This is a genomic window from Bradyrhizobium erythrophlei (assembly GCF_900129425.1).
Classification (GTDB): domain Bacteria; phylum Pseudomonadota; class Alphaproteobacteria; order Rhizobiales; family Xanthobacteraceae; genus Bradyrhizobium; species Bradyrhizobium erythrophlei_C.
Map to the genome: position 1 here is coordinate 3,875,931 of NZ_LT670817.1, position 57,671 is coordinate 3,933,601.

Below are 57,671 nucleotides of genomic sequence, written 5' to 3' on the forward strand. Positions count from 1 at the left end.
CTCGGGAACGCGCCAGGAAAGTCACCGACGATCGGGCAATGCCTCAATGGTGGCCTCGGTTGGCTCCAGGTCAAATGCCATCGGTGCAAAATGGAAGCCAGCATCCCGCTCGATTGCGTTCGGCGGCCGAAGGACACGCCAATCTGGAAACTTGAAGCCTCGCTGAAATGCCGGTCATGCCGGAAGGGGCGTTACGCTCCTCCGGTGCACATGATCAGGCTGACGGAGGAACGGGAGACGGTGCCTTACGTTTGGGTGCATCCGGACGAGGAGAAGTGAGGGGTGCCGTTCACGCTCGGAAGCCGTCACCATCTCAACCCGGTGGCGGCTTTTTCACGAAGATGCTTCTTAGCCGAGGCCCGCAGAGGTCTACACGCGCGGAATCACCGGTGTCGCCCGAGATATCTCCAAAAGAGATATGCCAGACGGTGTTCGGAAAGCTGCCGGTGCACACCAAATGGTTCGTATCGGATGCGTAGTTGGCGCAGCGTTTTTGACACTGCTTGGCCAGCGCAGCTTGACGATCAGGGCAGCTCAGGCCAGTTCTTTTGTCTTCGGCCCTGCCGGCATCGTCCTCGAAAAAGCAACCCCGCAACCGCGCACTTCCGGTCAACGCGTTCACGCATTGATTGGTCGCCTCGTCGACCTGTGCTTTGGTCGGATTCATCAATGGGCACTGCGGGGGAATCTGACGTGGGGCCACGTAAGTACGCGCTGTGTGTGGCGGGCGGGCGAGCACCGCGCTTTTTCGGTGCTCGTGCGTAGTCCCAAAGGACCCGGCGGACGGCCTTCGAGAACCCTCGGCGCAGGCGATGGGAATGCATCTGGTCCACAGCGGACCCGTGGTCACGCACCGATTGGCCTCTGGCGCGCAGCCCTCGGGGCAACAGGTTTGCGCAAACGCGGGCGATATCAGCGCATATGCCAAAACTAGGATTGCCAGCTTGAGATATCGCATTGCCGTCCTGCCATTCCGCTCGGGCGGGCGTTGTGCGTTTGAGGGTCGGTTCCCGCCAAACGGCCCCGTCTTAGGGAACCGCAAGGGCCACGACCGCGGGCGGCAGGGTGTTACATACACATCGGAGAGAGGACCGCCGCAAATGGTCAACGCGGAATTTCTAAAAAGCGTTCCTACCCATCAAGGATTACCCCTGCCGCGAGCGACTCTACCCGATCGCGCCGCTGTCCCTCACTTGTCCCCGTGCGCACATGATCCAAAGCTGACGGAAACGCGCGAGATCGCGCCTTACGTTTGGGTGCATCCTGACGATGAGAGGTGAGACTAAACAAAGCGAATTCGTGGCTGTTTTCTCTCGACGGCAAGCTTTAAAGCACGAACGTCTCTAACCTGAATTTTGCTGGTAACGGAACTTCGCGAAAACATACCTCGCGTGACCGACCGCCATTTCAAACGAACCTTTATGCCCTCATCAGCGTTCGCTTCCTGAAATGGATCGAAAGTGATGACGCCGATCGAGACATTATTTCCCGGCGATAGCACCGCTAGCGCCTCTTCATTGCTGTGGCCGCGCTGCGCAACGACCGCCCGGACGATGTCGACCAACTCATCTCCAGCGGAAAATCCAAGAAGAGGCGGCGTCGCCAGGATGGACTCAATGATGATCGTTTCGTTACACACATTTTGAATCCGAAACTCGACGCCGCTGTCTCCAGCTTCAAAGTTCGCCGCCGGTGATTTTCCGACCGCGCGATCGTAGAAGGACTTTGTTGCTGAAGAGCCTGCACGCAGGATTGACAGCGCCTTAGACGCAAAAAGCCAATCGATTGCCATCAGGAGAATCCTCATGCCCCGCCATTTGGGGAGAACAAATCACGAAGCGCCGTGTTGCGGCCGTGTTGCGCGGACTGCTCGTGACTAAACGGGAATGCCTGAAATCAAAGGGTTTTCTTCAATACTAAGCGCAACACGAAAAAGGCAATCATTTTTCATCTATCCTATTGAAATCGCTGGCGATCCCAGCAGGATTCGAACCTGCAACCCACGGAGTAGAAATCCGTTACTCTATCCAGTTGAGCTATGGGACCGTCGCGGCGCTTATACCATTGCCAATATGAAAAATCCGCTGTCCCGCCAAGTCCGTTCCGAACCCTTTTTCGCGATCCCGCGACAAAGCTGCAGCGCGGACCATTGCTTTCGGTCCGCCACCCCCGCAAGGCTGCGTCGGAAAGTCCGCTTTCGGCGCGGGAAAACCTTACCAGGCGATCGATACCATGAAACCCATTGGTTCAAATTCCCCGGACCTCATCCTGAGGAGCCCGGCGAAGCGCAGCGAAGCCGGGCGTCTCGAAGGATGGCGGCTTGCACGGCCATCGCCCTCGGCCATCCTTCGAGACGCATCGCCTGCGCGATGCTCCTCAGGATGAGGTCCGGGGAGGATGCCGCTATAATTCGAAATTGGGAAACGTAGCCCCAGGACAAATGACTCCGACAAATGTCGCATGCGGCTTTTTCGCTACTCCGTTCTGGCGCCATGAGTCCGTCACCTTTTAACGCACTTCTATTCGATACGCGGCGCTCGTCCGCGGCAGGGAGTTCCACATGATCGGTCTGGTTCGCGCTGCAACGCTTTGCGCAACCCTGGCGCTTGGCCTGGTCACAGCGCAGGCGGCCGACAAGGCCTTCAAACGCGACGATCTGGCGGATTCGGCGATCAAGCTGGAGGCCCAGATCAAGAGCGAGGCCGGACCGGTCGCCAAGTCGGGGGCGTCCCTGCGAACCGACGCCGACGCCGCCTTCAAACGCAGCGATTTCCGCAGCGGCCTACAAATCCTCGGGCAAATCGCAGCCAGCACGCCTGACGACAGCGCCAACTGGCTCCGGCTCGCCCGCACCATCTTCCAGATCCGGCCCGCCAACAGCAGCGAGCAGACCTTCCTTTTGGAACGCGCCTCGACCGCGGCCTACATCGCCTATCAGCGCGCCGGCAATCCGGGCGACGAGGCCGACGCGCTCGCCGTGCTCGGCCGCGCGATGTCGGAGCGCACGCTGTGGCGCCCGGCACTGGATGCGCTGCGGCTCTCGCTCGACATGCGCGAGGTCGCCGACGTCCGCGGCCAATACGAAAAAATGCGCGACGAGCACGGCTTCCGGCTCCTGGACTATACCGTCGATTCCGATTCGGCCTCGCCGCGGGCCTGTTTCCAGTTCTCCGAGGACCTCGCCAAGCGCACCGATTTTACCCCGTTCCTGGCGCTGGCGGGCAGCGACAAGCCCGCGGTGTCGTCGGAAGGCAAGCAGCTTTGTGTCGACGGCCTGACGCATGGCGAGCGCTACAACATCAATCTGCGCGCCGGGCTGCCGTCGACCGTCAAGGAGACGCTGCCGAAATCGGCCGAATTCAACATCTATGTGCGCGATCGCAAGCCGTTCGTGCGCTTCACCGGACGCGCCTATGTGCTGCCGCGCACCGGCCAGCGCGGCATTCCGCTGGTCAGCGTCAATACCCCCTCGGTCGCGGTCGACGTGTTCCGGATCGGCGACCGCAACCTGATCAACACCGTGATCGACAGCGATTTCCAGCGCAGCCTGAACAACTATGAACTCTCCAGCCTTGGCGACCAGCGCGGCGTCAAGGTCTGGTCGGGCGAACTCGCCACCGCGACCACGCTCAACCAGGATGTCACCACCGCGTTTCCGGTCGATCAGGCGCTGGGCGATCTGCAGCCGGGCGTCTACGTCATGACCGCCGCGGCCAAGGGCCCCGGCAGCGACGGCGACGGTTCGCTGGCGACGCAGTGGTTCATCGTTTCCGATCTCGGCATCACCGCGTTCTCCGGCAATGACGGCATTCATGTCTTCGTCAATTCGCTGGCCTCGACCGACGCCGTCGGCAAGGCCGAGGTCCGGCTGGTCGCGCGCAACAACGAGATCCTGGCGACCCGCAAGACCGACGAGTCCGGCCATGTGCTGTTCGAGGCGGGGCTGGCGCGCGGCGAGGGCGGCCTGTCGCCGGCGCTGCTGACCGTGACCAGCGATAAGGCCGACTACGCTTTCCTCAGCCTGAAATCGAGCGCGTTCGATCTGTCCGATCGCGGCGTTTCCGGCCGCGCGGTGCCCGCGGGCGCCGATGCCTTCGTCTATGCCGAACGTGGCGTCTACCGTTCCAACGAGACGGTGTACCTCACCGCACTGCTGCGCGACGGGCAGGGCAATGCCGTCACCGGTGGGCCGCTGACGCTGGTAATCGAGCGGCCCGACGGCGTCGAATTCCGCCGCCCGGTGCTGGCGGATCAAGGCGCGGGCGGGCGCAGCATGGCGGTTCCGCTCAATTCGGCCGTTCCGACCGGGACCTGGCGAGTGCGGGCATTCACCGACCCCAAGGGCGCAGCGGTCGGCGAAACCACCTTCATGGTCGAGGATTACGTCCCCGAGCGGATCGAATTCGATTTATCCAGCAAGGACAAGCACATCAAGGCTGATGTTCCGGTAGAACTGAAGGTCGAGGGCCATTTCCTTTATGGCGCGCCTGCCTCGGGCCTGCAGCTGGAAGGCGACATGCTGGTCGCGCCGGCTTCGGAGCGGGCGGGTTTTGCGGGTTACCAGTTCGGCGTCGCCGACGAAGAGACCACCAGCAACGAGCGTACGCCGATCGAAAACCTGCCCGAGGCTGATGCCAATGGCGTCGCGACCTTCCCGGTCAGCCTCGCCAAGCCGCCGACGTCGACACGCCCGCAGGAAGCCCAGATCTTCATCCGCATGGCGGAAGCCGGCGGCCGCGCGGTCGAGCGCAAACTGGTGCTGCCGGTAGCACCCGCGTCGGCCATGATCGGCGTGAAACCGCTGTTCGGCGACACCAGCGTCGCCGAAGGCGACAAGGCCGGGTTCGACGTCGTGTTCGTCGCGCCTGACGGCAAGCCATTGGCACGCGATGGCCTGCGCTACGAGTTGTTGAAGATCGAGTCCCGCTATCAATGGTATCGCCAGAATTCGTCCTGGGATTTCGAGCCGGTCAAATCCACCACGCGGGTGGCCGACGGGGATCTCACCGTCGCGGCCGACAAGCCATCGCGGATCACGCTGTCGCCGCCGCCCGGCCGCTATCGGCTCGACGTCAAATCGACCGAAGCCGACGGGCCGCTGACGTCGGTGCAGTTCGATGTCGGCTGGTATTCCGACGGCAGCGCCGATACCCCCGACCTTTTGGAAACCTCGATCGACAAGCCGGAATACCAGTCCGGCGACACCATGGTGGTGTCGGTCAACGCGCGCTCGGCCGGCAAGCTGACCATCAACGTGCTGGGCGACCGGCTGCTGACGACGCAAACCACCGACATCAAGCAGGGCACCGCGCAGGTCAAAATTCCCGTCGGCAAGGATTGGGGCACCGGCGCCTATGTGGTGGCGACGCTGCGCCGTCCGCTCGATATCGCCGCAGTTCGGATGCCGGGCCGCGCCATCGGCCTGAAATGGTTCGGCATCGACAAGAAGACCCGCACGCTGCAGGTCAACCTGTCGCCGCCGGCCCTGGTGCGTCCGGGCACCACGCTGAAGCTGCCGGTCAAGCTCGGCGGCCTCAATCCCGGCGAAGACGCCAAAATCGTCGTTGCCGCCGTCGATGTCGGCATTCTCAATCTGACCAATTACAAGCCGCCGGCGCCGGACGACTATTATCTCGGCCAGCGCCGCATGACCTCGGAAATCCGCGACCTCTATGGGCAACTGATCGACGGCATGCAGGGCACGCGCGGCCAGCTCAAGACCGGCGGCGATTCCGGCGGCGCCGAATTGCAGGGCAGCCCACCGACGCAGAAGCCGCTGGCGCTTTATTCCGGAATTGTCACGGTCGCAGCTGACGGCACGGCTGAAATCAATTTCGACATTCCGGAGTTTGCCGGCACCGCGCGCGTCATGGCGGTGGCCTGGACCGCAACCAAACTCGGCCGCGCCACAACAGATGTCACGGTGCGCGATCCCGTCGTGCTGACGGCGACGCTGCCGCGCTTCCTGCTCACTGGCGATCACGGCACCATGAGTTTCGATCTCGACAACGTCGAGGGCGCACCGGGAGACTACACCATCAACGTCACGGCCTCCGGCCCTGTGAAAGTCTCAGGCAATCCCGCCACCACGGTCAATCTCGCCGCCAGGCAGCGCACCTCGCTGGCGCTGGCGCTCGATGCCGGCGGCGCGGGCACCGCGAATCTCGACGTCGATATCAAGGGACCGAACGGGCTGACCTTGGCGCGGCACTATGCGCTCGACGTCAAGGCGGCGACCCAGATCCTCGCGCGCCGCTCGATCCGCACGCTGGCCAAGGGCGAGAGCCTGACGCTGACATCCGATATGTTTTCGGATCTGGTGCAGGGCACCGGCGGCGTCTCGCTGTCCGTTAGCCTGTCCACGGCGCTCGATGCCGCGACCATCCTGAAGGCGCTTGATCGTTACCCCAATGGCTGTTCCGAGCAGATCACCAGCCGCGCCTTGCCGCTGCTCTACGTCAACGATCTCGCTGTCGGCGCCCATCTCGCGATGGATACCGAGGTCGACCAGCGCATCAGGGACGCCATCGACCGGCTGCTGGCGCGGCAGGGCTCGAACGGATCGTTCGGGCTGTGGTCGGCCGGCGGCGATGACGCCTGGCTCGACGCCTACGTCACGGACTTTCTGACCCGCGCCCGCGAAAAGGGATTTGCGGTGCCCGACGTGCTGTTCAGAAGCGCGCTCGATCGGGTCCGCAATTCCGTCGTGAACGCCACCGAGCCCGAAAAAGACGGCGGGCGGGATCTCGCTTATGGCCTGTACGTGCTCGCCCGCAACGGCACCGCGCCGATCGGCGATCTGCGCTATCTCGCCGACACCAAGCTGAACAATCTGGCGACCCCGATCGCCAAATCGCAACTGGCGGCGGCGCTGGCGCTGGTCGGCGACCGGACGCGGGCGGAGCGGGTCTACTCGGCTGCGCTCGAAAGCCTCGCGCCGAAGCCGGTGCTGGAGTTCGGCCGGGTCGATTACGGCAGCGCCCTGCGCGACGCGGCGGCGCTGGTCTCGCTTGCCAGCGAAGGCAATGCGCCGCGGGCAACGCTGACGCAAGCCGTCGCGCGCGTCGAAACGGCGCGCGGGCTGACGCCCTACACCTCGACCCAGGAAAACGCCTGGCTGGTGCTGGCGTCGCGCGCGCTGGCAAAGGAAACCATGAGCCTCGATCTCGACGGCGCGGCGGTCAAGACCGCGCTCTATCGCAGCTACAAGGCCGCCGAGATGGCGGGCAAGCCGATCAAGATCACCAACACCGGGGAAGCCGCGGTGCAGGCGGTGGTCTCGGTGAGCGGTTCGCCGATCACGCCGGAGCCCGCGGCCTCGAACGGCTTCAAGATCGAGCGCAATTATTTCACGCTCGACGGCAAGCCGGCCGATGTGTCGAAGGCCAAACAAAACGATCGCTTCGCGGTGGTGCTGAAGATCACCGAGGCCAAGCCGGAATTCGGTCACATCATGGTATCGGACTATCTCCCGGCCGGGCTTGAGATCGACAATCCGCATCTGGTCTCGTCAGGCGACACCGGCACGCTGGACTGGATCGAGGATGGCGAGGAGCCGGAAAACACCGAATTCCGCGACGACCGCTTTACGGCGGCGATCGATCGCGCCGCCGACGCCAAAGCGGTGTTCACGGTTGCCTATGTGGTGCGCGCGGTGTCGCCCGGCAAATACGTGCTGCCGCAGGCCTATGTCGAGGACATGTACAACCCCTCGCGCTACGGCCGCACCGGCACCGGCTCAGTCGAGGTGCGCCCGGCGAAATGAACGAGACGGACCACAACAACGCTCCTGCGTCATGGCCGGGCAAAAGGCGCGAAGCGCCGTCTTCGCGCCAGATGACCCGGCCATCCACGGCTTTGGTCACGAAAAAAGAAGACGTGGATGCCCGGGACAAGCCCGGGCATGACGAGCGGAGGAAACGGCGCTTCACTCGTATCGCCGTTGTGACGTTCGCAACCATAGCCCTTGTCACGCTTGTCATCGCAACATGGGTGGTCTCGCTCGGGCCGTTGCCATTGGCGCAGGCGAGGCAAATCTCCACCACCATCGTCGACCGCAACGGCAAGCTGTTGCGGGCCTATGCGATGGCCGACGGCCGCTGGCGGCTGCCGGTCGATGCCAAAACCGGAGTCGATCCCGGCTACCTCAAGGTGCTGCTCGGCTATGAAGACAAGCGCTTCCGCTCCCACGCCGGGGTCGATCCCCTGGCGCTGGGGCGCGCCGCGCTTCAACTCATCACCCGCGGCCATATCGTCTCCGGCGGCTCGACCATCACGATGCAACTCGCCCGCTTGCTGGAGCCGCGCCGCGAACGCTCGGTCTATGCCAAGCTGCGCCAGATGGTCCGCGCCGTCGAGATCGAGCGGCAAATGACAAAAGACCAGATTCTCGATCTGTATCTGGCGTTGGCGCCGTATGGCGGCAATCTCGAGGGAATTCGTGCCGCCTCGATCGCCTATTTCGGCAAGGAGCCGAAACGATTGTCGCTGGCGGAATCGGCGCTCCTGGTGGCGTTGCCGCAGTCGCCGGAAAACCGTCGGCTCGATCGACACCCTGACATCGCGCGCATCGCGCGGGATCGCGTGCTCGACCGCATGGTCGAAGATGGTCGCGTCTCGGAGGAAGATGCACTGCAGGCGAAAGCGGTACCGGTGCCGCGGCTGCGCAAGCCGATGCCGATCCTCGCGCCGCATTCCGCCGACGCGGCGCTCGCCACCGTAAAAGACGCGCCGGTCATCACGCTGACGCTGGATTCCAGCCTTCAGAAGGTGCTCGAAGCGCTGGCGCGCGACCGCGCGGTCGCCTTGGGTCCGAATATTTCGATCGGCATCGTTGCGGTCGACAATGCCAGCGGTGATGTGCTGGCGCGGGTCGGTTCGCCCGATTATTTTGACGATCGGCGCGCCGGGCAGGTGGATATGACCCGCGCGGTGCGCTCGCCGGGGTCGACGCTGAAACCGTTCATCTATGGTCTGGCGTTCGAAGACGGTTTCGTTCATCCGGAAAGCCTGATCGACGATCGGCCGATCCGGTTCGGCTCTTACGCGCCGGAAAATTTCGACATGACCTTTCAGGGGACGGTGCCGGTGCGCAAGGCGCTGCAGCAATCCCTGAACGTGCCGGCGATCGCTTTGCTCGATCGGGTCGGCGCCAGCCGGCTGTCGTCACGGCTGAGGCAGGCCGGGGCCAATCTGGTGCTGCCGAAAGACGAGGCGCCGGGGCTTGCGATGGGCCTCGGCGGTGTTGGCGTCACCTTGCAGGATCTGGCGCAGCTTTATTCCGGGCTGGCGCGGCTCGGCACGACGCGGCCGCTGCGCGAGATCGTCGACGCAAAGGCAAAGGACGACTCGCGCGATCCCCTCCGGTTGATGGATCAGGTCGCGGCCTGGCAGGTCGGCAATGTGCTGATGGGTACCCCGCCGCCTGAAAATGCCCCGCACAACCGGATCGCCTTCAAAACCGGCACCAGCTACGGCTACCGCGATGCCTGGTCGGTCGGTTTCGACGGCCGCCTCACCATCGGGGTCTGGGTCGGGCGTCCCGACGGAGCCCCGGTGCCGGGCCTGGTCGGCCGCACTGCTGCGGCGCCGATCCTGTTCGACGCCTTCGCCCGCACCGGAAAACTTCCCGTAGCGCTGCCCAAACCGCCAAAAGGTACCCTGATGACCAGCAATGCCAAACTTCCGCTGCCGCTGCGGCGGTTTCGGCCCCTAGGGGAACTGGTCCGGACCGGCGGGGAGCAGTCGCCCCACATCCAGTTCCCGTTAAACGGCTCGCGGATCGATGTGGGCGGTGCTGGGGAACCGCAGGCGCAGGCCATGCCGGTCAAGGTCGCCGGCGGGGTGCTGCCGATGACCATGCTGGTAAACGGCGTGTCGGTCGGCGAAATCGACGGCCGCCGCCAAAGGCTGGTCGATCCGCCCGGCCCGGGCTTTGCCAGATTGACCGTAATCGACGCCACGGGTGCCGCGGACACAGTTGTCATCAGAATTCAATAGAAGCGCGCTAACCGGTTGTCGGAATAGCGGTTTCAGCGTATGCGGAACCGATGACCGAGACCTATGCCCGCCCCCGATTTGGAGAGCCCCGCGAGCCCAAGCACCGGGTAAATCCGGGCAGCAGGCTGGCCGGCGCGCTCGATTTTGTTACCGCCAGCCATATCCGCGCGGTCGCCTTCCTGATCTTCTGTGGCCTGGTGCTCTTCCTGCCGGGATTTTTCAACATTCCGCCGATCGACCGCGACGAGGCGCGCTTTGCGCAGGCGACCAAGCAGATGGTCGAGAGTGGCGATCTGGTCGATATCCGTTTCCAGGATGAGGTGCGCTACAAGAAACCGGTCGGCATCTACTGGCTGCAGTCCGCCGCGGTCGAGACCGCATCGGCCTTGGGCTTGCCGCGGGCACAGGTCAGGATCTGGCTGTACCGTGTCCCGTCGCTGATCGGTGCGATCGGAGCGGTGCTGCTGACCTACTGGACCGCGCTCGCCTTCGTGACCCGGCGTGGCGCCATTCTCGCCGGGCTCATGTTGTGCAGTTCGGTCCTGCTCGGCGCCGAGGCGCGGCTGGCGAAGACCGACGCCATGCTGCTGCTGACCGTCGTCGCCGCGATGGGAGCGCTGGCGCGGGTGTATCTGTCCTGGCAGCGCGGCGAGGATCCCGAGCATCCGCCGTGGACCTGGCCGGCGATTTTCTGGACCGCGCTGGCCGGCGGCATCCTGCTCAAGGGACCGTTGATCCTGATGTTCGTCGTGTTGACGGTTGCCACGCTGGCGATCCTCGATCGCTCGGCGACATGGCTGTGGCGGCTGCGCCCCGTGTGGGGCCTGATGTGGATGCTGGTTCTGGTGCTGCCGTGGTTTGTTGCGATCTTCTGGCGCGCCGGGGATGCGTTTTTTGCCGATTCGATCGGCGGCGACATGTTGAGCAAGCTGGCGGCCCAGGAATCCCACGGCGCGCCGCCCGGAGCCTATCTGCTGCTGTTCTGGGTGACGTTCTGGCCGGGCGCGCCGCTGGCGGGCTTGGCGGCGCCGGCAGTGTGGCGGGCGAGGCGCGAGCCCGGCGCCCAGTTCCTGCTGGCGTGGCTGCTGCCGTCCTGGATCGTGTTCGAACTGGTGCTGACCAAGCTGCCGCATTACGTGCTGCCGCTGTATCCGGCAATCGCCATCCTGACGATTGGCGCGCTGGAGCGGCGCGTGCTGTCGCGATCATGGCTGACGATGCGCGGCGCCGCCTGGTGGTTCGTGGTTCCCGCGCTGACCTCGATCGTCGCCGTAATCGGCGCTATCACGCTGACGCGTCAGCCGGTGTTTCTGGCCTGGCCGTTCGTGGCGGCCGCGCTGATCTTTGGGCTGTTCGCTTGGTGGCTGTATGACGACAATCACGCCGAACGCTCACTGCTGAACGCCGTGGTCGCGGCGATGTTTCTGGCGGCCGCCATCTACGGCGTCGTGGTGCCGGCACTGACGCCCCTGTTTCCGAGCGCCGAAATCGCGCGCGCGCTACGCAACGTCGTCTGCGTCGGGCCGAAAGCCGCCGCCGCGGGTTTTCACGAGCCAAGCCTGGTGTTCATGACCGGCACCCAGACGCTGCTGACGGACGGATCGGGCGCCGCTGATTTCCTGGGCCAGGGCAGTTGCAGGTTCGCGCTGGTGGAAGCCCGCTCGGAACGCGGTTTCGCCCAGCGCGCCGAAGCCATCGGATTGCGCTACAATGTCGCCGCCCGCATCGACGGCTATAATATTTCGCAGGGCAGGGCGATTTCGATCGCGATCTTCCGCTCCGAAGGCACGGAGTAGGATGTCCGCCCGGGCCGGCGGTTCGTCGAATTATGTCTCGCAGGTTTTCGTCCTGGTGCGGCGCTCGGCGATCCAGCTTGTGCGCCCGCCGTCACACGCGCGGCGCGCCGAGGCGGCGCGAAGACTGGCGCGGCACTCGTTGCTGATAACGGCAATTCTCGGAGCCGCAATCGTCGCGCTGATGTTTGCGGTGGACGCCAGAGAGATCGGCCTGATGCCGCCGCGCGGCACCGCCAGTCTTTGGCCGGTTCGCATTCTGACCGACTTCGGCAAGGAGGCCTATGTGCAGGGGGCGCTGGCGGGGGCGTTGCTCATCATTGTGCTTGTTTCGCCGTTTTTGCCGGAAACACGAAAATCGCCGCTACTCCGCTTTGGCGCCCGCCTGCAGTTTGTATTTTTCGCCGTGCTGGTGCCGGTTCTCGCCGGCGAGGTCGTCAAATGGATCGCCGGGCGCGGCCGGCCATTCGTCGGAGGCAAGGCCAATGCCTTCAACTTCGAGCCCTTCGCCGGAACCGAGGCCTATGCCAGCTTTCCCTCCGCCCATGCCGTCACAAGCGTCGCGCTGGCGTTCGCCGTGGCCGCGGTTTGGCCCCGGGCGCGGCCAGTGATGATCGTCTATGCGATCCTGATCGCCACGAGCCGCCTGGTTCTCCTGGCCCATCATCCCAGCGACGTGGTCGCGGGGGCGTTGATCGGTTTGATCGGCGCGATGTCGGTACGATACTGGTTCGCCGCCCGCCGTCTGGGGTTCGCTATCCGTCGCGATGGCGAGATTGTGCCCCTCGCCGGATCCTCGCTGGGGCGCTTCAAAAGGGTTGCCCGCGGGGCGTCAGCCCCATAAGAAACGGACGCCGTAAACGCTGGATGCCGCGGTTCCGGCGGCGGGCCAACTCAAACGATGAGCGTTGATTTGCCTTCTTCTGACCCAGCGGCGGTGGCCGTTTCCATCGTTGTCCCCGTACGCAACGAAGCCGAGAATGTGAGCCCGCTGATCGCCGAGATCGCGAGCGCGCTCGACGGCCGATGGAATTATGAGATCATCTACGTCAATGACGGCTCGACCGATGCGACCGCCGAACGGCTTGCAGCGGTCATGAAGCAGCGTGCCAATCTGCGCCAGATCCGTCACGCGATATCGTCCGGTCAATCGGCGGCGGTGCGCAGCGGGGTCCGCGCGGCGCGCGGCGCCATCGTGGCGACCCTCGACGGCGACGGGCAAAACAATCCGGCATTCCTGCCGAATCTGATCGCGGCGATCGAGAGCGGCGGCGAGCGCGTCGGTCTGGCCGCCGGCCAGCGCGTCGGCCGCAAGGACACCGGCTTCAAGAAGATGCAGTCGCAGATCGCCAACGGCATACGCAACGGCATTCTGCACGACGGAACCCGCGACACCGGCTGCGGCCTGAAAGCGTTCCGGCGCGAGGTTTTCCTGATGCTGCCGTATTTCGACGGGCTGCATCGCTTTCTGCCGGCGCTGGTGCGCCGGGAGGGTTACGAGATCGCCTATGTCGAGGTGATCGATCGGCCACGCCGTTCCGGGGTGTCGAATTACGGCTTCTTCGATCGGCTGTGGATTGGAATCATCGATCTCGCCGGGGTGTGGTGGCTGATCCGCCGCAAGAAACCGACGCCTGTTGCGACCGAGGTGCAGTGATGTTGATCCAGTTCGGGCAGGACTTCAGCAATTATCTCTACGACGTTTTCATCGCCAAGTTCGATTTCTGGCTCGGCTTCGGTCTGGTCGCGCAACTGTTTTTCACGGCGCGCTTCCTGGTGCAGTGGATCTCGAGTGAGCGCGCCGGACGAAGCGTGGTGCCGATGGCGTTCTGGATTTTCTCGATGGGCGGCGGGTTGATGACGCTGGTCTACGGCATCGTCAAACGCGAGCCCGTGATCATCCTCGGACAGGCGTTGGCCACTATCATCTATGTCCGCAATATCATGCTGATCGTGAAGAATCGCGCGAGCGGATCGCAGACCTTGAATCGTTAGGGCACGTTCCAGTTCGGTGGCATCATCCTTCGAGACGCATCGCTTCGCGATGCTCCTCAGGATGAGGTCCGAGACCCTCATGGTGAGGAGCGCGGCAACGCCGCGCGTCTCGAACCATCAGGCCGGTTGGGTGCCTGATTGTGGTTCGATACAACTGGAAAATGCGTTAGTACTACTGTGTCATTTATCGGGTCTGCCTTGCATACGGTGCGTTGAGAGAGTGGCAGCAGGGACATCGTGGCAGGCGTTTAACGATGGCGTCGATGAGCCTACGGCGCATCGTTGCGATTGAGTTCGGGATGTGTCGCTCAGGCCGCAATGGAGGATCCTCTGGGTCGATAGCCGTCGGATACGACAATCTCCGGGAACAGCCGGGCGCTACGTAGTCCTGAGGGGGGAATCGTCTCCCGTTCGGAGATCAGGAACCCGTAGGTAGCGATGCACAGCGTGGCGTGATGATGAAAGCCTGGCCATCCTCGACCTTCAAAATGACCGAGACCGAGCTCTTGCTTGAGTTCCTGATAGTCACGCTCCACGCGCCAGCGCAGTTTGGCCGTGTCGACCAGATCGCGGAACGGAATGCTTTTTGGCAAGGTCGACAACCAGTATTTGGTCGGCGCATCCTCTCCCTCGGGCCATTCGATCAGCAGCCACTCTTTTGCCGGCTTCTCAGCCTGTTCATGGCTCGATGCAACGTGAACCCGTACGCGGGCAAACCGCGAGCGGAGCCGTGCATTCGTGCCCTCCCGCCATTCGATCGTATGCCATGCTTTCGCACGCAGCCCGAGGGCAAGCTCTTTGACCGAGATCGTATCAGGCGCATCCCGGCGGCCCTTCTTCGGGGCACGGCCCGGCCGTATGCCCGGCGCCCACACCAAGGTCTGCGGCTGTATAGCTGCCGCATAGGCCTTCCCGAGAGCTGTGATGCCGGCGCGCAGTTTGGAGTCGTGGCCGTAGCCCGCGTCCAATAGCACCACATCGCCAGGAAGGCCGGTCTCACAGGCCCAGTGGATGTGCTCAAGCGCTATCTCCGGCTTGGTCTTGAAGCAGATCTCTTCTGGCACCTTCGCCTTGAGCCGACGCGCCTCGTTCGAAGCCCAATCCTTCGTCAAATACAGCCGATAGGCCACAGGAAGGCTCGCCGCGTGGTTGGCAATCGACAACGATACGGCGACTTGGCAGTTCGCCTGCTTGCCAAGTTGTCCGCAGTATTGGTGCGCTACCCCAACCGAGTGCTGCCCCTTTTTGGGAATGCCCGTGTCGTCGATAATCCACGCCGTGATCGGTCCGCGCCGTTCAATCTGTGGCAACACCATCTCGCGAACCTTGGCCAGAACCACCTCGTCCGACCACGGCCCTTGGCCGACAAAATGCAGCAAGGACTGATGCTGTGCGCCCGTTCGATCCGGCGCTGTGATCGCCGCCATCGGCTCAACGCTCTTGCGTGCTTCCGACACAATTAGGCCCGTGCAATAGTCGCGCAACGGGCCTGCCCGATCTGCGTGGCCGATCACGCTGACAAGACTCTCGATATACCGCGTAAAACGCGCTTGAACACCCTTCGCTTCCCGAAGAGCCATCCCAACCTCCTGTTTCTCAATGGGAAGCTCTACGTTAAGTGATTCTCAAATCAGACGGCCGCGACCTTCTGACTCAGTAGTATTAGCCGCTATCGGCCCGCGGCCGGCGCCGATAGCGCCGCCACATCGCTCTCGGCGTTCTGGTGTGCGGGTAGTTCGCCGGCGGCATCGAATACCGGATACCCCCGCGCCCCCTGGGCCATCGGATCAAAAGCGCGCAGCGCTTATCCGGCGCGCACGCGAGGCAAACTGGATGCGGTTTCGCCGATCGCGGCCCTTCTGTCCACGACAGCGTGATGAAATTGTTCGAGCACAAGGCCAAAGGCGGACAGATCCGCTTCGTCTATCGCTCCGTCTTCGTAGCAATCGAGGGTTTCACGGAGGATGTCGTCTGCTTCACATTGCAACGCATCCAGTTCATCGACGGAATCGATTTTTCGCACCAGTGCGATCGTGGCCAGCAGCTTTTCCCGGTGTAGCGTATTCAACTTTCGTTCGTCGCGCTTCATATAGTGGCGCAACCCGGCGCTGCCCGAACCGACGACGGAAAGAAGCAGAACCACGCCCCAGATGTAGTCGCTGTATTTATCCATGAAGGTTCGTTCGGTGCCGTCAATGTAGGCTGCTGCTCCGGGATGTGCGGGCAGCGCGGCATCCTTGTCCGTGTCGGGCTTCTCGATTTTCGCCGCGTTCGGCATCTCTCTTGCGAGCGAGGTGCGAACGGCGAATAGCTGCCGGATAAACGCTCCGGCGGCGTTGTCAGACAGGGACTTCGGGGCAACGATCAGGTGATTGACCCCTACCGTCTCAATCGTGTCATCGGGTCGGGCGGGCGATGAAGTGAAGGAACTGCCGGGAATTTCCTCGGATTCGTAGAGCGGGTGCTTCGAAGCGATCGTCTCCGAAACGTCGATCGGAAGAAAGGTTGGTTCGCCCCTGACACGAGCGGTCGAGATGATTGCATCCGAGGTAATCTTGCTATCGAGCGGCCCCACCGTCATGAACGCATCGATGGTTGGATCGCGCAGCATTTCCCCGATCTGGTTGGTGCCAAATAGCGAGATTTCCACCTTGTCTGGGCTGACACCCGATTCCTTCAGGATCACTCGGAGCAATGTGGCGTTGACTTCCGTCCGGCCGACCACGCCGACGCGGTGCCCTGCGAGATCGTCGATCCCCTTGATTTTTGGTTTGGCTTCCTTCCTGGATGTCTTCCGCGAAAGGCCGGGAGCCGACCACAGGACCACAACGTTCTTGCGCAAGATCGCGACGGACTCCGTACCATCAGGCATTTCCTCATCGCCACGAACCACGGCGAGATCGGTTTTGCGGGTTCCGAGCAGTGCAGCGCTATCGACCGGGCCGGCAGTCGTGATCACGGAGAGCCGAACCGGACTTCCTTCAAGGGCAAAGGACTGCGCCAACGCCTGTATCAGTTTCTGGTCGTCGCTCCCCGATGGGCCCACCGCAATTCGCAGGGTTGTCGGTCGTAATACAAGAAAGGCAGCACCGACAATGGCCGCGAAGATCAGCAACCCGGCTGCCAGGAGCAGAAACGGCGAACTTTTGTTTTTCCGCCTCCGAAGCGACAAGTCCGGCGCGCCGTTCGATCCGTCTGATGAGGACATTGTTGCTGCCGAGCTACAAAGGACCGGTCGTGGACTTCAGGATAGCACGCTTATCGGTCCGGGTCATGACTGATCGGGAGATCCCCGAACACCGATCGGTTGGCGCAACGACGACGGACGCCGCTGAACCAATCCTAAGCGGCGTTGAAGGCCGCAAACCCGCGTTCCAGATCGGCTTTGAGATCGTCGACATTTTCCAGTCCGATATGGAGCCTTAAGGTCGGGCCGCCCGGTGACCACTTGGTGGCCGTGCGGTAGGGCTCGCAGTCGAAGGGAATGACGAGGCTCTCGAAGCCGCCCCACGAATAGCCCATTCCGAACAATTTGACGGTATCGAGCAAGGCATCGACCGCCTTCTGCGGCGCAGGCTTCAGAACGATGCTGAACAGGCCGGAGGCACCGGTAAAATCCCGTTTCCAGATCGCATGGCCCGGATCGCTTTCCAGGGCAGGGTGCAACACCCTGGTCACCTCGGGCCGCGCCGCGAGCCATCGCGCCATCTCGAGCCCGGACCGGTGGTGTTGCGCGAGCCGCACCGCAAGCGTGCGCAGACCGCGCAGCGCTAGAAATACATCGTCCGGCCCGGCACAGATTCCCAATAGCTGGATCGCTTCCGATATCAGCGGCCATGCCCTGGCGTTTGCGGAAATGGTTCCGAACATGATGTCGGAATGTCCGCCGATATATTTGGTGGCGGCCTGCATGCTGATATCGACGCCTTGATCGAGCGAGCGGTGATAGAGCGGCGTCGCCCAGGTGTTGTCGTCGATGACAAGCGCGCCGCGCTCATGCGCGACGGAAGCGATCAAGGGAATGTCCGGCATTTCGAAGGTTTGCGAACCGGGCGCTTCGACCAGCACCGCCCTGGTGTTCGGCTTGAACAGTTCGGCGATGCCCGGGCCGATCAACGGATCGAAATAAGTCGTCGCGACGCCGTAACGGGAAAGCAGGCCTTCACAAAAATTGCGGGTCGGCCGGTAGGCATTGTCGCAGACCAGGAGATGATCGCCTGATTTCAGCACCGCAAGCAGCGCCGTGCTGATCGCCGACAGGCCCGAGGGCGCAAGGCCAACGCCGGCGCATTGTGGGCCTTCGAGCGCCATCAGCGCCTGCTGCAGCGCCTTGGTGGTCGGGGTTCCGCGGCGGCCGTACTGATACTCGCCGCGATGGGCGTGCAGATCTTCGGCCGTCGGATAAAGCACCGTGGATCCATGGACCACCGGGGGATTAACGAATCCCTTTTGCGCCTTGGTGTCGCGGCCGGCGGTCACCAGCGTGGTTTCCGCCTTCAGCGGCTGCGATGGTTCGTTATTGTCTGAAGAATTCATACGTCCGCTGCTCTCGAATGACTTTTTGCCGCAGCCGCGGTTGGCTGGAAACCTCGCCGGACGGCGGGTTCGGGCTGGGTTTGTTACTAACAGGACACAGAAGACGGTCGTCAACCCCTTGACCCGGATCGCCAGTCGTTCTGTGATGCGCGGGAAGTTATTCCGTCGCTGCACGTTGAGGGGCCTGCCGCGATCTTCGATCCATCGCTGACCGGACTGCGCGTTAGGCTGCCTTGTCAGACTGGCGTTGGCGGCAGTGGATCACAGGGTTGGCCCGTCGGCGTCCGCGATGGTAAGCAAACGTTCCCGGACGACCCTTGAAAGGCTTTTTCATGAAACGCGTATCACTGGTTTTCGCCCTCGCTTTCGCCGCCGGTCTTTCGATCCAAGCCGCGTCAGCGCAAACGCTGAAGACGGTCAAGGACCGGGGCATGTTATCCTGCGGCGTGAGCCAAGGCTTGCCGGGCTTTTCGTCCCCCGACGACAAGGGCAACTGGACCGGGCTCGATGTCGATGTCTGTCGCGCGGTGGCCGCCGCGATCTTCGACGACCCGACCAAGGTCAAGTTCGTGCCGTTGTCGGCCAAGGATCGCTTCACGGCGCTGCAGAGCGGCGAAATCGACGTGCTTTCGCGCAATACGACCTGGACGCTTTCCCGCGACACCTCGCTCGGCGCCAATTTCACCGGCGTGACCTATTATGACGGTCAGGGTTTTCTGGTGAAAAAATCCCTGAAGGTCAATTCGGCGCTGGAGTTGAACAGCGCGTCCGTCTGCGTGCAGACCGGCACCACCACGGAACAGAATCTGGCCGACTATTTCAAAAGCAACAACATGAAGTATGAGGTGATCGCATTCGGCAGCGCCGACGAAACCATCAAGGCCTATGAGTCCGGGCGCTGCGACGTCTTCACCTCTGACGTATCGCAGCTCTATGCCGAGCGTCTGAAGCTTTCGAATCCGGCCGATCATGCCGTGCTTCCGGAGGTGATCTCGAAAGAGCCGCTCGGCCCGATGGTGCGCCACGGCGACGATCAATGGTTTGATCTCGTGAAGTGGACACTGTTTGCGATGGTTGACGCCGAAGAGCTCGGCATTACCCAAAAGAACGTCGACGACATGGCGAAATCGGACAAGCCGGAGCTCAAGCGCGTATTCGGAACCGACGGCAATCTCGGCGAACAGCTCGGGGTCACCAAGGACTGGGTGTCGCGGATCGTGAAGGCCGTCGGCAACTATGGCGAAGCCTTCGACCGCAACGTCGGCGCCGGCTCGAAGCTCGGAATTGCCCGCGGGCTCAATCAGCTCTGGAACAAGGGCGGCATTCAATACGCGCCGCCGATTCGCTGATCGCGGCAAGCGGCCGCGGCGATGAACACCGAGCCCCGAACACCGCCGCCGCAGTTTGTCGCCAAATTGCGGCGCGCGCTCGGGGGACGTGCGGGCTGGGGCGGATTTGTCCTCCAGATTTTGTTCGTCGCCGTGCTCGCCTGGATTGGCTATGAAATCGTCGCCAACGCCCGAGTCAATTTGGAGTCGCAGCGGATCACGTCCGGCTTCGGGTTCCTGTCGAATACGGCAGGTTTTGACGTCAGCCAAAACCTGATTCCGTATTCCGGATCCGACACCTATACCCGCGTGTTTTTCGTGGGCCTGGTCAATACGCTTGTGGTCGCGGTCATCGGCATCTTCTTCGCGACCGTGATCGGATTTATCGTAGCCCTTGGCCGCCTGTCGCCGAATTGGCTGCTGTCGCGGATCTCCGGCGGCTATGTCGAACTGGTGCGCAACCTGCCGGTGCTGTTTCAGATCTTGTTCTGGTATCTCGCCGTGCTCGGCGCGTTGCCCGGTCCGCGGCAAAGCATTTCGCTGTTCGGCAGCATATTTCTCTCAAACCGCGGCCTGGTCATTCCAAGGCCTGTTCCCCAGGCGGGGCTGGAAGCCGTGGCGGTCGCTCTGCTGATTGCGATTATCGCTTCACTGCTGCTGCGGACTTACGCGCGACGGCAACTGTTTCAGACCGGCAAGCTGTTGACGATTTGGCCCTATATCGTTGGCCTGCTGATTGGATTGCCGCTGGTTGCGTCACTGGTCTTCGGTGCGCCGGTCAGTTTTGAAATACCCGAACTCAAGGGATTCAATTTTTCCGGCGGCTCGCGCGTCATTCCGGAATTCGTGGCGCTGACGCTGGCGCTTTCGACGTATACCGCCGCCTTCATCGCCGAAATCGTGCGGGCCGGAATCCAGTCGGTTCACAAGGGACAGATGGAAGCCGGCGCATCGCTCGGCCTGACGCGCGGTTTGAGCTTGCGGCTGATCGTGGTGCCGCAGGCCTTGCGCGTCATCCTGCCGCCGCTGACCAACCAGTATCTCAATCTCACCAAGAACTCGTCGTTGGCGGTGGCGATCGGATATCCCGACCTGGTCTCTGTGTTCGCCGGCACGACGCTCAGCCAGACCGGCCAGGCGATTGAAATCATCGCCATCACCATGGGCGTCTATCTGCTGATTTCGCTCGTGACCAGCGCGATCATGAGCTTCTACGGATGGCGGATCGGCCGGAGCATGGGGACATGAGCGAGATAGCCGCCTCGTCCTTCGTCCGGCAGGAACTCATGCCCGAGCGGCCGGCGCCGATCAAGACCACCGGCTTTATCGGCTTCCTGCGCACCCGGCTGTTCAATTCTCCGACCAATATCCTGCTCACCATCGTCAGCATCCTCCTGCTGTGGTTTACCGTTGTTCCCGCCGTAAAATTTCTGCTGGTCGACGCGGTCTGGCACGGGACCGACCGCGATGCCTGTCTTGCCGAACATGCGGGACACGTAGTCGGCGCGTGCTGGCCTTATGTGGCGGCGAAATTCACCCAATTCATCTACGGATTTTATCCTGAACCCGAGCGATGGCGGGTCAATCTGACCTTTCTCCTGGCGGCGGTGCTGCTGCTGCCCCTGTTGATTCCGCGTCTTCCCGCCAAGGGCGCCAATGCCGCGCTGTTCTTCATCGCCTTTCCCGTGGTTGCGTTTTTCCTGCTGCATGGCGGCGGGCTGAAAGGCTTCGGCATTAGCTGGACGGCCAGCCTTTTATCGGGGTTTGTCGACAGCATCGGTGATGCCGGCCGCCAGCTTGCAAGCGCGGGCGAGGCAACGGCGGTCATCGGACCGCTGCTAACGCTGCTGGGCAAGCTTGTGGTGCTGCTGAGCACCGCCATTTCCTTCGTGATCTGGCCGCTGGTCTGGCTTCGCGATCAGATCCAGGCGACCTCACGCCCGGTGTGGGCCGACTTCGCGGCGTCAGCCGTGATCGTCTCGGTGCTGCTGTTCGCCCTGAATGGCGGTTTCCGCACCGGATGGCGTTCCCTTGTCATCAGCCTGATCGTGTTCGCCGGCATTGGCGTGGTGATATCAGCGATGGGTCTCGATCGCGGCGGATTGCCTTTGGTCGATACCCGGCTGTGGGGCGGTCTTCTGGTGACGCTGGTGGTCGCTGTCACCGGCATCGTTGCCTCGATGCCGGTCGGTATCGCCCTGGCACTGGGCCGGCGGGCGACGATTCCATTGATCCGGATTTTTTCGATTACGTTTATCGAACTCTGGCGCGGCGTCCCGCTGATTACGGTGCTGTTTTTCGCGACCTACATGCTGCCGCTGTTCATGCCCGGAAATTTCACCATCGATGGCCTGGTTCGCGTCCTGATCGGCGTCGCGCTGTTTTCCGGCGCCTATAATGCGGAAGTGATCCGCGGCGGCCTGCAGGCGGTCCCGCGCGGGCAGGGCGAGGCCGCCAGCGCGCTCGGCCTTTCCTGGTGGAAAACCACGGCGCTGATCGTGATGCCGCAGGCCTTGCGCCATGTCATTCCCGGCCTCGTCAACAGCTTCATCGCCCTGTTCAAGGACACTTCCCTGGTGTCGATCGTGGCGCTGTTCGATCTGCTGGGTTCATTGCGGGCGTCGTTCTCCGATCCGAACTGGGCGACGCCGACGACCTTGTTCACGGGATTTGCATTCACCGGAATGATCTACTTCACCTTCTGTTTTGGCATGTCGCGCTATTCGCTGTTCGTCGAGAACAGGCTGAACGCCCACCGCCGTAGCTGAGTACTGACCATGACCGAGAACTCGATCGTCAACATTGCCGGCCTCAACAAATGGTTCGGCGATTTTCACGTGCTGCGCGACATCAACCTCGACGTCGGCAAGGGCGAGCGCATCGTGATCTGCGGCCCGTCGGGGTCGGGCAAATCGACCCTGATCCGCTGCATCAACGCGCTGGAGGAATTCCAGGAAGGCGAGATCGTCGTCGACAGCATCGAATTGGGACCGAATTTGCGGCGCGTGGATGAGGTGCGGCGCGAGGTCGGCATGGTGTTCCAGAGTTTCAACCTGTTTCCGCATTTGACCGTGCTGGAGAACTGCACGCTGGCGCCGATCTGGGTGCGCAACATCCCGAAGAAGGACGCCGAAGCCGCCGCCATGAAATATCTGGAACGGGTGAAGATCCCGCACCAGGCCAATAAATTTCCCGGCCAGATGTCGGGCGGTCAGCAGCAGCGCGTCGCGATCGCCCGCGCGCTGACCATGAACCCGAAGGTCATGCTATTCGACGAGCCGACCTCGGCGCTGGATCCCGAGATGGTCAAGGAAGTGCTCGATACCATGGTCGACCTCGCCAATGAGGGCATGACCATGCTGGTGGTCACTCACGAAATGGGATTTGCCCGCGAAGTGGCCGATCGCATCGTGTTCATGGACGAAGGCCAAATTATCGAGATGAACACGCCTTCGAATTTCTTCGCCGACGCGCAGCACGCGCGCACCAGGTTGTTTCTCAGTCAGATATTGCGGTAGGTCAGACGAACAGCGCGAACAGGGGATCGCGAATAGAGAATCGAGAAATTTTCATTCGCTACCCGTCATGGGGATTTTCTCTCGGGGATTTTCCATGAACTCCCTTCATGTCACCGGCTTCTTGCGCCTCGCTTTCTCGATCGTTTTCGCCTGGATGGTTTTTGCCACAGGCGCCGACGCAGCGGTGCGGCAGACACAGCTTGAGCTGACAGCGGCCAACATCGCCAGCGTGGTCGATCCGCTGATGGCGGAGTGGATCGGCAAGCACCAGGGCCCTGGTGCCGTTGTCGTGGTGGTGACGCGCGATGGCCCGGTTTTCGCCAAGGGCTATGGTTTTTCGGACATCGGTGCCAAAAAGCCGTTCACGGCCGATGCGACGCTGGTGCGGCCAGGATCAATCTCGAAGCTATTCACCGGCATCGCCGTCATGCAGCTCGTGGACGCAGGCCGGCTCGATCTCGACCGCGACGTCAACGGTTACATCGACTTCGCCATTCCGACGCCACAGGGCGGCGTTCCCGTCACGCTGCGCCGGCTGTTGACGCATCGGGCCGGTTTCGAGGAACATGCGAAAGGATTGTTCTCGAGAAACCGCGAGCCTGAACCGCTCGGGCGTTGGCTCGCGAAAAATCTGCCGCAGCGTCTGTTTCCCAACGGCGATGTCGAGGCCTATTCCAATTATGGAATCGCGCTCGCCGGCTATATCGTCGAACGCGTTTCGGGTGAGCCCTACGCCTCCTATATTCAGCGGCATATTCTGGATCCGCTCGGTATGAGCCACTCGACATTCCAGCAGCCGTTGCCGGACGATCTCGAGCCGCTGATGGCAAAAGGTTACCGCAGATCCGACAAGCCGCCGCTGCCGTTTTTCGAGACCATCGCCGCCGCGCCGGCCGGTGCGCTTTCGGCGACAGGCGAGGACATGGGCCGGTTCATCCGCGCGCTGATGAATGGCGGCGAACTCGATGGCGTTCGCATCCTGCCCAAGGTGCTGCTTGACCAAATGATGGCGCCGGGCAACGCGACATCGGCCGGATACCTCGGTCTCGTGTTCCTCGGAACCAAAATCGCGGGCCATGACTCGATCGGGCATGACGGCGAAACCATGACGTTCTTCAGCGAGTTGAGGTTTTTCCCCGAGCAGGGCGTCGGAATTTTTGTATCACGCGACGGAATTGGAGAAATCAAGAATTCCAGCGAGATGCCCCGTCCTGTGGCGGCCATTGCCCGACGTTTTCTGCCCAGGGCGACGGAATGGGAAGATGCGGGCGCCGCCAGCTTTCCGAGCGCGGAGCGTGTGGCCGGCATCTATCAGACGAGCAGGCGCAGCGAGTCGTCCTTTGTCAGATTATCCGCACTGCTGGCGCAGATTGTCGTCAAGGTCGACGGGGACGGGCATGTGCGAGCGTTATCTGCGATCTGGCCGTTCGGTAATGGCGCGCCCTGGAAGCGCGTTCAGCGCGATCTCTACGAAGGGCCAGGCGCGCGCTTCGCCTTTGTCGATGACGGCGGCTCCAATTCGTACCTGGCCACGCCGGCTTTTCGTCTGCAGCGCGTGCCCTGGTCGCTCGATCTGCGCTGGATCGCGCCGGCGCTGGTTGCGAGCACGGCGGTCGTACTGCTGACGTTGCTGGGTTGGCCGGTCGCTGCGTTATGGCGTTACCGGCGCAAGCGGCGATGGAGCGAGGGCAGGGGCGACCAAAGCAACTTTCTCGCCGTCAGGCTGGTCGTGCTGGTCGATGCGGCCGTCATTGGCGCTACCGCGGTGCTTTTTGCCATGAGTTCAGACTTCACCATTTTCAATGACGGTCTCGATCCCTGGCTGCTGGCGCTCTATGCCTTCGCGTGGCTCGGCGTGTTCGGCGCGGTGCTGACGCTGGCGGCGGCCGCCAGGTTCTGGCGCCACGGCATCGGCAGCCGATGGTCGCGTATCCATCACACGCTGATTGCCGCCAGCAGCGTGATGATCGCGTGGTTTTTCCTGACATTCCATATCGCTGGGACGACGCTGAGTTATTAAGCCCGTTGAATGCGGCCTTGTCAGTGTCCGCCGCAGGCCGATTTTGGAAATCAGCGAAAGCAATTGGAAACCATAGAGCGGCCGGACCGAAGCCCGTTCACCGCGCGGAAAGCAGTTTGTGCGCAGTTGGCGTAAAGGAGGTGCGCCAATGTTGGGTTTCCTGTTCGGCTTCAACGCCCGGCTCGGCCGGATGCATTATTTCCTGGCCACCATTGCCCTGGCCATCGTCATGACCGCCATCTGTTTTGTGATTGCCGGTTCGATATTTCACGGCACTCCAAGGGGAATGCTTAACCCCGCGAGCCTGATGACGTGGCCGGTGATATGGGCCGGGGTGTTTTTTGCCTGGATGACGTTCACACTGCAGTCGATGCGCGTCAGGGATATCGGGTGGGACCCGGTCTGCGTCATTCCGGCGTGGATCGCGATTCTCATCGTCGATCATGTTGTCGCCGGCAAAATCCCGGCGTGGTCGCTCGGGCAAGAGCATGGCGGGACGATCGTCGGCGCGCTGACCAACCTGGGACTTTTGCTGGCGTTGATGTTTTGGCCGAGCGGCGACTACGAAAGTCCTGGGTTTGACGCGCCGCGCGGCAACCCTTCACGAAACACGGACGCAGCCGCCGAACGCATCGCGCGTGCGACCGGGGCAGGATTCGGCCGGCGAGCCTTTTGAAATCGGCGCACCCGCCGCGTCCGCGCGATCACACCTTTTCGAACGGCAGATCAATCTTGCTGTGCCGCTCCATCCATTCCGGCACCGGCAGGTTTTTCGAGCGCATGAACTCCGGATTGAACAGTTTCGACTGATAGCGATTGCCGGAGTCGCACAGAATGGTCACGATGGTCTTGCCCGGTCCAAGCTGCTTGGCGAGCCGGATGGCGCCGGCCACATTGATTCCGGTCGAGCCGCCGAGGCAAAGACCTTCGTGCTCGAGCAGTTCATAGATCACGGTGACGGCTTCCTCGTCCGGAATCAGGAAGGCGTCGTCGACTTCGGCTGTCTCGATCACGGGCGTGACGCGCCCAAGACCGATGCCTTCGGTGATCGAATCGCCTGGCGTCGATTTGGCCTTGCCGTGCTTGAACAGTTCGTACATCGCGAAGCCATGCGGATCGGCGCAGGCGACCACGATGCCCTTGTTCTTCTCCTTCAGAGCCCGGCTGGTGCCGGCGAGCGTGCCGCCGGTGCCGACCGAGCAGATGAAGCCGTCGATCTTGCCGCCGGTCTGCTGCCAGATCTCCGGGCCGGTCGACTCGTAATGCGCCTTGGCGTTGTCGAGATTGTTCCACTGATCGGCGAACAGCACGCCATTGGGTTCGGTCTTGCGCAGCTGTTCGGCGAGTCTTTTTCCGACATGCTGGTAATTATTCGGATTGGAGTAGGGCAGCGCCGGCACTTCGATCAGTTCGGCGCCGCACAGCCGCAGCATGTCCTTCTTTTCCTGGCTCTGTGTTTCCGGGATCAGGATCAAGGTCCGGTAACCGCGCGCGTTTGCAACGACAGCAAGGCCGATGCCGGTATTGCCGGCGGTCGCTTCAACCACGAGGCCGCCGGGCTTGAGGTCACCGCGCTTCTCGGCTTCCAGGATCATCCATTTGCCGGCGCGATCCTTCACCGACTGGCCCGGATTCATGAACTCGGCCTTGCCGAGAATGGTGCAGCCGGTTTGCTCGGAAGCCCGCGTCAGCTTGATGAGCGGCGTATTGCCGATCGCTTCGACGACGTCGTTGTTGATGCTCATGCGCGAATTCTTGCCAGTCTGTTGCCGAATATGCCAACGACCCTAGAGCGCGATCGGCCAAAGTGGAAGCCGTTTTGCGTGCGATTCGCGCGCTGCGACTATTTCGCCTTCGCGAACACGACCTGGCGCACGTCGATATTCCCTGACAGGAAACCGGCCTCGCAATAAGCGAGGTAGTATTCCCACAGCCGCCGGAACCGGTCGTCGAAGCCTGATGGCATCAGGTTCGGCCATGCGGCGCGGAAATTATTTCGCCAGATGGCGAGCGTCCTGGCATAATCTTGCCCGAAAATGCGTTCGCGGATAACGGGAACGCCGAACCGCTCGCCGAGCGCTTTCAGCACTTGCGGCGAGGGCAGCATGCCCCCGGGAAAAACGTAGCGCTGGATGAAATCGACTTCGCGTCGATAGGTCTGGAACAGGCTGTCCTGGATGGTGATGGCCTGAATGCCGGCGAGCCCGCCGGGCAGCAGCCGGTCGCGCAACTGTGAAAAATATCGCGGCCAGAACTGCTCGCCGACCGCCTCGATCATCTCGATCGAGGCGATGCGGTCGTAACGGTCGCGCTCGTCGCGATAGTCCTGCAGCCTGATCTCGACCTGATCACTGAGCCCGGCCTGCTGGATCCGCGCCTGCGCAAAATCGCGCTGCTCCTTGCTGATCGTGAGCCCGACGACTTTTGCGCCAAAGACCTTGGCGGCATATTCCGCAAAGGCTCCCCAACCGCATCCGATCTCCAGCAGTTTCTGGCCGGGCTGCAGATCGATCGCTTCGGCGAGCCGGCGGTACTTGTTGTTTTGCGCCGCCGTCAGATCCGGGGTGTGATCCTCGAACAGGGCCGAGGAATAGGTCATGCTGGGATCGAGCCAGGCCGAATAAAACGCGTTGCCGATATCGTAATGCGCATAGATGTTGCGGCGCGCCTGCCGCCTGGTGTTGCGGTTGAACCAGTGGCGGACGATCTGGGCGAAGCGCATCAGCGGCTTGTCGCCGAGCATGGCCTGAATGAGGTCGTGGTTGACGCAGAATAAATAGAGAAACTGCGTCAGGTCGGGCGTGTCCCATTCGCCGTGTAGATAGGCCTCGGCTATGCCGATGTCGCCGCCGTTGAGAAGCCGCGCCGCAAAGCCGTAATTGTAAAGCGTCATGGCCGCCGACGGGCCCGGCTCGAGGCCGCCCAGCCTGATCCGGCGGCCGTCGGGCAGCGTGACCTCGAGCGTGCCGCGCCGCAGCCTTGAGCCGAAGCCAAGCGCCAACCGAACCAGGCGGGGCAGGTCGGCAAGCAGTTTTTCGACATTTTCGGGGGTTACGGGGATCAATGCAGACATGTACAGACCCATCAAGAGATGCGGCTCTGTGTCCGAGCTTCGCGGGGGCCGGCTTACTTCGGATCCGACCTTCACTGGACCAGAGCGCTGTCCCGCGACCCGGGCTCTCGCCCGGCGGCAGATAACGCCGCCCCACTATAATCTTTGCAATCGCCGGTCGCCAAGCCGGTATTGAATGACGGTGTCTGCCCGTCGAAGGTCAGGATGCCGCGAAACAACCACAGGGCGACGCGCATTCCCGCCCCATCATTGATGTGCGAGATGCGGTGCACTGCACTCAGGATTGCCGCACCTCCGGAGTCTCGCAGATCCTGACGCTGTATACCGAGCCGGTAATCTATCTCCTGATCGACCGGCTGCGGCGGCGATTGGAGCCCGCGGCTCCGGCGGAATAAGCCCGGATGCCCCTGCGTTGTTGAAGCGCACCGCCTTGGGGCGTATAGCGGGCGGATGTCGAAACAAACCGAACCTGACACCGGCGTCGCCGAGGCGATACCGGACTGTCCGAGCTGCCACAAGCCGTTGCCGCTGTGCATCTGCGACAGCATTGAGCCGATCGAGAGCCGGATTTCGCTGTTGATCCTGCAGCATCCGCAGGAGCAGGACAGGGCGCTCGGCACCGCGCGGCTGACCGCGCTGCACTTCAAGAATGCGGTCCTTAGAATCGGATTGTCGTGGCCGAGCCTGTCCAAGGCGCTGGGACGGCCGGTCGCCGACCCCTCACGCTGGGCGGTGCTTTATCTCGGTTCCGCGAAAGTCGCCGACCTCGAAACGTCAAGCGATATCGTTGCGATCAACCGCAAGGGCGAGATTGAGGATAACCAGCGCGCCATCCTCAGGGATATCGAAGGCGTCGTGCTGCTCGACGGCACCTGGAGCCAGGCCAAGGCGCTGTGGTGGCGTAACGCCTGGATGCTGAAATGCCAGCGCGTCATCCTCGGCCCGGCGCGACCGTCGCGCTACGGCCAGTTGCGTCGCGAGCCGCGCCGCGACGGCCTGTCCACCATCGAGGCGGCGGCGATGTTGCTCGGCAGCCTCGAAAAGCGGCCCGATATCGCCGAGACGCTGCACTCAAGTTTCGAGCGGATGCTGGCGAAATACCGCGAGGCGCAAAGCGTGATGCCGGAGCTCGCGCCGAAGCCGAAACCCAAGCGCGATTATCGCCGCCGCAAACGCGCCTGAAACCGGCGTTTTCAAGCGAAGCGGGCACCTGTTTGCGTGAAGAAAATCCGTCAAATGAGGGACGAGGGCCTCGGTTCTGAATTCTACCAGAAGCGAATGGGCTCGAGTCGCCTCGGTTGCCTATCCCCAGCAGGGCGTATATGAGATCGCTCTTATGGGGCCACGTGGCGGAGTGGTTACGCAACGGTCTGCAAAACCGTGTACACCAGTTCAATTCTGGTCGTGGCCTCCAACGTCATCCCATTGAATTCACAAAGTTATTTTATTCGCCATCCGTCCCGTCGAGTTGCCTCGGAACCGTTTGCTTCCGATTTTGCACGCTGACTTCGGCTCGGTATCCGCTGTCACACCGGCATTCTCGGGCATACCCGGAAAGACTTGCCTGTGGCGGCTGGGCGGAAAATCTGCGCGTGGTCTCTTACGGCAGAAAGGCGCCCTCGAGCTGGCCTAGCCATCTGCGGTCACCCACTTCGCGGGCCTTGAAACGTTCAACGCACGTCTTTGAGCACACCGCATTTCGCCAGGTGTAGTACCGGATGAGACCAAACTTTCCGTCGCAGACGGCACAGCGCTTTGCTGCGCCATTCTGAAGACGTTGCGAACTATTGCGCATTTTCGCCTCCTGTGGACTTCGCACGGTTGGTGCTGCATGAGCACCACCTTTTGCCGTCGCACTTCGCGCACGCGTGAAGCGCGGCTCTCGGAAACGCAATTGGCCTTTCAGGTCTCGTGGCGCATGGGGAACGCGGAATACCGGGAGGTCGAGATGTAAAAGCTCCACAAGATTCACTACAACGCCGAATGCGTGAAATTGATCTAGGTCGATGATCCGCCGGCACCACTAAAATGAATTTTAGACTAGCGTTGGGGATTTCAGGGAACCGTTGGCTGGCCTGCAATCGGGTTTTGTCGCAAGGCGCTCCGCTTTGATCTCAATCAAACGGAAAACGCGGCGGAAACGCATTCTCGACGCATAGTAGGGGGGCGATCATGATGCCGAGATAAACGTCGGCCATTCTCAGACTGGAATTTGGTTTGGAGTTCACGTTGGAGTTGCGGATGATCGCACGCGAGGGCATGTTGCGAATCCGTCACAGCCGAGCGGCGCGGATTTCATTTCGCAACCCACGATGCGTACCCGGCCACATCGATCTCAACGCTGAGTGCTCGGGACGGCGGCCAGCGAACTGCAGAATCGTGTCGGCCAGTTCACCTGGCCGCTATCAATGCAACCCGGCTGTTGTGCCGATTATTCGAGAGACCGCCGCAAGTTCAGCAACGCCCCTCAGCAGACGGCGTGCCAGCCTTGGGGAAAGGGAATGAGCGGCCAAGCCAGCTGGTTGTCGTTGACGGCCCGCGGCGGCTCATTGAAGGTAAGTTGGCAGGGCAAGAAATCCTCCTCGGGAGCGGGCGCAATCGCCGTTCTCACGGCATCCAGCAATAGGTCGAATTCAACTTCACTCATCGCGCTCTCCCACGTTCGAGAGCGCACCATCTCAAAAGTCTTTTGGTTTCAGATTGAACGGATCGATCAAATTGTATCGATCTGCCGTTCGCGGCTGACGTGGTTACCGAAGTCTTGAGCTCGCGCCAAACTAGACCGGTCCGGCCGCGGCCAAATGTGAGAAAAATCACATTTGGCGAATAATTTTTCTCGTATTCGCCTGAGGGCAACGGTGCTGCGGTGGCGCCGGCAGAACTACGTGATCGGGGTAGAGCCGACCATGTTCTAGCTAGTAGGTGACATTGAGCCTGACTTGCGTCTTCAAATTGTAAACCGGGTAATCCCTGATGAGTGGCACGCCGAGCTCGAACGACAAGGTGACATTGTCAGACAATTGGCGTCCGATTCTGGCGTCGAACGGAAGGAACAACCGTCCGGTCTGGCCGGTAATCGGATCTCCCAGATTTATCCGGATGTCTGCGCTTGGATAAAAGCTGAGAAACCACCGGTCGGGAAGGCCCAGGTTGAAAGTGGGCGCGAACTGCAGGTTGCTGATATTTTTGCTTGTCGGATCGCCTGCGAAACTGACGTCGTATCGCACGACCGGCTCGAAATAGCTGGACGAATTGATCTCCCATAATGCGTAACGCATACCGGCAACTGGCATAATCTGCCATTTTCCCGAACCGATAGTGTCTCCGCCCGTAGGCATGATAAGGCGGGCGCCGAAGCCGACCGTCCAGCGCTGGTTCAAGTTGTGCACGATGACGGCCTGGAGATCGGCGTCACCGACGCCATAAAGGTAATCGCCGTCGGGATTGCTGGAGTTGACCGGATTTTTGGCGAGAAGAGGCAGATCGGCGCGCAATGCGAGGATCCACAGCGGCGCCAGATCCAGCGCGTGATCCATCCGCAGATTTAGTCTGTCGGTCGTGACATCGCGAATTGATCCTGGCGTGCTGCCGCCTCCCGGAGCCGTCCTATAATCGTACAGGATTTGAAAGAGGTTCGGCGGGGGCCGAAAGAGATCATTGCCGTTATTGGCGTTTTGATCCTGGGAAGGGGCGCTCTGTGCCGCTGCAACGTTCGGTCGCAGCGTCAGGACTGCAAGAAAGCAACCGGCGATAACAACGTCGGCAACCATGACGCCGCGCCTTCGAGAGCGGCGCTGCGGAACTAGGGCACTTTCCAGTTCGGTGGCATCATCCTTCGAGACGCATCGCTTCGCGATGCTCCTCAGGATGAGGTCTGAGACCCTCATGGTGAGGAGCGCGGCAACGCCGCGCGTCTCGAACCATCAGGCCCGTTGGGTGCCTGATGATGGTTCGATACAACTGGAAAATGCGTTAGTCGCATTTGTTGTTGGCCGGTAACCCATCTCGTTCGTTGTTCATTCTCAATCACCCATCTTAAGGGATCAAGTTGACGCTTCCGGAGCCACCCGCGGCAGGATGATCCTTATTTCGGTCCTTCGTCAACTCGCTGACGGCGCGAGTTCACCACGCTTCACTACGGCATCTGCTGACGAAATAGGCTTTATCAACGGTCGACACGATCGAGCCCGTGCGTGCCAACCGCGCAGCCAATTCGCCTGACGCTCGATTCGATTGAACCCACTGCAAACCTCCTCGCGGCATTTGCGACCAGCGGCGGCCATCGAAGTCGGCCGTGAAGCGCGAAGCCTTTTCCGGCGAGCAAAGGATTTGCCGGGTTGTCGTCGCAGCGCTTCAGATAGGAGGCCACGGGCAGCGCCGAAAATCCGTGATTGGTTAGTCACAACGGAAAAAATGATGATGACCGTTATAGCACAGTTGCAGGGTTGGCGAGGCCGGGTCGCGTTTTCGCTTTGCGCTTGCGGCTCTGAGCCGCATCGCTGCCGCATTGTTTGAATTTAATTCTCGCACAAAGCTGCATTCGCTCGGCGTATATAATCGATCAATGCGAGACATACTTCGATCCATGAAGGAAGTTTGCTTCGATCCATGAAAGAAGTTTGGCGTCGGGCGCGGCTCCCTGTCGCACCGACGCAAAATTCGCTCAGATCGGCGAACAATTTGAGGTTGACCGCTAAAACCGAGCGGACGAGCTTGCTTGGGGACGCGATCAAATAGGGAAGAGGTGCTGACCGAGATCCTCGCCGCGCACGTCAATGATGCGGCGGGCAAACATGAGAGGACTTGGAACGAAGGGACTTGGAACGAAAGGGCTTGGAAAATGCAATCGACAATGATGACTTTCGTTCGTCAACGTGGCTGCGCACCAAAGACTTTCAAGGGCACGGCCTGCGCGGTCATAATTGGTTTGGCTGGTTTCGCGATGACGGCTTGGCCGATTGCCGCCGGCACCCGGTTACTGCCGGTACCACACCGATCCGAGCCGGACGCAGGGATTCTGGGACGTTTGTCCGCAATAGCGCGCGTCTGGAGCGGGCGATGACGACGCCGCGAACCGACATCGAGCGCGACGATCGGTCATCGGAAGACAGCCGGACCGGCGGCATGGTCCGGATTCCCGGCGGCACGTTCCGCATGGGATCGGACCATCACTATCCCGAGGAAGCGCCGGTCCATCGCGTGACGGTGGACGGCTTCTGGATCGATCGCACGCCGGTAACGAACCGTCAGTTCAAGGCGTTCGTCAAGGCGACCGGTCATGTCACCTATGCGGAGATTCCGCCTGATCCAGCCGACTATCCCGGCGCTCTTCCGCACATGCTCTACGCCGGCTCGCTGGTGTTTGCTCCACTTCCGCGCGTGGTCAACCTCAGCGACTGGAGCCAGTGGTGGACCTTCATGCGGGGCGCCGATTGGCGCCATCCTTACGGTCCCAAGAGCAACATCAATACATCCGACGATCACCCCGTCGTGCACGTTTCCTTTTCGGACGCGCTGGCTTACGCAAAATGGGCAGGCAAGGATCTGCCGACCGAAGCCGAATGGGAGTTCGCTGCGCGGGGCGGCCTCGACGGCGCCGAGTTCGCGTGGGGCGACGAATTCACGCCCGGCGGCGCGCATATGGCCAACACCTGGCAGGGTGAATTCCCTTTGCGGAACCTCAATCAGGACGGATTCGAGCGGACGTCGCCGGTTCGCGCCTTCCCGCCGAACGGCTACGGCCTCCACGACATGATCGGCAATGTCTGGGAGTGGACGGTGGACTGGTACGCATCGAAGCACGAGGCCGATGCGCCAAAGGCGTGCTGCATTCCCGAAAACCCGCGCGGCGGTCGGGAAGAGCAGAGCTACGATCCTTCTCTTCCGGACATCAGAATCCCGCGCAAGGTGCTGAAGGGCGGTTCGCATCTCTGTGCGCCAAACTATTGCCGTCGTTACCGGCCGGCCGCGCGCCACGCCGAGGCGATCGATACGTCAACCAGCCACGTTGGATTCCGCTGCGTGAGGAGGACGCCGGCCGCGGAATAATTGTCAGTCCTCATGGTGAAGAAGGAGCCAAAAATGCCCGACGACACTGAAGAGCACGACCGACACCAAGCGCCCTTGAATGAAGGTCATACCCCCAGCCGTCGTAATATCCTGCTTGGCTCGTCGGCGCTGGTGGCAGCGGCGACGCTGACCTCCGGGGCGCTCGCGCAGGCACAAAACGCCGCGCCGGCTGCTGCTCCGACAGCGCTTGCCGCTCCATCCGGCCGCAAGCCGAACATCCTCATCATCTGGGGCGACGATATCGGGATCGCCAATATCAGTGCCTACTCCAACGGCCTGATGGGTTACGAGACCCCGAACATCGACCGCATCGCCCGCGAGGGCATCAAGTTCCAGCATTACTATGGCGAGCAGTCCTGCACTGCCGGCCGGGCGGCATTCCTCACCGGGCAGCATGGCATTCGCACCGGCCTCACCAAGGTGGGATTCCCGGGTGCACCGATGGGCATGAGCCAACTGGACCCGTCGGTCGGGGGGCTTGTCAAAAACTTGGGTTATGCGACCGGCCAATTCGGCAAGAACCACGTCGGCGACCGCAACGAGTCGCTGCCGACAGTGAACGGGTTCGATGAGTTCCTGGGCAACCTCTATCATCTCAATGCCGAAGAAGAACCGGAGCTGCCGGATTATCCGAAAGACCCGTCCTACCTCGCCAAGTTCGGCCCGCGCGGCGTTCTCAAATGCAAGGCCACCGACCGCGACGATCCCACAGTCGATCCGCGCTTCGGCAAAATCGGCAAACAGACCATCGAGGATACCGGTCCGCTCAACAAGAAGCGTATGGAGACCATCGACGATGAAACCTCGGCCGCGGCGATCGATTTTATGAAGCGCCAGCAAACGGCGGGCAAGCCCTTCTTCTGCTGGTTCAACGCGACGCGCATGCACCTGCGAACCCACGTCCGCGCCAGTCATCGCGGTCGCTACACCCACGGCGACAGTGAGTATGTTGATGGCATGATGGAGCACGACGACACGGTCGGCACGCTGCTCAAGGCCCTCGACGACATGGGCATCGCGAACGACACCATCGTCGTTTACTCCAGCGACAACGGCCCGCACATGAACACCTGGCCGGACGCTGCGATGACCTGGTTCCGCAGCGAGAAAAACACCAACTGGGAAGGCGCCTTCCGGGTGCCGTGCCTGGTGCGCTGGCCGGCGGCCATCAAGCCTGGCACGGTGACCAACGAGATCATGAGCCACAACGACTGGATACCCACTCTCTGCGCCATCGCGGGCGAGCCAGACATCGTCAACAAGCTCAAGTCCGGCTACACCGCCAACGGCATCAGTTACAAGGTGCATCTCGACGGCTACGACCAGTCCCAATTCCTGCGCAACGTGAGTGGTTCTGCCGCCAACAACAACGGCACCAAGAGTGCCCGCGACAATTTCTTCTATTCCGACGACGACGGTTTGCTCGTCGGCCTGCGCAAGGGCGACTACAAGTACGTCTTCTCAGAGCAGCGCATGCAGGGCACGATGGGCCTCTGGGCCGAGCCCTTCACCACGCTCCGGCTGCAGAAGATATTTAACCTGATGCAGGACCCGTTCGAGCGGGCGGACATCACGTCCAACACCTACTGGGATTGGCAAATCAACCACGTCGGCGCCGTCTATGGCACGATGGACGATGTTTTCCAGTTCGTGGCGACGTTCAAGGAGTTTCCGCCGCGCTCGTTCCCGCCGAGCTTCAATCCCGCGAACATCCTGGAAGGCACGATGGACAACATCAAGGAGAAGAAAGCGCTGACCGAGGGGCTGGATATGGACGGGATTCGCGGCGGCGTGAACCGGATGATCGAACAGCAGCTCCAGCAACGTGGAGTCAAATAATTTGCGCTGCGTACCGGCCCGCCCGCGGCTGGCCGGTACGACTTCGCTATCGAACCGCTTCATCGGCCGCCGCCTGATTTTTTTGCGTTCGAGAATTCTGACGGTGATCTGCAGATGCTGCAGTGGACGGCGGCGGGCGAGGGCGCCCGCTTCGCCGGCCTCGTCCATCACAATTGGAAGACGGTTTTTCCATTCGAGAAGTGAGGAGACAAAGATGAAGATGTTGTTGATCTCCGCCGTCGCGCTCGTTGCGGCGAATTCGCAGGTTTCCTTCGCGCAGACGTTGACGCCTGATCAACCCGCGCAGCGTAGCATCGAGCGCCGCGCGGTCGAGGCCGTGAACTGGGGCATGTCAGCCGTCAATTACGACCTGATGCTGCAGGAGATGCTCACCAAGACCTCGGGCAGGGTGAACCAGATCATCTACTGGTCGCGTCCCCTCGACTGGCACAACCAGACGCTCACGCCCAATCCGGATGCGATCTACTTCATGGCCTTCTTCAACACCAAAATAGGTCCGATCGTGGTCGAAGTGCCTCCTGCGGATGGGGACAGCTCGCTCAATGCCAACTTTGTCGATGTCTGGCAGATTCCGCTTGAGGACGCCGGGCGGTACGGGGTCGACAAAGGTGCGGGAGTGAAATTCTTGATCCTGCCGCCCGGTTCCGGCGATGCCGTTCCCACAGGCTACACGCCGCTTCGCCCGGCTACGTTCGGCGGCTACGTATTGCTGCGCTCGAACCTGGCAAGCCACGGCACTGCCGATGTTGCCAAGTCGGTCGCCTATGGCAAGCAGACCAAGGTCTATCCGCTCGCGCAAGCCGGCAATCCCCCGCCGACCATATTCACCGACGCCGCGGACGTGGTGTTCGATTCCACCATCCGCTACGACGCGAGCTTTTTCACCTCGCTCGACCGCATCGTGCAGAGCGAACCGTGGATGCCCCGCGACCGCGCGATGATCGATCCGCTGCGGTCGATCGGGATCGAGAAGGGCAAGCCGTTCAATCCCGATGCCAGGATCAGGGCCGCGCTCGACGCGGGAGCCCGTGAGGCGAATGCCTGGCTCGATTCCAAATACGACGCCGGTTTTACGCCGTTCTACCCAGGAAGCCGATGGACGGTGCCGGCCCTGCCGGAACTCGTTGCCGCCGGGCAGGCGGACTTCAATGATCCCAACAAATATCCGGTCGATGCCCGCGGGCTTACCTATTCCTTTGCCTATATCGGCATCAAGCGCCTCGGCGCCGGCCAGTTCTATCTCATCAGCATCAAGGACCAGGATGGCAGCGCATTTGACGGCGGTAACACCTATCGCCTGACGGTGCCACCAAACCCGCCGGTCGAGCAGTACTGGTCGGCAACGGTCTACGACCGCGCGACGCATGCCCTGATCCGCGACCTGCCGCGGGCTAGCCGCTCCTCGCAAATACGCGAGATGCAGAAAAATGCTGACGGTTCGGTGGATGTCTACTTCGGCCCGCAGGCGCCTGCGGGCAAGGAGTCGAACTGGGTGCCGACCAAGCCCGGCGGCCAGTTCGAAGTGATGTTTCGCGCCTACGCGCCAACCAAGGTGTTCTTCGACAAGACATGGAGATTGTCGGATATCGAGAAGGTAGCGGCGCAATGAAGGTGAGAAGGTCCGTCTATTCGGATTCCGGGTGCCATGGAGGGCCTCGGCGCCAAGAGCATGGAAATGCTTTTCGGCCCTAAAACTGATAGGATCGGCACCATTACCCTTCGACGGCGTTGACCGTCGCCCTCGCGGGTTTGCGACGATTGACTGGCATCCTGACGGCGCCCCTGGGATGCAGCCGGACGAGGAGAGATGAGAGGGACAGTCGGATGCCAAGAAAGGGAATCACAGGCCACGACGAATGGGTTGTTACGGAAGCGCTGGCCACAGCGATAATCGCGCTGGAGCAGCTTCCGGCGAAACACCAACCGCGCACCCATATGGACGAAATCAGGAAGCTCCTGGCCGCCGGTTGCCAACCCGGAACCCTCAGCCTGCACCTCGCGCAAGCAAAGTGCAGATTGTTTCCCGACATTGATCCACTGACCATTTATCGTGAATACGGCCTTGGGGACGGACAAGGCTAAAAGAGATGCCCGTCCATGTGCACGGCGCCCACGTAAGCTCGATCGCAAGGTTGTTGAAGCCAGCCGATACCCCGCGGGCCGCCGGTTTACGCCGGCGGGCAGGGGTCCCCTTGGCTATTTGCAACCCGCGTCTTTATCCGAACAGTAAAAAGTTCAGAAGCGCATAGTACAAGGCGCCAAAAGCCGGCAACGCAGCGACACCCAGAACAGCTATTCGTGCCCAGTTGATGGGGTGCTCGTAACCGTTCGCAAGGCCCGCATCTCCGGGGTATCGACCTGCAAAAACCTCACCGGGGTGAAGCGCACGAACGTGGGATACCGGGGTGTTCGACATGTGGAAGCTCCATCAGGATTCACTGGAACGCCGAATGCGTGAAGCTGATGTAGACCCGTGGTCCGCCGGCACCATTAAATTGAATTTTATAAAGCGTTCCGCTGGCCGGCCTGCCGAATTGGCGGGACGACATAAACGCGGAAAGGCCAATCCGGGAACGGATGTGACCCGTTTTTTCGGCCTGTCGCCGAAACCGGGTCAATGGAGACCCAAAAGTCATAGAGTTTCAGGCGGGGAAAATCAGTTTTTGGCTCCCCGGGCTGGATTCGAACCAGCGACCATTCGATTAACAGTCGAATCTTGGCGTCCATCCTAACCCATTGACGCAGAATCATTTTCCCCTGTCTGCACCGAAAACCCCTGATTTTTAGCGGACATTTGCGCAAACCACTTGACTGTTCGCAGACACGCGCAGACACTCACGGGACATTCAAGGTGCAGACATATTGCAGACACGGGGGACGGGATGGCCGAACAGATCAGCGAAAAAATTGTGGGGAACCTGCCGACGCCGGGATTGATCCAGACCGGCAAGCAGAAGGGCAAGCAGAAGCCGAACGAACTCCACTATTTCAGCGGCGCCACGCTGCAGGGCAAGAAAGCCCCGAGCGGCTTTGCGGTGCGCGTCACCGCGGCGGGCACAAAATCCTTTGTCTGGTTCCACCGCGTCGACGGGAAGGGCTATCTCGAAACGCTGGGAAGCTGGGACAGAAATCCCGGGGGCGGGGAGTTCAGCGTGTATCGGGCGATCGTCAAGGCTAAGGAGCGCGCCGACGAGGTGTCCGACGGCAGGGGCAAGGACGGCAAGAAAGTGGATCCCAGGCCCGACCGGACCCGGCGCCGCGAGGATGCAAACAAGCCCACCGTCGCGAACGTATCCGGCCTGCTCGACAGCTACATCACGCGCTACCTCAAGGCCGGGAAACTCCGCAGCGCCGGCATGATCGAGGCCCAGCTCAAGCGGCTGGTAAAGCCGAGCATTGGGAAAATCGGCATCCACGAATTGCGGCGCTCGCATGTTTCGCGAATGCTCGACGATATAGCCGAGGGTAAGGCGCGGGACGTAGACGGCGAGTTGGTCAAAGGTGGCCCGCGGATGGCCGATTTGGTGCTGGCCTATGTCCGCAAGGCGTTCAACTGGTACGAGGTGAACGGCCACGACGATGATTTCACCTCGCCGGTTGTCCGCGGCATGGCGCGGCTCAAGCCGAGCGATCGGGAGCGGGAGCGCGTTCTTTCCGATGACGAGATCAGGGACGTTTGGTCCGCGCTCGACAGCATCACCGAGCCCGCCTGCTTTCCCGCCTATGTCAAAACGCTGCTCTTGACCGCCACGCGTCGCAGCGAAGGCGCGGACCTGAGCACGACCGAACTTGAAGGCGAGATTTGGACGATTCCCGCCGCGCGCTACAAGACCAAGCGTGATCATGTCATCCCGCTATCCGTGCCAGCCCGTGAACTGATCGCCAGCGCGGCGCCGGCCAAGCCTGCCAAGAACGCGCATTTCGTTTTTTCGACCACCGACGGCGCGAAGCCGTTCAGCGGATTTTCCAAGGCAAAGCTCGAGCTCGACAAGGCGATTGCCAAAATCCGTGAGCGGGAAGGGCGCCCGCCAATGGAGAATTGGACGCTGCACGATTCGCGCCGCACCGCGCGCACGCTGCTTGCCAGGGCAGGCGTAAGGGACGACGTCGCCGAGCGCTGCTTGGGCCACGTCATCAAGGGCGTCGAGAAGGTCTATAACCGCTATGCCTATCTTGAAGAAAAGCGCGCCGCATTCGAAGCGCTCGCCGCGCTCGTTTCGAGAATTTTAAATCCAACTTCAAACGTTGAAGAACTCGCATCGCGCAGGGGCAAGCATGAGCAGTGAGAAAACAAGCTATCGGGGCCACGCAAGGGCCGTATTGTCCACCGCCGGCATCACGATCGGTCAAGACCTCGCATCCTTGACCGGCAATCAACTCGGGGCGATTCGCTCAGAAGCGGCGGCGGCTTATGTGGCTAAGCACGGGAAGGCCATGCCGGCCGATAGTGCCGCCTACATCAGCAAGCGGTATGATCTTCTACAGCAGCGCGCATCGCAGCGGGGGAGGGCATGACAGCGCGCCCGCTCATTTCAGAGATTGAAGCGATAAACATCGTGGGCCGGGCGATTTTCGCCAAAGGCTGGATCGGAGAAGCCCGGGCGAAAGCGCCCGGCAAGATGATGCTCGTTGGCTTGTCGTCTGAGGATTTGGACTTGATAGCGCGGCGAGGCCCGCGACCGGGCAAGCGCGGCGGCACCACAATCGAGCCCTGCCGTCAAACCATCGAGATACAGCTTGACCAAGCACTAGGCCGGCGCGTGCGGGCAGAGGCGCAGCGCGGCGCGGCGGCGGAATGGTTGATGGATCATCGCATCGATTACCAGCAGGGCAGGGGCTATGACCCCAACACTATCATCGCGGCCTTGAAGGTGGATCCACCCAAGGCGGCCGACGCGACGGCAAGGCGCGGGCGCCCCTCAATAATCGGCGCCATCAGCACTTCGATGCAGCAGGAGGTTGCCAACGGCACACGAACCGAGGCCGAGATCAAAAAGGCGAGCGATAAAAATCTGCGAAAATGGTACGGCGCGGATCCGGCCACATGCAGAAAGGCTCGCGAACTCGCCTTTTGATTATTTCCTTTTTTCTCATTTTCTCAAAACTCAGCAAATCACGGACAACTGCGGCCTATCGCAACCCAGCGGGAGCCGCCGCAGATGCAAACCGACATACTCAAGGACTACATTTCCCGGGACGATCTCGCCGCTAAACTCGGCAAGAGCGTGAAAACGCTTGTCCGGTGGGAACTCGACGGCAAGGGACCGCCCGTCACGCGCGTCGGCCGCGACGTGCTTTACCGAATCCCGAGCGTTGAAAAGTGGCTGCAGGCGCAAGAGCGCGCGGCCCAGGGCACCGCACACGCCGCTTAAACGAAAAGGACGGACCCGCCACAGGCCCGCCTCCATTTCGTCATGTCCGATCCACCGTCAAGAAGACCGAGGCCGCTCCAATGCCACAAAGTCCGAGCCGTCGCAACGCACGCCACTTTTCGCCGCAGGATCGAATCCGCATATGCCGGGCCATCCATCGCCAGATCATGCTCGAATACTGGCAGACCGGAACGCGCCGCCGGAACGTGCTGGCGAGGATGGCGATCGGCCTGCCACCTATCCCGCGCCGGGAAGCGCGGCAATGAGCAGCTATCGCAAGACCGATCGGCAAATGCCGGTTCGCCAGTGTCCGATCGCAGAGAACGAGCCGATCGAGATCGCGAAGTTCTGGAAATCGCGAAATCACGCCGAGTACGTCCGCGTCGAACTCTCGGAATACAAGGGCCACCAACTCATCAACGTGCGCATCTGGCAGACCGGGACGGACGGCATCGACCGCCCGAGCACCCGGGGAATCGCAATGTCGGTTCGCAAACTTCCGGAACTGGCAAGCGCGCTGGCAAAAGCGGAAACCATGGCAATCGAGCTCGGCCTGATCAGCGACGGGGCCGCCGGCAGCGACCAGGGCGGCTCCGAATGAATATCGCGGCAGCCCATATGCTCGAACCGGAGCCGATCGAGATCGACCCGCGGCCATGTGAGTTGTGCGGCCGCACGATCGACCAGCACGAGTGCGTCGACCAGGGCGAAGGCCCGGAATTTCACTGCTTCCCCGACGATGACATCGTGGCGCAGTGGGAGCTTGCCGATCCGCGCGACGCATGGCGCCACACAGGCGAAGTGCCACCGGCGGCAGATGTCCGCAACTCGGACATTTCGGCGAGGCCGGCGAAGGCGCCGCAGTACCGGACGCCGCAATCGACGGTCGACGCATTCCGCCTTGTTGCCGGGCGCGACGTCGCGCACCTCAGGGCATGGCTCGGCAATCGCCCGAAAGATGCTCCTTACCTACTTTCCCTTCTGGAGGGCCAGGCTCATGATTAGCCGAGCCGATATCGTCGACCTGCAGCGCGAATTCGCTCCGCGCAGCATACCGCAGCGGGCCATCCTGCAGCCGCCGGCTGACTACACGCCGCTGCCCACCGGTCCCGAGGATTATGGATTGCAGACCGACGGAGAGCCGGATTTTCCTGAGCCCGCGACCGAACCGGCGTCGCTCGCATTTGTCACGCCTCTGGACTGGCCGGAGGGGGCGCCGCCAGCGGTCGATTGGCTAGCCAATCAGAGGATCCCACGGGGCGACGTGACGACGCTGCACGGCGATGGCGGCGCCGGGAAAACGGATATTGCCTGCCAGCTTGCAGAGGCATGCGCGCGCGCCGCGCCGTACTGGTTCGGGCACGAGGTCACGCCCGGGCCCGTGGTGGTCATCAGCGCCGAGGAGCCGCAACGGGAATTGCGCCGGCGCATCTGGTTGCACCGCGAGCGGGACGGATTCGACGCCGCCGATCTTGGTAACCTGCATCTCTGGTTTCCCGATGACGTCGCGGGCGCCGTGTTCGCCGTGCCAGATCGCAGCGGCATCATGCAGCCCACGCCGCTTTTCCGATCAATCGAGGCCGCGATCGCGCGGATTGCCCCCGTGCTGGTCACTGTCGACAACGTGGCCGCCACCTTCACCGGCAACCAAAACGACCGCACGATGGTGCGCAGTTACGTCAACCTTTGGCGAACGATCGCGCGCCAGCCCAGCCGCCCCGCGGTGCTGCTGCTCGACCATCCCAGCCTGTCAGGCCTGACAAACGGCAACGGGCGAGGGGGCAACATGGATTGGCGCAACGCCGTCCGCTCCGCGCTCTATCTGCGCGTTCCCGAGGACAAGTCAGAGGCCGACGCAGGCATTCGCGTGCTCGAGACCCAGAAATCGAATTATGGTCCCACCGGCCAGCCCATTCGGCTGCAATGGGCAACCGGCGGCCTGCGCCTGGAGCAGGGCCCGAGCTCGCTGGTACGCCTCGCCGAAGATGCCAAGGTCGACGACCTGTTCGTGCGCCTGCTCGACAAGTTCAGCGCCCAGGGCCGCGACGTGCGGTCGACCACCGGTTCAGGGTATGCGCCAGCGGAGTTTGAGGACGACCCTGAGGCCAAGGTCGCGGGAGTGAAAGCGAAGGCTCTCAAGGTCGCGATGGCTCGCCTATTCGAGGCCGGGAAGATCATCACCGTGCAGGGCAAGCGCTCGAAACACATCGAAAGGGCACCGTCATGAGGTTGACAAACGCCCCTACAAACGCCCTCCGAGCGGCTGCAAACGCCCTTGCAGACGCCTATGCAAACGCCCCTACAAACGCAGCAGACGCCGGGCGCACACGCCCCCCCATACCCCCTATGTCGTTTGCGCCGCGCGCGCGAGGCCACAAGCACCGCCCAAGCCGCCCGCATTCAGACACGGCTGCGCTATCGCTCCGCTCGCGTCCGAACGCTCATGCACTACAGCCACAAGCCCACCAATCCATGCCTGAACCGTCACCTTGCGGACCATCCCGTGACGTAGCGCCATCAACCAACCAGCCCCCACACCACACGCCTTTGCTCGCATTCCCGCAGTCCCCGTGCCGTCACGTAAGGATGGGAAGGGCGATTGGGACGTGTCTCGTGCTGACGATCGAGGCCAAAACATTCTCGCCGAGGCCGATCGAAAGGGATTTCGCGCGGGCTCTATCAGCTATCACCACACTGTCAGAGAGGAAGACCCGCGCGCGTGAGGCTGAGCCAGGCACAATCCGATCGGACGACGCCGTTCGGCAACCGATTGTGCAGACACAGTGCAGACACGTTGACGATGATCCGACGAAATGCCATGTTTGACGGTGATTTGCGAGGCAGACCACATGATCGAATGTCAAAGGACCGGCCAGCGCGAAGGGATTTACGCGCGCGATGTTGCAGCATCTTCAACACTGTTTCTGCAGAAGACGCGCGCGAGGCGAGGGGGTGGGTGGGCTCTCCCTGGAGATCGCGCCCAGGACGAGGCCAGGACAAAATTGATCGATCGGCGACCGCGCTGGTATCCGCCCCTCCCGATTTTCCTCTCCAATCATCGCAACCCAGATTTTTGTTTTCCACTCGAAAAGGCCTGAAAATGCCTAAGCGCCAACTGATCCCGCGCGACCACAAAACCACACGGGCGCTTGTCCGCGCGAACGTCAACGCCAGGCCTTTCGCGCTTTCGCCGAAACGGTTCTACGGCGGATCCCCTTCACTCACGACGGCAATCAGAAACGCCAGCCGCAAGCGGCGGCCGATCACTCTCGCGGAGCACGCCTAATATGTCAGACACTCTCGCCACCGTCGCCACACCGTCAGCACCACCGGCGCCCAGCAGTCCGCCGGCACCAGCAACGGCGCCGGCGCAGGCCTCACCGGCATCAGGGCAACATGTAACGCCCGGCACGCCTGAATGGGCGGCCCTGTCGGCCGAACAGCGGCACGCCGCACTGAGAGGTCCAGAAAATCCCCGGGCCCGCGGTCACTCACCGGCGCGAGATCAGCGAGAGGCAGCGGCGAGCCGCGCCGCGGGCGAAGGCGCCCCGGGCGAGGTACCGTCCGCGGACCAGCAGACGCCGCCAGCAGCCGGCGAGAAATTTAAGGTTGGCGACTACGAGATCGACGCCGAAACGCTCGGCGAAATGATGCGGCGGCAAGCTGTTGACGACCAACGCCGGCTGACCTTGCCGCCAAGTCCGGAGGCCTACGAAGCCAAGCTGCCGGCCGATCTCAAGCTGCCCGGTGGCGTCGAGTACAAATTCGACGTCAACGATCCGACTATGAAGGCCGCCCAGGCTATGGCCCACGCAAAGGGCTGGAGTCAGCAGGACTTTTCCGACGCTCTCGCCATCTATGCCAGCCATCATGCAGCGCAGGAAGCCGCGCTTGCCGAACGCTCCCGCGCGGAAGTCGCCCGCGCCGGCGTCACTGCTCCGCAGAGGGTTGATGCAGTGGGCCGCTTTATCACCGCCGAGATGGGCGAAGCCGACGCCAAGCAGATCCGCGCCTTGATCGTGACGGACTCGATGCTGCGTTACCATGAGCGCATGATGCAAAAGATCAGCAGCCAGAATACCGCGTCATTCTCGCAATCGCATCGGGTCGCACCCGATCCCAGCGGCATTCCCGGTTACGAGGGAATGAGTTTCGAACAGCGCCGTTATGCGCAGGATCAGAACGCCGCTCGACGTCGATAGGGCGACCAACAAAACTGCGACCCCCGAAATAAATCACGCCTTGCAAGGAGACAAAAATGAAGATCACCCGCACGTCGCCGTCGCCAGCCGCTAAATCGAGGTCGATCAAGAGTTTCAAGCAACCACAGCCCGCACCGAAGCCGATAAGCCGTCCCGCACCGTCGAACGCCGTGGCGGCCCATGCGGTGCGCGTCGCGAAGAGGGCGGCCTCGTCCAGCGCCAAATGAGCAATTAACCAGAGGATCCTGAACCGTGGCGCTTTTCTCGCTCACCGTCGACCTGCCAATCCCCGCGCTCGAGCGGAAGAGCAGCGAACTCGCCTTCATCGAACGAGCCCTCGCACTAGCTGTGCAGGATGTCCGCTCGGCCGGCGGCGCCAAGACCTCAGGCAATATCTTGAATGACGGCGCCACGGTGATCGGAAGCTGGGTTTATTCATCCCAAGCAGCCTGAGGCAAGCCATGTTTATCATCGATCGAGCCGCCTACGTACGAGCAGCTACAGGGGCGATGCTGACCGGCCAGCCGTTCGAAACCCTGGTCGACGCCTGTCGTCGACAAGCCGCGGAAGAAGCCGCCGCCAAGGTAGTCAGCTTTACGGACATGCGCATGAAGCTTCGGCCACCGGTCTCGACGGAGACATGATGTCGGGCCCCGCGGTTCCTGAGAATATGCAGGGGATGAGCGACATCGAGGCCCTTGATGCGGTCGCCCTGCAGACCGGCATTCGCGTGAATGAGCGGACGCACCGCGGCAAGCTCGGCTGGTCGATTAGCCCGAATATCGAGCGCGCCTCGGCGCCCCGCGAGAGGGGCAAGCCTGCCGCGGTCCAGCAGAAGGCCGTGGCGGCGGTTGCCGTCGGCCAGCCGGCACGAAGGCTGACAGCGGTTGCCAAAATTATCGCCGACTATCCTGAGCTGGTCGAAGCGTTTCGCGAGCGCCTTGATGAAATGGGCATGACACGCCAGGAGCTTGACCATCAGGCAGGCCTGCCCGATCGATATGCTGGAAAAATCTTAGGCCGCGGCAGGGTTAGGGCGCTTGGGTTGCGAAGCCTAGGGCCGGTGCTCGGAGCATTGGGTTTTCGGCTGCTCCTGATTGATGACACGGCCCAGACCGCGAAAATTATGGCGCGGCGCCAGCCCCGTGAACGGCCGGTGCGCCAAACCCCTGCCTGCGCAGTTTCGGCGGCCAGCATCGCGGGCGATTGATCAGCCTACAAGCGCGCGCCTTGAGTGCGTTGCGGCCCGACTCCCCGACCTCAATCATCCCCGCATTGTTCGCCCGGAAAGCGAGCGACGCGGATGCCTGCCAATTCTCAATCCATGGCGTCCGGCGATCTCTGATCACCCTTTGCCGCGTCGGGTCTTTCCGGGCCGGATGTCATGGAGCTCTACGCCGTGCCCGACAAATTCGCCCCGATCTATACCGGGACATTCTCGCAAAGCAGCTTTGACGTCAGCCTCAAGCTGCAGGGAATCCCCACGCTCGCGGAATTGACGGCGCGCCTCGGCGCCCTCCCGCGGGAAGCACTCGCTGCGGCGGTCGCGGCCGAGCCCGAGATCTACAAGCGGACCATCGCCGACGCCCAGGACAGCGCCGCCTATCTGCGATTGCTCGCGGATAGCTTCGACGCGATCGCCGGCCGCCTCGCGAGCGTGAAATGATCGCGCCGCGCCTTCGGAAATTCATTCTCGCCGGCTTCGCAGCTATCAGCCTGCTTTCGTCGATCGGCGCAGCGCTTGCGCAGCCCGCACCGGTGCCTGCTTTGCCGGACACCGAAAGGCGCACCGCTTACACCATCTCGGCAAACACCTGTGCGTGCAGCGTAGGATTCGCCCTCTTTGGGGATAGCAATGATTTTTGGAACTGGGTCGAAGTCTACCTGAACGGCACCCGCGTCAACTACAACGACGCGACCTACGGCTGGACGATCACCAGCCCGTCCGGATCGCTCGGCTCGCTCGCCCTTCCCATCACGAACGCCGTCCTGACCTTCACCAATGCCCAGACCGGCACCGTGCAGATCGTCGGCGCCCGTCGTCCGCGGCGGGTCTCGCAATTTCAAGAAGGCGCTGGCGTCACCGCGCGCAACGTCAATCAGACCGTCACCGACATCACCGCGACGTTGCGGGAGATGTGGGACAAGACGAACGATGTAACGGGAAGGGCACTGCTCTCCCAACCGGGCAACACGGTCGGCAACCTGCCGCTGCCATCGTTCTGCAAGGGGATGTTGCTGGGGTTCGACGGAACGACTGGTCTTAACCCGATCTGCGTTACGCCGCCGACCGGGACCGGGAACATCACCCTCCCGGTGGTCAACGGCAACCTTGCCTGCTTCAACGGCACGAACGGGATGTTGCAGGACTGCGGCAGGGGGTTTCCGCTCAACGTCGCCAGCGGCGGCACGGGCGGCGGTACAGCGAGCGGAACGCTGCTCGACAACATCACCGGCTTCTCCTCCACCGGCTACATGCAGCGTACGGGTCCGGGTGCATACTCATTCTCGCCTACGGTACCATTTACGGCCCCCGTGATCACACAAACCGGCACGGGTGCCGTCTCGGTCACGCTTGACGCGCTGTACCGAAACAAGATTTTCACGCCGGAAATGTTCGGTGCAGTCTGTTCGCCGAAAGGCACGGCTGTAGGTTCTATCTCAGACAGCAGCGCCGCAATTCAGGCGGCGATCAATCAAGCCGCTGCTGTTTTAGGAGCGACTGTTCAATTCGGCCCATGTGCCTACAAGACTACGCTAACAATCAACATCAGCAGTAGCAACATTGCGTTAAAAGGAAGCGGTGTTAATCAAACAATCATCGTTCATGCTCCGGTTGGCGCCTCTCCTTGTTTCTATTTTAGTGCTGGTACTGCGATTCTTTCTAACCCTGCCATATCTGATCTTTCGATACTGTCGGCCGACACGACGACACTTAAAATTGCAATTAGCCTAGTTGATGTATCGAAGCCCGTAGTTCGCAATATTGTCATTGCGCATTACCCTATCGACGGCACGCCGTATCGCGGCGGCTCCGGTTCTATTGGCATCCAAACCCAAGGTCGTGAACTCGGCAAGCTCGAAAACATAGAAATCTATGCCGAACAGCCGATTCAAATTTCGGCCAATCCAAATGTCCCGGGCACTGCGGAGGATATGGATAGTTGGGTGTGGCGAGACCTATTGCTGGTCGGCCAGCTTTCAAGCGCAACTAGGCATGTGATTCTCGCTGACAGCGGTGTGGCGTTTTACAATACCCATTTTGAAGGACACCAAAATTGGATCGGCGGTGTTGATGGTTTCCATTGGATTAGTGCGGCTGGTGTTATCAGCGAAGGACTTTACTTTTCGGGTGTAAAAGATGAACAAGCAGGTGCGTCTGGTGGTTACACGTTCAATATCCAGCCAACCAGTACCCTTTATAGCCTCAACATCTCAGATAGTGCCCCCGGCGTTCGCAATGCCATCTTCCTCCGCAACGTGGCTAACACGCTCCTGACCGGTGTAATGTATGATCCGAATACCAGCACGACTAAGATTGGAATGAATGCTGACGTATCGAACAGCATTATAGACTTCCGGGCATGTGCATGGATCACTGGAACCACGGCTACCGTTAGCGCCCTCACGGCAGGCAGCGCAAACATAATCCCAACCGGCTTTAGCGCCGCACTGCCCTCGAGCGGTACGCTGTCACACTAAGGAGTGTTTCCGACGCCCTTCCAACCGGCATTTACTGGGACCGCTTCGTGCGCCGATCTTTGAAGGTAAAACAGGCGAGACCACCGAATATCAATACCACGGTCCACGCATCCACGAACGAATTTCCCTCGATGACGAAATCGAGAGCGGCTGAAATATCCCTTGCTGATTTCCCCATGACCGGCCCGGAACCTATCCCACAACCTCCCAGAGATTCAACCGGGGATCGTAAAAAGGTGCAGAAACAGCCAAAGGACTGTGAGCCAAAGAGACGCCCATAGTCCAGTGGTGAAGGCCCAAACCAGCACGGCCCCAACGAGCCTTACCGCCCTCGCGCGCCCGTGACGTTCGGCTGTATAGGCCGCCAGATTCCACGCTGTATAGAGCGGCAAGCCAAACGCTGCTTTTCTGAAGCCTACAACAGATGACTGCATGAAACCGTAGCCCCGCCCAATACCGGCAACCTACCCCGCAACCCGCCCCGCGAACAAGCCCTCGGGCGCACTGGATGCGCGGGGTACTCACCTATCCCGCGCCAGCTTCCGGCGGCCCCAGTGTGTACCCTTGCGATCGGGATTGAACACGCGCGGCTGCCTCAGGAAGTGCCAAGCGACAATCGCGGCGCACCACGCCACCGCTGTGACGATAAGACCAATGGCAGTGTCTAGAGCGCCCGCGGCGGCAGTTGCCTCGTCCATCTTACCACCCGCGCTCAGACAGAGCTGAACTCGCTAAGCGTCCGATCGGAGAATTTCCGGGCTTCAAATTATGTAAGCCGGCGGCGAAGCCTAAGAAAAGGAATAGGAGCCCGTCGTTGCTGGTGCGGCCGGACCCGATCGTCAGAATCGTGATGCAGACGAGAGAGCACACCGCAAATCGGGCCTCGGTGTCGCTTCGCGCGAGCGGCAGAAGGTAAAAGCCCGAGAGGCAAACCAAGGCCAGGAGTGCGATGCCGCCTAACCATCCGAACTCGATCGCGGCCTGGAGAAAGGAATTGTGGACTTCGGCCGCTGGAATGCAGGATCGCTTCATGAAGCCGTCGAGTCCGATTCCAAACCAGTCGCTGCTTTTGAGGAGCGTGATCGCATCCCGCAGGAGGCCGAGCCGAACATCGATCGTGTCAACTAGATTGATCCTGGTTGAACAGCTGAGCAGCTTTCGTTTTTCTCCCACGGGAACGACCGCGGCAAAATCGTCTGGCGCCGCACTGGCGACGATGGTCTTGATTCCGTTCGCGGCGTAGCCGGCCATTATCATCGTCTTGTCAGAGCGAACGAATAGCCCGGTCGCGATGGCGAGGATGGTGACGAGTATAACGGCGGCGATTTGCCGTCTTATCCTCGGCGCTGAAAGGTATGCGCCCAAAGCGAGGCTCACCAAGATGGCGACGAAAGCCAACCGAACCATCGAGGCTGCAAAGATTGCGGCGGCCGGAATGATCAACAAGGTCGCCGAGATGCGCTGACGCGCGGACATCTCAAGGCAGGTCACGGCGATCATTGCGATGCCGAGCGAGATCAGGAAATTGCCGCCCGCGGCGAACATTCCAAAGATCATCGGCTTCTCGTAGGCGCTGTCCCATTGCCTGACGAGCTCGAACGCCGTCACTGCCGAGCCGGCCGCGACGATGGCAACGGTTACAAATACGAACGTCGGCTTGAGTCCTGTGCCGGCGAAAAGGCGCGCGGCCGGATAAGCAGCCAGCGTCAAAATCAAAAGCGCGGTTTGCTTGATGTCAGCGACGCCGTTCAGCCAAAACGAGATGGCAATGCAACCGACATAAGCGACAAACGCCACGTCACAAAGGTTAGGGACAAACCGGCGCCACTGGCTGAACAGCGCGACCGCGACCAGGGAAGAGACAATGAAAAGCCCGGTGACGATGCTGTTGCCGTGGCTGCCCGCCAACCCGTTGTAGAGCACCAAGATCGGGACTGTTGAAACGACGAGCGCAAAGAAAAAATAGCGGTCGAAAACACGCGACAAAGCAGGGCCCTCAAAGTGAGTTCTTGGGCCGCGCTTAAATTCTAGGCTGCGCGGTTTAGGCTTTGTTATGCCACAATCTTGCCGCGATCAATTAAAAGTTGTCGCGCGACGCGAAAGACAATCTCCTCGCGATCAACCGTTGATCGTCGAATCCCAGTGCAGCAATCGCGCGGCCGGCGGCCGATGGCAGGGGAGGACGCGCAAAAGTGCCCCTGTTGAGGGGCAGTGTTTTAATTAATTGAAAATTGAGCAAATCAGGAACATGCTCCGGCCGGGTGTAGCAACCTGACCAGTGATAGGCCGCATTCCCTGCAAGGAATTGCCTTGTCGCCTGCAAGCGACGCGGCGGCGGCCGAATTGATGGTGCTGCAAAGCATCATCTAACGGGCGAGCTTAGCGGCTCGGCTCCGAACCCTACCATATTGCCTCACAGCATGTCTGTTGGCAAGGGCGGGGGCATCGGGCCATGTCCAGAGCCGCAAGGCTTAAAAGCTCGATGAATCGTCTCACTGGCGATTGCTACCCCCCGCCTGCCGCCGGCGCCCCGGCGGCTCCGGCTGTAGCAAGCCGAAACCAGTGAGCAACCATCATGACACTCGAAAGACCTATGTTTCCGCCCGTCGACCAGACGCGGCGGCGCTTCCTATCCGCTGCAGCCGGCGGCGCTGCCGCCTTGTCGCTATCGCCATCTCGAGCGGCCGCACCCGCGGTCGACCCCATCTATGCAGCGATCGAACGGCACAAAGCCGCCGCCGTTGTTTGGGACGCAGCGGTGGACGTCTGGGCAAAGCTTCCCGACGGGCCTGAGCCCATGTCTACAGAGCGGTGGATAGAACGCGAGCGGATCAATGACGCTTCGCGCGACGCTATGGATGATGCAGGCGTCGACCTGATCAACACGAGCCCAACGACGCTTGCCGGCATCGCTCGGGCGCTCAATTACATCCGCGAACAAATGCTGCAGGACGACGGCGTTTACATGCCGAGCAGCCTCCGGCTCGCCGACGATACGGACGGCGAATATCCGGTCGCATGGATTGATGCCTTCCTCGACGCGATCGAACAGGCGGCGAGCGAGCTCGACCGGGCTGGAAAGGCGGTGCAGGCATGAGCGCGGAAATCATTCAGTTTTCCAACGCCGCGCGACCCGGCCGCTCGGCAAGCGATGTCACTGCGATCGGCAATCGCATTCTTACGCCAAGGCAGCTGCGGCGCGAAGGAAAGCCAGAGCTTCCACCGCCGGCAACCGGGACCGCCATAAATGGACGTCTTCGCCAAGAGCGTCATGAGGTTTGGCGAATGGCCGAGGCAGCGACGCGGTATTGGAGACTGCGAATAGATTTCCAGTCCGCGGTTTCGTGGGCGCAGCGGATGGGGACGCCGGAAGGTCGTTTCCATCCCAGTGACCCAAATGAGTGCGACCGCATGTCAATGGTTCAAAAGTACCGCGCAGCACTCGCAAAGCAGCTTCTCACTCCCGCGTGGGATGCTGCGTCGGTCAAATGGAAGCAAACGAAGCTGGCCAGCGAGCGGGAGGGTTATTATTTGCTCGACGTGAAGCCAGAACGGATCGAGCGCGCCATCGCCGACGATTTGGCCTTTCTCGCCGCGCATCCAGTGCGTCAATCACACCGCAACAACAGCGAAGCGATAGCGCGTCGGCGCGAGTTTAAGGAGGCTATGCGGCAGCGCATAAGGGAAATAGCCGCATCGCGCGATCTTTCCGACGAAGAGATCAAACCGGTGCTGCGGCTGAAACACGAGGAGGTTGGCCGTTTCACTGAAAAGCACGGTGTAAACCTCGCGTGGCTGCTTGAAGGTAAGGGGCGCATCTTCAAGAAAGACCCGATTAGGCTGGGCCCAACCATGACCGGGGACGAGTTCGCCGCGGTGGTCGCAACGCTGCCGATGGCTGATCAGCAGGCGACCAGCGCCATGATGCGTGAGATGTTGTTGCAGGAGCGCGGTCAGTGAAGCGCCGGCGCCGATCGAGGAAGCGGCGCTGACAACGAGGGGCGCGGGCTCAGGTCCGCGCCCCTTTCGTCTGTACCCCACGGCCGCCCGGGCGCCCGGACTCGCCCATGCGCTGGCGCTGATCGACCGGCCCCATGACAGCCCGCAGCGGCCGGACGCGCCAGCGGCCTCCGTAGACTCGCCCAGGGCCATCCCGCGCGATCCAAAAACGTGACGTTAGTGCGTTGTGGATCGATGCGAACAGGCGAGAGTGGTCCGCATGGAAAACATCACGCCCCCAATGCCCGCCAAGAAAGCCCTTGCCGCCCTCGACCTGCCGGCGCCGCCGGCGACCACCGGGCCCGCCAAGCGGATCTCCAAGAAGGTTGCCCGCGCCATCGACCTCATGGTGTCTGGCGACTGCAAGAAGATCACCGAGGCGGCCGAAAAGGTCGGGATGGCCCGCGAGAGCCTGTCCCGGGCCCTGAGCACTCCCCACGTCGCCGAGCATTTGCGGCAGAAGGTCGTCCGGCATCTCGCGATCGCGGCCGCTCGCGCCGGCGCAACCAAGGTCGATTTGCTGGACAGCGATTCCGAGATCGCCAGGGACCGCGCCTCGAGCTTCGTGCTCGGTCTCGCCGGCATCCAGCCCGCGACCACGCCGAGCATGAACGTTAATCTCGAAGTTCGAGCAGGATTCGTAATCGACCTTTCTGACGACCCGCCGCCAATGCGGACAATTCCCCATGTGTGACGCAACGCTCCCCACCGCATTCCCCACCCAAGCACGAGGGCCGCGCGGAATGATCGTGCTCGACGAGCAGCAAGAGCGTGTGTTGGCCGAGGCCGCGGAGATCATCGGACGCGCCGCGGCTAAGCGCGCTCGACGACAACTTCGGCGGATCGCCATTGTCGGCTTAAGCATTTCTCGATTTCTCAACCGCCGCAAGTTCGAGGAATGGGACCGCCGGCGCATAGAGCAGCAATGCGGATCCTTGAAATGACCGACGCCTTGATCCCCACCGCATTCCCCACACGGCAGGCCGCCGCGATCGAGGGCCGTTCCCGCCGCGGCGCCGTCACCGGCAAGCTGCGCGCTGCTTTGGATCTCATGGTGTGGTCCGGCGAGAAGCGCACCGACGCGGCTGAAAAGGCTGGCCTTGCCGATTGCTCGCTCCGCGCCGCGCTTCGCAAGCCGCATGTGCTGGCGCACTACAACGGGGAATTGGCCGCCCTGCGGACGTCGCTGAGGGCGAAGAACGTGCACCGGCTCGACGGCATCGCCGACGACAGCAAAAACGACATGGCAAGGGTTGCGGCCGTGAAGGCCCTCGAAGTCATCGCCGACCAGGCCGACGAGCGAACAGGGCCCGGAGCGGTGACACTGCCGGGCCTGCAGATCATCATCGTGCAACGCGCGCCGGTACCACACGAGATCAATCCGACGATCATTCCCGTGTGACCTCGCGCATTGGCGCAGCAAGCCGGCGGGCTTCCCCTGAGTCATGAAGGGGCTATCGTGGCTTGTGTCTGCAATTCATGTCTGCATCACCGAGCGCGATCGAGCCCGAATCCTGTCCGCAAAGCCCCTTGTTTTCACGCCCAGGTGGCCGGAAAGGGCGCGGCAACCGGTTTGCAGACACTATGCAGACACGCGGCTTTTGACGGATTTGGTGATTTTTCGGTAAGTGCATGATTTTATTGGCTCCCCGGGCTGGATTCGAACCAGCGACCATTCGATTAACAGTCGAATGCTCTACCGCTGAGCTACCGAGGAACAGGCGAAACCGAGGGTTCGCGACGGGCAGCGTATAACAAAGCCTCCGAGCCTTGCAAAGGACGAAATGGGCCGCAGCGGCACGGTATCGGCCGGACAGGGAAACCGCAGGTCCCGCAGTGATTTCTTGCCGTTTTCAAGCGGGCAAAAATGGCGACCGGGGAGGCCGCGGGCAGATTCGGCAGCGCAGCCGGGCCACGAATTGATCCCCAAATCGACTCATTCGCTGACGAAGCTCGATGGTGCCGGAATTAGCCAGAGGTGATCAATGCCAGCTATCCACACCATCAGAAGTCCGATGCCCTCGATCGTCCCGAACGACATCCCCGCAATGAGCGATGACGAATGCCTGATCCGGCTGGCGCAGGCGCTCGAGGATCACGATTCCGAGCATTTGGACGAGGTGGCGAGGCTGATCGGGCGGCTCGCGGTGACGATCGAATAGATCGCGCCCGATAGCAAAAATTGCGGGAGGGTTGGAGAATCGCAGGCTCCGGCCGGCGCCATCGGCGTGTTGCGTTTTGCCGAAGCTTGTACCAAAGATGGCGCGGCTCCACTCCACCCGCGGCTATGCCTGCCCGACTGTCAAGGTTCGCCCATGTCCGGTTTTACGACCGCCCGCCAGAATATGGTCGATTGCCAGGTGCGTCCCAGCGATGTCACCGATATCCGAATCATCGATGCGATGCTGGCGCTCCCGCGCGAGGCATTTGTTCCCCCAACTCAGCGCAAACTGGCGTATCTCGACCTCGATCTTGACGTCAGCGACGGAGGGTCGGCGCGGCGTTACCTGATCAAGCCGGTGGTGATAGCGAAGATGCTGCAGGCCGCCGACATCGGGGATGCCGACCATGTATTGGTAGCCGGGTGCGCCACCGGCTATACCGCTGCCTTGGTGGCCAAACTCGCGGGGCGGGTGACGGCGACCGAAACCGTCCCGGCGCTGGCCGCGAAGGCCAAGGACGTCCTGGCCCAGCTCGGGCTTGGAAATGTGACGGTCCGGGCGGCCGACGTAGCCGCGGGCGACCCGGCCAATGCGCCCTACGACGTGATCGTCCTCGACGGCGCAACCGAGATCACGCCAGAGCACCTCTACCAGCAGCTTAGGGATGGCGGCCGGCTGGTCGGGGTTTTCGCTCAGACCAAGCCGCCGCGGGCCATGATCGTGACGCGCTCCCACGGCGATTTCGGGAACCGGGCGCTTTTCGATGCTTCGGCGCCGGTTTTGCCCGGACTTGAGCGGGTTCCGGCGTTCGTTTTCTAACCCAGATGGCTGTTAAAATCCCGTTCTGAATCAGAAGTGTGGCCCGGACGCCCCACGTCCAGAGTTTCCCACGTGGGTTTGGCAGCCAGGGGTTCCGTCCTGCTTGTCCCCGGAATAAGGTACGCGGGGATACTGACTCGGAACGAGGCGGCACCGGTTCCAAGTGCACTGGAATCGGCAAACGATATGAATGGATTACTTGGGATGCGTGGGGTGAAGGTCGTTACCGGAGCTGCGGCTTCGGTCCTCCTGATGGCGTATATGGGCCAGACGCCTGCCCTCGCCGATACTATTGAGGCTGCGCTGGTGCGCGCCTATCAGAACAATCCTCAGCTCAACGCGCAGCGCGCGGCGGTCCGCTCGACCGACGAAAACGTGCCGCAGGCGCTGTCGGGCTATCGGCCCCGCGTCGCGCTCACCGCCAGTGCCGGCGAGCAATATACTGATACCAATACCACCCAGGGCGGCTCTCCGAACCAGATCGTGCGAACGGAGATTCACGGCGTCGACCCACCGCGCAGCGCCGGGCTGACGATCACGCAGACGCTCTACAACGGCGGTCAAACCGCCAATAGGACCCGCGCGGCGGAAAGCCAGGTCTCGGGCGCGCGCGAGGCGCTGCGAGTGCTCGAACAATCCGTGCTGCTCTCTGCCGCCACCATCTACATGGACGAGCTGCGCGACGCCGCCATCGTCGAGGTTCAGCGCAGCAATACCCGCGTGCTCGAACAGACGCTGAAACAGACCCGCGACCGCTTCAACGTCGGCGAAGTAACGCGCACCGACGTCGCGCAGGCGGAGGCGCAGCTTGCGGCCGGCAAGACCCAGGAACTGACCGCGGAAGCCAATCTGGTGACGACGAAAGCGAATTTCCGCCGCATCATCGGCAACGAGCCGGAAGCGTTGGCGCCGGGCTCTCCGGTGGATCGCTTCTCGCCGGGAACGCTGCCCGCCGCGGTCGAACTCAGCCTGATCGAAAATCCGAACGTGACCGCCGCGATGTTCGGCATCGACGTCAACTACCTCCAGGTCAAGATCAACGAAGGCGCGTTGTTGCCGACGGTGACATTCCAGGCCGCCGTGCAGCAGTCCTACGAACAGACCCTGACGGTGTACCGGTCGTTCGGCGCCTCGGCGATCGCGCAGCTTTCGGTTCCGATCTATCAGGGCGGCGCCGAATACTCGCTGATCCGCCAGTCGAAGGAAACGTTGGCGCAGCAGCGC

General features: G+C 61.8%; 49 protein-coding genes, 3 tRNA genes and 1 pseudogene (1 of these 53 only partly in view). 41 read left to right on the forward strand and 12 right to left on the reverse strand.

What is annotated here, in order from left to right:
• Positions 1-313: 313 nt before the first annotated feature.
• The 3 genes from B5527_RS18465 to B5527_RS18475 form a co-directional block, all read right to left on the reverse strand.
• The gene (locus B5527_RS18465) at positions 314-667 is read right to left on the reverse strand and encodes a hypothetical protein (RefSeq protein WP_079602804.1); all 354 of its coding nucleotides are present in this window, start codon (positions 665-667) and stop codon (positions 314-316) included.
• A gap of 615 nt (positions 668-1,282) precedes the next feature.
• Positions 1,283-1,792 (reverse strand): hypothetical protein, encoded by a 510-nt coding sequence (locus tag B5527_RS18470; protein WP_154072347.1) that lies wholly within the window; start codon positions 1,790-1,792, stop codon positions 1,283-1,285.
• Positions 1,793-1,969: 177 nt separating this feature from the next.
• A tRNA-Arg gene (locus B5527_RS18475) sits at positions 1,970-2,046 on the reverse strand.
• Between the two features lie 514 nt (positions 2,047-2,560).
• On the opposite strand from B5527_RS18475, the gene B5527_RS18480 reads away from it, so the two are divergent.
• From B5527_RS18480 to B5527_RS18505, 6 genes are read left to right on the forward strand one after another with little or no spacing between them, the layout of a single operon-like run.
• On the forward strand, positions 2,561-7,765 hold the full coding sequence (locus tag B5527_RS18480; protein ID WP_079602806.1) for an alpha-2-macroglobulin family protein: 5,205 nt from the start codon (positions 2,561-2,563) through the stop codon (positions 7,763-7,765).
• Complete coding sequence (gene pbpC, locus B5527_RS18485; RefSeq protein ID WP_079602807.1) at positions 7,762-9,999, forward strand: penicillin-binding protein 1C; 2,238 nt, start codon at positions 7,762-7,764, stop codon at positions 9,997-9,999. Before B5527_RS18480 ends, pbpC begins: the two co-directional genes overlap by 4 nt.
• Before the next feature lie 50 nt (positions 10,000-10,049).
• Positions 10,050-11,795: an ArnT family glycosyltransferase gene (locus tag B5527_RS18490; RefSeq protein WP_079602808.1), complete on the forward strand. Its 1,746-nt coding sequence runs from the start codon at positions 10,050-10,052 to the stop codon at positions 11,793-11,795.
• A gap of 1 nt (position 11,796) precedes the next feature.
• Entirely contained in the window at positions 11,797-12,636 is an 840-nt protein-coding gene (locus B5527_RS18495; protein WP_079602809.1) for a phosphatase PAP2 family protein, read from the forward strand.
• A gap of 57 nt (positions 12,637-12,693) precedes the next feature.
• Positions 12,694-13,449 carry a glycosyltransferase family 2 protein gene (locus tag B5527_RS18500; RefSeq protein WP_079602810.1) on the forward strand — a complete coding sequence of 252 codons (756 nt, stop codon included), beginning with the start codon at positions 12,694-12,696 and terminating at the stop codon, positions 13,447-13,449.
• Positions 13,449-13,787: a lipid-A-disaccharide synthase N-terminal domain-containing protein gene (locus B5527_RS18505; protein WP_079602811.1), complete on the forward strand. Its 339-nt coding sequence runs from the start codon at positions 13,449-13,451 to the stop codon at positions 13,785-13,787. The genes B5527_RS18500 and B5527_RS18505 overlap by 1 nt, the downstream gene beginning before the upstream one ends.
• A 308-nt stretch (positions 13,788-14,095) precedes the next feature.
• Here B5527_RS18505 and B5527_RS18510 read toward each other — a convergent pair whose 3' ends face one another.
• From B5527_RS18510 to metC, 3 genes are all read right to left on the reverse strand, one after another.
• Positions 14,096-15,367 (reverse strand): IS701 family transposase, encoded by a 1,272-nt coding sequence (locus B5527_RS18510; RefSeq protein WP_079602812.1) that lies wholly within the window; start codon positions 15,365-15,367, stop codon positions 14,096-14,098.
• Between the two features lie 224 nt (positions 15,368-15,591).
• A complete protein-coding gene (locus B5527_RS18515; protein ID WP_245332645.1) occupies positions 15,592-16,902 on the reverse strand; it encodes a TAXI family TRAP transporter solute-binding subunit in 1,311 nt (436 codons plus the stop codon).
• A 227-nt stretch (positions 16,903-17,129) separates the two neighbouring features.
• Entirely contained in the window at positions 17,130-18,323 is a 1,194-nt protein-coding gene (gene metC, locus B5527_RS18520) for a cystathionine beta-lyase (RefSeq protein WP_079602814.1), read from the reverse strand.
• A gap of 332 nt (positions 18,324-18,655) precedes the next feature.
• Between metC and B5527_RS18525 the strand changes: the two genes are divergently transcribed.
• From B5527_RS18525 to B5527_RS18550, 6 genes are all read left to right on the forward strand, one after another.
• Positions 18,656-19,672 carry an amino acid ABC transporter substrate-binding protein gene (locus tag B5527_RS18525; protein WP_079602815.1) on the forward strand — a complete coding sequence of 339 codons (1,017 nt, stop codon included), beginning with the start codon at positions 18,656-18,658 and terminating at the stop codon, positions 19,670-19,672.
• 21 nt (positions 19,673-19,693) lie between these two features.
• Positions 19,694-20,899 carry an amino acid ABC transporter permease gene (locus tag B5527_RS18530; RefSeq protein ID WP_079602816.1) on the forward strand — a complete coding sequence of 402 codons (1,206 nt, stop codon included), beginning with the start codon at positions 19,694-19,696 and terminating at the stop codon, positions 20,897-20,899.
• On the forward strand, positions 20,896-22,419 hold the full coding sequence (locus B5527_RS18535; protein ID WP_079607364.1) for an amino acid ABC transporter permease: 1,524 nt from the start codon (positions 20,896-20,898) through the stop codon (positions 22,417-22,419). Before B5527_RS18530 ends, B5527_RS18535 begins: the two co-directional genes overlap by 4 nt.
• 9 nt (positions 22,420-22,428) lie before the next feature.
• Positions 22,429-23,169 carry an amino acid ABC transporter ATP-binding protein gene (locus B5527_RS18540; protein ID WP_079602817.1) on the forward strand — a complete coding sequence of 247 codons (741 nt, stop codon included), beginning with the start codon at positions 22,429-22,431 and terminating at the stop codon, positions 23,167-23,169.
• 94 nt (positions 23,170-23,263) lie between these two features.
• Entirely contained in the window at positions 23,264-25,189 is a 1,926-nt protein-coding gene (locus B5527_RS18545; protein WP_172842586.1) for a serine hydrolase domain-containing protein, read from the forward strand.
• Between the two features lie 148 nt (positions 25,190-25,337).
• Positions 25,338-25,865 carry a DUF805 domain-containing protein gene (locus tag B5527_RS18550; RefSeq protein WP_079602819.1) on the forward strand — a complete coding sequence of 176 codons (528 nt, stop codon included), beginning with the start codon at positions 25,338-25,340 and terminating at the stop codon, positions 25,863-25,865.
• Positions 25,866-25,893: 28 nt separating this feature from the next.
• Here B5527_RS18550 and B5527_RS18555 read toward each other — a convergent pair whose 3' ends face one another.
• A complete protein-coding gene (locus B5527_RS18555) occupies positions 25,894-26,934 on the reverse strand; it encodes a cysteine synthase A (protein WP_079602820.1) in 1,041 nt (346 codons plus the stop codon).
• A gap of 98 nt (positions 26,935-27,032) precedes the next feature.
• On the reverse strand, positions 27,033-28,262 hold the full coding sequence (locus B5527_RS18560) for an SAM-dependent methyltransferase (protein WP_079607365.1): 1,230 nt from the start codon (positions 28,260-28,262) through the stop codon (positions 27,033-27,035).
• Positions 28,263-28,528: 266 nt separating this feature from the next.
• Here B5527_RS18560 and B5527_RS47120 point away from each other — a divergent pair, with 266 nt between their 5' ends.
• From B5527_RS47120 to B5527_RS18575, 3 genes are all read left to right on the forward strand, one after another.
• Positions 28,529-28,657 carry a hypothetical protein gene (locus B5527_RS47120; RefSeq protein WP_276329336.1) on the forward strand — a complete coding sequence of 43 codons (129 nt, stop codon included), beginning with the start codon at positions 28,529-28,531 and terminating at the stop codon, positions 28,655-28,657.
• Between the two features lie 55 nt (positions 28,658-28,712).
• Positions 28,713-29,444, forward strand: coding sequence for a tRNA-uridine aminocarboxypropyltransferase (locus B5527_RS18570; protein ID WP_079602822.1), 732 nt, complete (start codon positions 28,713-28,715; stop codon positions 29,442-29,444).
• Between the two features lie 158 nt (positions 29,445-29,602).
• Positions 29,603-29,676: transfer RNA gene (locus B5527_RS18575), tRNA-Cys, on the forward strand.
• A gap of 1,053 nt (positions 29,677-30,729) precedes the next feature.
• On the opposite strand, the gene B5527_RS18585 is transcribed toward B5527_RS18575, so the two are convergent.
• Both B5527_RS18585 and B5527_RS18590 read right to left on the reverse strand, forming a co-directional pair.
• Entirely contained in the window at positions 30,730-30,909 is a 180-nt protein-coding gene (locus B5527_RS18585) for a hypothetical protein (protein ID WP_079607366.1), read from the reverse strand.
• A gap of 268 nt (positions 30,910-31,177) precedes the next feature.
• Entirely contained in the window at positions 31,178-31,756 is a 579-nt protein-coding gene (locus B5527_RS18590) for a hypothetical protein (RefSeq protein ID WP_154072348.1), read from the reverse strand.
• Between the two features lie 1,564 nt (positions 31,757-33,320).
• Here B5527_RS18590 and B5527_RS18600 point away from each other — a divergent pair.
• The 18 genes and pseudogenes from B5527_RS18600 (at position 33,321) to B5527_RS18675 (ending at position 49,467) form a co-directional block, all read left to right on the forward strand.
• Entirely contained in the window at positions 33,321-34,310 is a 990-nt protein-coding gene (locus tag B5527_RS18600) for a formylglycine-generating enzyme family protein (RefSeq protein ID WP_079607367.1), read from the forward strand.
• Positions 34,311-34,343: 33 nt separating this feature from the next.
• Positions 34,344-36,170 carry an arylsulfatase gene (locus tag B5527_RS18605; RefSeq protein ID WP_079607368.1) on the forward strand — a complete coding sequence of 609 codons (1,827 nt, stop codon included), beginning with the start codon at positions 34,344-34,346 and terminating at the stop codon, positions 36,168-36,170.
• 52 nt (positions 36,171-36,222) lie between these two features.
• Positions 36,223-36,341: pseudogene (locus B5527_RS46370) on the forward strand (haloacid dehalogenase-like hydrolase); the annotation flags it as partial.
• Between the two features lie 43 nt (positions 36,342-36,384).
• Positions 36,385-37,800, forward strand: a complete 1,416-nt coding sequence (locus tag B5527_RS18610) for a DUF1254 domain-containing protein (RefSeq protein ID WP_079602826.1) — start codon at positions 36,385-36,387, stop codon at positions 37,798-37,800.
• 215 nt (positions 37,801-38,015) lie between these two features.
• Complete coding sequence (locus tag B5527_RS18615; RefSeq protein ID WP_079607369.1) at positions 38,016-38,273, forward strand: hypothetical protein; 258 nt, start codon at positions 38,016-38,018, stop codon at positions 38,271-38,273.
• Between the two features lie 800 nt (positions 38,274-39,073).
• The gene (locus B5527_RS18620) at positions 39,074-40,477 is read left to right on the forward strand and encodes a tyrosine-type recombinase/integrase (RefSeq protein ID WP_079602827.1); all 1,404 of its coding nucleotides are present in this window, start codon (positions 39,074-39,076) and stop codon (positions 40,475-40,477) included.
• Positions 40,478-40,702: 225 nt separating this feature from the next.
• A complete protein-coding gene (locus B5527_RS18630) occupies positions 40,703-41,266 on the forward strand; it encodes a hypothetical protein (protein WP_079602829.1) in 564 nt (187 codons plus the stop codon).
• Between the two features lie 84 nt (positions 41,267-41,350).
• Complete coding sequence (locus tag B5527_RS18635; protein ID WP_079602830.1) at positions 41,351-41,563, forward strand: helix-turn-helix transcriptional regulator; 213 nt, start codon at positions 41,351-41,353, stop codon at positions 41,561-41,563.
• A 262-nt stretch (positions 41,564-41,825) separates the two neighbouring features.
• Positions 41,826-42,164, forward strand: a complete 339-nt coding sequence (locus B5527_RS18640) for a transcriptional coactivator p15/PC4 family protein (protein ID WP_172842587.1) — start codon at positions 41,826-41,828, stop codon at positions 42,162-42,164.
• Complete coding sequence (locus tag B5527_RS45370) at positions 42,161-42,568, forward strand: hypothetical protein (protein ID WP_172842588.1); 408 nt, start codon at positions 42,161-42,163, stop codon at positions 42,566-42,568. Before B5527_RS18640 ends, B5527_RS45370 begins: the two co-directional genes overlap by 4 nt.
• Positions 42,569-42,686: 118 nt before the next feature.
• A complete protein-coding gene (locus B5527_RS18645; RefSeq protein ID WP_172842589.1) occupies positions 42,687-43,790 on the forward strand; it encodes an AAA family ATPase in 1,104 nt (367 codons plus the stop codon).
• Between the two features lie 1,060 nt (positions 43,791-44,850).
• A complete protein-coding gene (locus tag B5527_RS44135; protein ID WP_154072350.1) occupies positions 44,851-45,765 on the forward strand; it encodes a hypothetical protein in 915 nt (304 codons plus the stop codon).
• A 56-nt stretch (positions 45,766-45,821) separates the two neighbouring features.
• A complete protein-coding gene (locus B5527_RS44140) occupies positions 45,822-45,992 on the forward strand; it encodes a hypothetical protein (protein ID WP_154072351.1) in 171 nt (56 codons plus the stop codon).
• Between the two features lie 25 nt (positions 45,993-46,017).
• Positions 46,018-46,218, forward strand: a complete 201-nt coding sequence (locus B5527_RS18660) for a hypothetical protein (RefSeq protein ID WP_079602835.1) — start codon at positions 46,018-46,020, stop codon at positions 46,216-46,218.
• Between the two features lie 8 nt (positions 46,219-46,226).
• Positions 46,227-46,409: a hypothetical protein gene (locus B5527_RS44145; protein ID WP_154072352.1), complete on the forward strand. Its 183-nt coding sequence runs from the start codon at positions 46,227-46,229 to the stop codon at positions 46,407-46,409.
• Between the two features lie 35 nt (positions 46,410-46,444).
• Complete coding sequence (locus B5527_RS18665) at positions 46,445-46,975, forward strand: hypothetical protein (RefSeq protein WP_154072353.1); 531 nt, start codon at positions 46,445-46,447, stop codon at positions 46,973-46,975.
• A 189-nt stretch (positions 46,976-47,164) separates the two neighbouring features.
• Entirely contained in the window at positions 47,165-47,431 is a 267-nt protein-coding gene (locus B5527_RS18670) for a hypothetical protein (protein WP_154072354.1), read from the forward strand.
• Complete coding sequence (locus tag B5527_RS18675) at positions 47,428-49,467, forward strand: hypothetical protein (protein WP_079602838.1); 2,040 nt, start codon at positions 47,428-47,430, stop codon at positions 49,465-49,467. The genes B5527_RS18670 and B5527_RS18675 overlap by 4 nt, the downstream gene beginning before the upstream one ends.
• A gap of 699 nt (positions 49,468-50,166) precedes the next feature.
• On the opposite strand, the gene B5527_RS18680 is transcribed toward B5527_RS18675, so the two are convergent.
• Positions 50,167-51,453, reverse strand: a complete 1,287-nt coding sequence (locus B5527_RS18680) for an O-antigen ligase family protein (RefSeq protein WP_079602839.1) — start codon at positions 51,451-51,453, stop codon at positions 50,167-50,169.
• 607 nt (positions 51,454-52,060) lie between these two features.
• Between B5527_RS18680 and B5527_RS18685 the strand changes: the two genes are divergently transcribed.
• From B5527_RS18685 to B5527_RS18705, 5 genes are all read left to right on the forward strand, one after another.
• Complete coding sequence (locus tag B5527_RS18685) at positions 52,061-52,564, forward strand: hypothetical protein (protein ID WP_079602840.1); 504 nt, start codon at positions 52,061-52,063, stop codon at positions 52,562-52,564.
• Positions 52,561-53,427 (forward strand): hypothetical protein, encoded by an 867-nt coding sequence (locus tag B5527_RS18690; RefSeq protein ID WP_154072355.1) that lies wholly within the window; start codon positions 52,561-52,563, stop codon positions 53,425-53,427. The genes B5527_RS18685 and B5527_RS18690 overlap by 4 nt, the downstream gene beginning before the upstream one ends.
• A 259-nt stretch (positions 53,428-53,686) precedes the next feature.
• Positions 53,687-54,160 (forward strand): hypothetical protein, encoded by a 474-nt coding sequence (locus B5527_RS18695; protein ID WP_079602842.1) that lies wholly within the window; start codon positions 53,687-53,689, stop codon positions 54,158-54,160.
• Positions 54,161-54,209: 49 nt separating this feature from the next.
• Positions 54,210-54,410, forward strand: a complete 201-nt coding sequence (locus tag B5527_RS18700) for a hypothetical protein (RefSeq protein ID WP_079602843.1) — start codon at positions 54,210-54,212, stop codon at positions 54,408-54,410.
• Positions 54,407-54,868: a hypothetical protein gene (locus tag B5527_RS18705; RefSeq protein WP_079602844.1), complete on the forward strand. Its 462-nt coding sequence runs from the start codon at positions 54,407-54,409 to the stop codon at positions 54,866-54,868. The genes B5527_RS18700 and B5527_RS18705 overlap by 4 nt, the downstream gene beginning before the upstream one ends.
• A 240-nt stretch (positions 54,869-55,108) precedes the next feature.
• On the opposite strand, the gene B5527_RS18710 is transcribed toward B5527_RS18705, so the two are convergent.
• Positions 55,109-55,183: transfer RNA gene (locus B5527_RS18710), tRNA-Asn, on the reverse strand.
• A gap of 268 nt (positions 55,184-55,451) precedes the next feature.
• Here B5527_RS18710 and B5527_RS45375 point away from each other — a divergent pair.
• The 3 genes from B5527_RS45375 to B5527_RS18720 form a co-directional block, all read left to right on the forward strand.
• Positions 55,452-55,628, forward strand: a complete 177-nt coding sequence (locus tag B5527_RS45375; RefSeq protein WP_172842590.1) for a hypothetical protein — start codon at positions 55,452-55,454, stop codon at positions 55,626-55,628.
• A gap of 153 nt (positions 55,629-55,781) precedes the next feature.
• On the forward strand, positions 55,782-56,447 hold the full coding sequence (locus tag B5527_RS18715; RefSeq protein WP_079602845.1) for a protein-L-isoaspartate O-methyltransferase family protein: 666 nt from the start codon (positions 55,782-55,784) through the stop codon (positions 56,445-56,447).
• 204 nt (positions 56,448-56,651) lie between these two features.
• Positions 56,652-57,671, forward strand: partial view of a TolC family outer membrane protein gene (locus tag B5527_RS18720; RefSeq protein WP_079602846.1) — the 5' portion only. The gene runs 387 nt beyond the window's last position; only the first 1,020 of its 1,407 coding nucleotides appear in the window; its start codon is at positions 56,652-56,654; its stop codon lies beyond the right edge, outside the window.

Excerpts from the sequence above, each read along its gene's own strand:
- B5527_RS18480 (WP_079602806.1), top strand. The coding sequence starts at position 2,561 with ATGATCGGTCTGGTTCGCGCTGCAACGCTTTGCGCAACCCTGGCGCTT.
- B5527_RS18495 (WP_079602809.1), top strand. The coding sequence starts at position 11,797 with ATGTCCGCCCGGGCCGGCGGTTCGTCGAATTATGTCTCGCAGGTTTTC.
- B5527_RS18545 (WP_172842586.1), top strand. The coding sequence starts at position 23,264 with ATGAACTCCCTTCATGTCACCGGCTTCTTGCGCCTCGCTTTCTCGATC.
- B5527_RS18690 (WP_154072355.1), top strand. The coding sequence starts at position 52,561 with ATGAGCGCGGAAATCATTCAGTTTTCCAACGCCGCGCGACCCGGCCGC.
- B5527_RS45370 (WP_172842588.1), top strand. The coding sequence starts at position 42,161 with ATGAATATCGCGGCAGCCCATATGCTCGAACCGGAGCCGATCGAGATC.
- B5527_RS18500 (WP_079602810.1), top strand. The coding sequence starts at position 12,694 with ATGAGCGTTGATTTGCCTTCTTCTGACCCAGCGGCGGTGGCCGTTTCC.
- metC (WP_079602814.1), bottom strand. The coding sequence starts at position 18,323 with ATGAATTCTTCAGACAATAACGAACCATCGCAGCCGCTGAAGGCGGAA.
- B5527_RS18505 (WP_079602811.1), top strand. The coding sequence starts at position 13,449 with ATGTTGATCCAGTTCGGGCAGGACTTCAGCAATTATCTCTACGACGTT.
- B5527_RS18715 (WP_079602845.1), top strand. The coding sequence starts at position 55,782 with ATGTCCGGTTTTACGACCGCCCGCCAGAATATGGTCGATTGCCAGGTG.
- B5527_RS18705 (WP_079602844.1), top strand. The coding sequence starts at position 54,407 with ATGACCGACGCCTTGATCCCCACCGCATTCCCCACACGGCAGGCCGCC.
- B5527_RS18470 (WP_154072347.1), bottom strand. The coding sequence starts at position 1,792 with ATGGCAATCGATTGGCTTTTTGCGTCTAAGGCGCTGTCAATCCTGCGT.
- B5527_RS18605 (WP_079607368.1), top strand. The coding sequence starts at position 34,344 with ATGCCCGACGACACTGAAGAGCACGACCGACACCAAGCGCCCTTGAAT.
- B5527_RS44135 (WP_154072350.1), top strand. The coding sequence starts at position 44,851 with ATGTCAGACACTCTCGCCACCGTCGCCACACCGTCAGCACCACCGGCG.
- B5527_RS18490 (WP_079602808.1), top strand. The coding sequence starts at position 10,050 with ATGACCGAGACCTATGCCCGCCCCCGATTTGGAGAGCCCCGCGAGCCC.
- B5527_RS18560 (WP_079607365.1), bottom strand. The coding sequence starts at position 28,262 with ATGTCTGCATTGATCCCCGTAACCCCCGAAAATGTCGAAAAACTGCTT.
- pbpC (WP_079602807.1), top strand. The coding sequence starts at position 7,762 with ATGAACGAGACGGACCACAACAACGCTCCTGCGTCATGGCCGGGCAAA.
- B5527_RS18695 (WP_079602842.1), top strand. The coding sequence starts at position 53,687 with ATGGAAAACATCACGCCCCCAATGCCCGCCAAGAAAGCCCTTGCCGCC.
- B5527_RS18640 (WP_172842587.1), top strand. The coding sequence starts at position 41,826 with ATGAGCAGCTATCGCAAGACCGATCGGCAAATGCCGGTTCGCCAGTGT.
- B5527_RS18600 (WP_079607367.1), top strand. The coding sequence starts at position 33,321 with ATGACGACGCCGCGAACCGACATCGAGCGCGACGATCGGTCATCGGAA.
- B5527_RS18550 (WP_079602819.1), top strand. The coding sequence starts at position 25,338 with ATGTTGGGTTTCCTGTTCGGCTTCAACGCCCGGCTCGGCCGGATGCAT.
- B5527_RS18700 (WP_079602843.1), top strand. The coding sequence starts at position 54,210 with ATGATCGTGCTCGACGAGCAGCAAGAGCGTGTGTTGGCCGAGGCCGCG.
- B5527_RS18555 (WP_079602820.1), bottom strand. The coding sequence starts at position 26,934 with ATGAGCATCAACAACGACGTCGTCGAAGCGATCGGCAATACGCCGCTC.
- B5527_RS18525 (WP_079602815.1), top strand. The coding sequence starts at position 18,656 with ATGAAACGCGTATCACTGGTTTTCGCCCTCGCTTTCGCCGCCGGTCTT.
- B5527_RS18510 (WP_079602812.1), bottom strand. The coding sequence starts at position 15,367 with ATGGCTCTTCGGGAAGCGAAGGGTGTTCAAGCGCGTTTTACGCGGTAT.
- B5527_RS18465 (WP_079602804.1), bottom strand. The coding sequence starts at position 667 with ATGAATCCGACCAAAGCACAGGTCGACGAGGCGACCAATCAATGCGTG.
- B5527_RS18675 (WP_079602838.1), top strand. The coding sequence starts at position 47,428 with ATGATCGCGCCGCGCCTTCGGAAATTCATTCTCGCCGGCTTCGCAGCT.
- B5527_RS18615 (WP_079607369.1), top strand. The coding sequence starts at position 38,016 with ATGCCAAGAAAGGGAATCACAGGCCACGACGAATGGGTTGTTACGGAA.
- B5527_RS18630 (WP_079602829.1), top strand. The coding sequence starts at position 40,703 with ATGACAGCGCGCCCGCTCATTTCAGAGATTGAAGCGATAAACATCGTG.
- B5527_RS18535 (WP_079607364.1), top strand. The coding sequence starts at position 20,896 with ATGAGCGAGATAGCCGCCTCGTCCTTCGTCCGGCAGGAACTCATGCCC.
- B5527_RS18620 (WP_079602827.1), top strand. The coding sequence starts at position 39,074 with ATGGCCGAACAGATCAGCGAAAAAATTGTGGGGAACCTGCCGACGCCG.
- B5527_RS45375 (WP_172842590.1), top strand. The coding sequence starts at position 55,452 with ATGCCAGCTATCCACACCATCAGAAGTCCGATGCCCTCGATCGTCCCG.
- B5527_RS44145 (WP_154072352.1), top strand. The coding sequence starts at position 46,227 with ATGTTTATCATCGATCGAGCCGCCTACGTACGAGCAGCTACAGGGGCG.
- B5527_RS18685 (WP_079602840.1), top strand. The coding sequence starts at position 52,061 with ATGTTTCCGCCCGTCGACCAGACGCGGCGGCGCTTCCTATCCGCTGCA.
- B5527_RS18635 (WP_079602830.1), top strand. The coding sequence starts at position 41,351 with ATGCAAACCGACATACTCAAGGACTACATTTCCCGGGACGATCTCGCC.
- B5527_RS18610 (WP_079602826.1), top strand. The coding sequence starts at position 36,385 with ATGAAGATGTTGTTGATCTCCGCCGTCGCGCTCGTTGCGGCGAATTCG.
- B5527_RS18585 (WP_079607366.1), bottom strand. The coding sequence starts at position 30,909 with ATGAGTGAAGTTGAATTCGACCTATTGCTGGATGCCGTGAGAACGGCG.
- B5527_RS44140 (WP_154072351.1), top strand. The coding sequence starts at position 45,822 with ATGAAGATCACCCGCACGTCGCCGTCGCCAGCCGCTAAATCGAGGTCG.
- B5527_RS18530 (WP_079602816.1), top strand. The coding sequence starts at position 19,694 with ATGAACACCGAGCCCCGAACACCGCCGCCGCAGTTTGTCGCCAAATTG.
- B5527_RS18570 (WP_079602822.1), top strand. The coding sequence starts at position 28,713 with ATGTCGAAACAAACCGAACCTGACACCGGCGTCGCCGAGGCGATACCG.
- B5527_RS18665 (WP_154072353.1), top strand. The coding sequence starts at position 46,445 with ATGAGCGACATCGAGGCCCTTGATGCGGTCGCCCTGCAGACCGGCATT.
- B5527_RS18540 (WP_079602817.1), top strand. The coding sequence starts at position 22,429 with ATGACCGAGAACTCGATCGTCAACATTGCCGGCCTCAACAAATGGTTC.